This window comes from Sphingobium sp. SA916 (assembly GCF_002894065.1).
GTDB lineage: Bacteria > Pseudomonadota > Alphaproteobacteria > Sphingomonadales > Sphingomonadaceae > Sphingobium > Sphingobium fuliginis.
In genome coordinates, this window is the sequence record NZ_LXYF01000002.1 from 169793 (window position 1) to 225665 (window position 55873).

Consider the following 55873-nt stretch of genomic DNA (forward strand, 5'->3'; position numbering starts at 1 on the left):
AAGCGTGGATACGCCGCCCTTCGCCATGGTGTTGCGGCGGCTCGCCCATTCCCCCGCCTTCCTGCACCTGACCTTCGGCAGCGGTTTTGTAGGGCTGGTCGGGTTCGGGACCAACCTGTTCCTGATCCCTTTGCTGGTCCGCCGCTTCGATCTGCCGCTTGCCCACGCAGGTCTTGTGTTTGCGCTTTCGTTCAGTCTGGCGACAATGGTCGGGCAGGTCAGCGGCGGCTATCTGATCGGACGCCTGATCCGGCGTGATATACGCTGGGGCGGATGGGCGCCCGCGATCGCGGTGGGGCTGGCGCTGCCCTTCTATCTGCTCGCGATTCATCAGTCGGACTGGCGATGGCTGGTCGCCTTTCTCTTCGTCGCCACCACCTTACTCTACGCCTTCACCCCCGCCATCATGACCATTACACAATCGCTGGTCGAACCGCGCATGCGGGCATCCGCCGCCGCGCTCCACTCCTTCGGCCAGACCGTGGCCGGGCTGGGATTGGGATCGGTGGTGCTGGGCTATCTCAGCGATCGTTTGGCCGTGTTTCTCTACGAGGGGAATTATGCCGCCGACTGTCTCGCTGCGGGGAGGGGCCCACCGCCGGCGGCCTGTCTCTCGGCTGCGGCAAGCGGTCTGCAACTGAGCATGCAGCTATCCGCATCCGTGCTTTTGATCGCGGTTCTCCACTATCTTCTCGCCGCAAAAAATCTACCGCTGGAGGCAAATGCGTCGTGAAGGACGGGAAAGCTGTCGAGGTTCGGCCAAGCGGCCCTGAACGGGATGACGCGTCGGTCTTGGCTATGCCACCCTCCCGGCCTGTCGATTACAGGACCGCGTACAGGCGGCGGAAAGGATAATGAGGATGGGAAGAGCAGGAGTTATCGGCTTGGGGCAGATCGGCGCGGGCGTCGCCATATGCCTTGCGCGGACAAATCAATTGGCGGCGGTCTATGACATTCGTGCCGATGCTGCCGACACGTTGGAAGGGGTGCCGCCCGTCGTCGCCAGTCCGGCGGAACTGGCCGCGCAGGCCGACGTCGTCATCATCGCCGTCGTCAACGCAAAGCAGACGATTGACGTACTGTCAGGCCCCGACGGCGTTTTGTCGCGCGCGCGGCCGGGCATGGTCGTGGTGTTGGTGGCGACCGTCTCGATCGAGGATCTGAACGCCGTTCGCGCCCTGACCGACGCGGCGGGCGTGGAACTGGTCGATTGCGGCGTGACCGGTGGCCCCAAATCCCGCGAACACGGCCTCGTCTGCCTGGTCGGCGGCACGGATGAGACCATTGCGAATGTGCGCCCGGTGCTGGACGGCTTTGCCAAGCTGGTGGCGCATATGGGCGGCCCCGGCGCGGGCATGGCGGCGAAGATCGCGCGCAACGTCATCGTCTTTGGCTGCCTGCGCGCCGGCTATGAGGCCTCCGTATTGTGTCGCAATGCCGGGGTGGATGTCCGCCAACTTGCGCAAGTGATCGACGCCAGCTCCGACAGCGTGGGCGGACCGTTGATGCTGGCGGTACGTGACGATCCGTCGTCCAGCGAGCAGGAAGCGGCGGTGCGCGAATATACGCGCGGGCTGATGGTCAAGGATCTGGATGCGGCCATCGATCTGGCGCGCAGCTATGGCATCGCGTTGCCCTTGGTCGAACTGACACGCCGGACCGATCAGGCGGTCGTCGGCCTTGAAAATGTAATGGGAGAAAAGGCATGAGCATCGACGAAGCGCAGTGGCAGAAGGGACTTGAAGTGTTCGACAAGGTCTACGGACCGGGATCGTCGGACATGACCCGTCCGTATCGCGACTCTTCCTTCAATCAGGAAATCGTCGGCAACCAGTTCGCCAATCTGTGGGCGAGCGATATCTTCTCGATGCGGGAGAAGCGCCTGCTGGTGCTGGGCGCGACCGCCATGCTGGGACGCGCCGATCTGGTCGAGATCCAGATGAACGGCGCCCTCATCAATAACGAATTCACCGATGAGGAGTTGGACTTCCTGCCGCTCTTCATACTGTTCTATGCTGGGGCGGGCAACACGACCACCGTGTTCCGGGGGATCGAAGCCGCCAAGGCGCGGCGCAAGGAGCGCGACGCCGCATCCAAATGACAGGGCGTGCATGACAAAGGGCGGTCTGGTCGAAGAACCAGGCCGCCCTTTTCTTATGCTTCGCCGCTATTGTGGGCACGGCGGATCGCGCGGGACGCCAGCAGCAGCAATAATCCCCCGGCAAAGGTGAACAGCATGGCGGTGCCGATCCCCCAGGCGACACCCGCCGTCCCCCCGACAAAGTCACTGACGGCGCCGATCAGATAAGTGCCGGCGCCCACGCCGATCAGGTTTGCCCCCAATTGCACCAGAGATACCGCAAGGCCCCGCAGGCGCGGCCCGGCGATGGTCACGATGACGGCGTAGATCGGGCCGTTATAGGAAGCGCTGAGGAAACCGCAGGCCATCAGCAGCGCCAGCATCAGATCAAGGTCCCGGAACAGCACGGTGCCGACGCCGGTCACTGCCGTCAGCAAGGGGATCACCGCGCCAAACAGGGATGTGCGCGCCGGATCGAAGCCGCCACGGCGCCGGTTGATGAGGTCGATTACCCAGCCCGCGAGGAATCCGCCCAGGGAGCCGAGGCCGCCATAGGCAATGGCGATGAGGAAACCCGCCCGCGCAATGGGCATGCCGTGGACCCGGATCAGGAAAGTGGTGAGCCATGTGCTCATGCCGTAAATCCCCGCCGCGATCAGGACGATGGCGAAGATGCAGTAAAGCAGTCCCGGTCGCGCCGCGAGCAGGCGGATACGCTGCACCAGCCTCAGCGTCTCTCCTTGCAGCGGGGCCGGCCCGTCATGCGCGCCGCGCAAAGGTTCCCGGACGGTGAGCAGCAGCAGGGGCGCCAGCACCAGTCCCGGTACGCCGGCGGCCACAAATGCCCAGCGCCATCCGGCGTTCTGCACGATCGCACCGCCCACAATGAAGGCGATGGCAAGGCCGATACCCGAACTCAGATACCAGATGCCGATAGCGGTTGCGCGTCGGTCCTCCCCGAAATAGTCGCTCAGCAATGACATGCCGGTCGGTGAACCGCCCGCTTCGGCCGTCCCTACCGCGGCACGGCCTACAAGCAATGTCCAGAATCCGGTCGCCAGGCTGCACAAAGCGGTCGCGCCGCTCCACAGCGTGAGTGCCGCAGCCATCAGGTTGCGACGGTTCCAGTTGTCGACCGCTACGCCGAAGGGCAGGGCGGCGAGCGCGAAAAATATGCCATAGGCAAAGCCCGCCAATATCCCGAGTTGTCCATCCGACAGGGCAAATTCATGCCCGACCGGCGCCAGCACCAGCCCGATGATGGCACGATCGATGCCATGGCAGGTCTGCGCCAGCGTCAATATGCCCAGCACATACCAGGGATAATGGCTGACGGCGGCGGGTTTTTCCGGCAGCGCTCTCATGGCGCCCGCTGCTGCAAGAGCGGTGCGATGGACATTGAGCGCCTCCTGTTTTTGGATATCAGGCTGAGGTGCGTGAGAAACGCATAGCATATGTTCCCCATGCCGCCCTCGGCCAGATTGTGTCGAGTATGGTTTATGGATGTGCCGCCCTTGGGTGTCTTGACCACCTATCCGAAGATAGAAGTAAAAGTGGGTGCTGCGCCTATCTGATGCACAGAGAGAAGAGAAACAGGCAGAGGTGGCGATGTTTCGTCCGGAGAGCGATTGGACCGGCCAGGACAGGTTCGGGGTCAAGAATTTCTACATCGAAGCGGTGGCGACCGTTCGCGATGCTCGTGTGGATTTGCGTCATTTCGATTGGGTTTTGCCCAGCAGTGGCGTCTTCAGCCCTGAGAAACATTATCTGGATTATTCGCTCGACGGTCAACCGCGACGCAGCATGGTCAGCATGGGCCGACCCGATCGGCGTGTCGCTTCGGGTGACATCCTCTACATGCCGCCGCATCGCCAATATGTCGGCGAACCCGCGCTTCAGGAACGGCATCTGGTGTGTGTCGCGCTGGGGGACGAATTTCTGGAAGAACTGTTCGACGGCGAGCAGCCGCTAAAGCGGGTGGACCCCTGCGCTGATGTCCAGAATGTTTCCATGCGCCGCCTTTTTGCCGGACTGGCGGCGGAATTGCGGGCGCCCGGCTTCGCGAGCCAGACTCTTGTCGAATCGATGCTCATGGGGCTGGCAGTCGAACTCGTCCGGCACATGTGTCCACGGGAATTGGGCAGCACGACATCACGCGGTGCGCGGCAGGTACGCAATATCATCGACTATGTGATGGACAATCTGTCCGGCCCCCTTGGCATCGCGGATATTGCGCGCGACTGCAACATGAGCGTGCGCCATGTCGCCCGCGTGTTCAGGGACGGAACCGGCGTCAGTCTGGGTGAATTTGTCGCGCGCAGCCGCATCGCTTTGGCCAAGGAACTGCTGCGGAACGACGGCGCGCGGATCAAGGAAATCAGCTGGCGCTGCGGCTTTAGCAGCACCTCGGCCTTTTCTGCTGCCTTTCGCGCCGCGACGGGCCAGACGCCTAAGGATTTCCGCTGCCAGCCGCCGCAGGTCCATTGACCCGGCAAACAGGAAACTATCGATCGGCGGCCAAATTCTGTCGCCGCACAGTCAAACAGGAGCCTACCACTATGGAGCGCATTATCTCCAAGCTAGACGCACTCTGCGTTTACAAATCGAAGTCGGATAAAATGATGGGGAGGGAAAAAATGAGCAAGGCCGCTGCTTTAGGTGCGATCGCCACAGGCGCGCTGATTGCCGCAATGGGACAGCCTGCCTATGCGCAGCAGCCGCAATCGGGTGCCAGCGAAGGCATTCAGGATATCGTGGTCACCGCGCGCCGTACCGAGGAAAGTCTTCAGACCACGCCTATCGCTGTCACCGCGCTTACGCCCGAAGCGCTGACGACCGCCAAGGTCGAAAACGTCGTCGATCTTCAGCGCACCGCTCCGGGCCTTGTCATCGGCCGTGGTTCGGCAGGCGGCGACGGTATCGTCTTCGTCGCCATTCGCGGTCAGGGCAATCTCCAGCCGATCCTCGCCAACGATCCTGCCGTCGCCACGTACATTGACGGTATCTACATTCCCCGTCCATCGACGGGCATGACCGACATTCAGGACGTCAAGCGGCTGGAAGTGCTGCGCGGACCGCAGGGTACCTTGTTCGGCCGCAACACGACTGGTGGTGCCATCAACATCGTTACCAACGATCCGAACGACCAGCTCAGCGGTGCATTCAAGGCAGAATTTGGCAATTACAGTACGCTGGGCGCGCAGGCCAATATCAATGTGCCGCTTGCGGAAGGCCTGGCGATTCGTCTGAGCGGGGCGATCAACGACCGGGACGGCTATGGCGACAATCTTCTCACCAAGCGCGACTTTTCCGACAACAACAGCAAGTTCGTTCGCGGCAAGCTCAAATATGAGGGCAATGGCTGGGATCTGACCCTGTCGGGCGACTGGAACCGCCAGTCCAACCATGGTCAGCAGATCGCGCTCTGGGCCTTCAATCCGGCGATCGTTCCTGCGGCCTTCCAGCCGGGGCTCACCGCGGGCCTGCTGACCAAGGAAAACTGGTGGGGCAATACAACGACCGGCACGTCGATCCCGGCCACCATCGGTACGCTGACTCCAGAGGCGCAGGCACTCTATGGCGTGCGGCCATTTAATACGCTCGAAGTATACGGTTTTTCCGGCACCCTGAATGTTGAATTGGGCGGCCTGAACTTCAAGTCCATCACCGGCTATCGCCACTCGATGAACTATGGTCAGAACGACACGGATGGCACTGCTGTCCCGTTGCTGGCGACGTTCGCGGGGTCTGGTTCCTATTATATTTCTCAGGAATTTCAGCTTTCCGGCAATATCACCGACAGCCTGAGCTTCATCACGGGCGCCTATGCGGGCAAGGAGAGCGGCTACGAATTCAGTCGGTCGCAGATTTTCGGCGGACTCATCCGTGATTCGAACGCCGATGTCACCAACAAGACCTTCGGCCTGTTTGCCCAGGCCTATTATGAATTGACGCCGAAGCTGCGCGCGGTGGGCGGTTTCCGCTATACCTGGGACACCCGCGACAGCCTGCTGCATAATGCGCAGATATATGGCCGACCCTATAATGTCGCCGTGGCGGGGACGCCGACCGGCATCAACTGTACGGTGACCCCGACGGAACCGGTTACGGCCACCACCTGTAATCAGGCGCAGAATGCCAAGTTCAATTATCCGGCCTGGAATCTGGGTCTCGACTGGCAGGCCAGCGACAATCTCTTCCTCTATCTCGCGACCCGTGGCGCGGCCAAGGCCGGTGGCTGGAACCTGCGGGCAGGGGGGCTGCCCGCCTTCGCCCCCGAAAAGGTGAAAGACGTCGAAGCCGGCCTCAAGGTCGATCTCTTCGACCGCCGGCTGCGTTTCAACACCGCGGTCTTCCACACGTGGAAGGATGACAATCAGGCGATCGTCAACAGCTTCGTCACCGGCATCGGCGTCACCCAATATATTCAGAATAACGGCAAGGTCCGTATCTGGGGCATGGAAAATGAAATCACGGCTGTGCCGTGGGAAGGCATGACGCTCAGCGTCAACGGTTCGCTGCAAAACGGTAAATATGTGAAGGGTAGCTTCAGCGAAATTCAGGTGGTGGCTGGCAGCGGCTGCACGAACGGCGCTGGGGTCGTCAATGGCTGCGTCGTCGACCTGAGTGGTTTGCCGCTGCTGCAATTGCCCAAGAAGCAGCTCAATATCAGCGCCACGCAGAAAATTCCATTGGGAGCGGGCACGCTTGCTGTCACCGGCGCCTATTCCTATGTCGGCGCTCAGCATTTCGATGCCGTCAGGGCGGCGGATCAGGCGTCGGCTGCGACAAAGGCCGCCTATGACACGGAAAACCGCTTTGGTCGTGTGCCCGGCTATGGCATTTTCAACGGACGTATCGCCTTCCAACTTGAAAATCCCAATGTCGAAATCGCCGTCTATGGTCGCAACATCACGAACAAGAAGTATCTGCTGCGGCGTTTCCCCGATCTCTATCGGACATTGGGCATCACAGCCGCCTATGTTGGTCAGCCAGCCACCTATGGCGTGGAAACGACGTTTAAATTCTGATCGGATAAAGCGGATGGCGGGAGAAGCTATGGCCAGTACGGCTTTTTCCCGCCAGCCCATGACCGGGGAACTTGAAAGATGATGAGGTTGGTAGACAGGGTGGCGATCGTCACCGGCGGCGGCGGTGGTATCGGTGCCGCCGTCGCGCGGCGCCTCGTTGCGGAGGGGGCTCGCGTCGTGATCGCCGATCTGTTCGAGGAGGCGGCCGTCCGTGCGACCGCCCCGTTGGGGGACAAGGCGCTGGCGGTTCAGTTTGATGCCGCCGATCCGCAGTCGGTAAAGGCGATGGTTGATCGCACCGTCGACCATTTCGGGAGGCTCGACATATTACATAATAATGCGGCGATGACCGATCCGGACAAAAGTCCGCAGGACACCACCGCCGTCGACATTCCGATCGGGATCTGGCGCGAGATTCTCGACGTCAATCTCACCGGCTATTTGCTGGGATGCAAATATGCGATCCCGCATATGGTCGCCGGTGGTGGCGGTTCGATCATCAATACTGCGTCCAATTCGGGCACCGCCGGGGATCTTGCGCGCATTGCCTATGGTTCGTCCAAGGCGGCGATCATCGGCCTCACCAAATATGTGGCGACCCAGCATGGGCGGCAGAATATCCGCTGCAACAGCATCGCGCCGGGCGTGGTGCTGACTGAAGCCCTCGAAAAAACCGTGCCGGGCCTGAAGGAGATTATTCAGCGGCATATATTGACGCCCGAATTCGGTACGCCCGATGATATCGCCGCGTTGGTCGCCTTTCTTGCTTCGGACGAGGCGCGCTACATCACGGGTGAGAATATATCCATTTCTGGCGGCGGCCTTGTCCACCAGCCCCATTATGCCGATTTGCTGGCCTTCATGCAGGCGAAGGACTAGCTGTGTCCAACGCCTGCACTTCGGTTCTCAGGGGGTTAATGAGCGGTCCGATGAAAATAGCGGATCGTCAGCCGGCCATCGGCGACCTTGTAGGTTTCGAGGCTCGGCAGCGTCACAATGCCATCCTTGGTTTGCAGGCGATTGGCTACATAGGCCGCGCCCTCCGATCCGTTGACAATCACCTCCAGCGGCTCGGTCGTGCATTTTCCGCCATATTCCGCCCACATCTCCGCCATAGCGGTGCTACCGTCGACGGCAGGCGATCCGACATATTCGATCGTAAAGCCTTGGGGGCCCAGCGCCCGGAAAAGCCGGTCGAGTTCGTCACGCTTTCCCTCGTTCCACAGCCGGTAATTGTCGCGGATCGCCTGTTCCAGATCCGGCACTTCTACCTCGCTCATGCGCATCGCCTCCTGTCATTGCGGATCATCCGCATGGCCGCCAGTCTCGATCGGATGACCAGGACCGCACCTGTCTTTGGCAAGGGTGGAAATTATCTCTTTTTGCTTCGGAGAATATGATGACCAAACCTGCGCAACAGCCCCTTCCGGATCATGTGCCACCCGAACTGGCGATGGCGCTGCCGCTCTTTTCCCGGCAGGTGATCTACGACAATCCGCAGGAGGTGCTGATCCCGGCCATGCATGCGGACCTGCCGCCGGTCACCTATGTCACCAACATCTTTCCCGGTGACCAACCCGGCTGGCTGCTCAAAAATGCCGAGGATGTGCAGGCGATGCTGCGCGACGCCGACAATTTCACCAAGAACGGCATGGGCAAATGGGCGCAGAATATCGGCGAGAACTGGCTGGTCATTCCGACCGAAGCCGACCCGCCCATTCACACCGGTTACCGCAAGGCGCTGAACAGTCATTTCGCGCCGCAGAAGATGTTCGCGATGAAGGAACAGGTGCGCGAGCGTGCGCGGACCTTGATCCATGCCTTCAAGGATCGGGCTCAGTGCGATTTCATCGAGGAATTTTCGGAGAAATTCCCTATCTTCATCGTCCTCGATCTGCTTGGGCTACCACAGGAAAGAATGGCGCAATTCCTCAAATGGGAAAAGGAAATGCTCCACTCCAATGACTGGGAAGTCCGCGGCAACGCCGTGCGCTGTGTGAAAGACTATCTGCTGGAGGAGATTGAGGCCCGCCGCCAGCAGCCGCGCGATGACTATATCAGCAAGGTCCTGACCTTTGAGGTGGATGACCGCCTGTGGAATGATGACGAGGTTCTGGGGCACTGTTTCAACCTGTATATCGGTGGACTGGACACGGTTACGTCGCTGCTCGGCAATATCTTCAACTATCTGGCGTCTCACCCGGATAAGCAGAACGAACTGCGCGCTGATCCGTCGCTGATCGTCCTCGCGGTCGAAGAATTCCTCCGCGCCTTCGCGCCGGTCACGGCCTTCCGCATCGCGACGAAGGTCATCGAAATTCAGGGGCAGAAGATTATGCCTGGGGATTATGTGGCCTTCAGCTCACCCGTGGTTGGTCGCGATCCGGCCTTCTACGATGATCCTCAGGCCATTCGCTTCGACCGTAAGGCGCCGCATATGTCGCTGGGCAGCGGTATTCACAAATGTCTGGGGATGCATCTCGCGCGGCTGGAACTGCAAATCGCGGTCGAGGAATTCGTCACGACTTTGCCGGAATTTCGGATCAAGGACGGCTTCAAAGTGCCGTATTTCGTGGGCAATATTCTGCATGTGCCGGATCTCCACCTGCAATGGGACTGAATATTCCCATGGCCCGGGACTGTGATCTGTGGGCGCATGAGGTCTGACCGGTCAAATTGGTTCTGGAGCGGTTATCTGATTGCATCGGATAACCGCTCCAGCGTCAACCGCGCAGCATCTCGTGCCGGAAACCCCGGGGGCTGAGGCCGGTCGCCTTGCGGAAGGCGGCACTGAAGGCCGCGACGCTTTGGAAACCGCAATTGCCCGCGACGACCTTGATAAGGGCGCCATCCTGAACCAGTTCTCGCTTGGCCTGCGCAATCCGCGCATCGGCAATGTAACTGCCCAGGGTCTTCCCGACCGTGTTCTTGAAGGTCCGCATCAGATGCCGTGAACTGACGCCGCATTCTTCGGCCAGATCGACGATCGACAATGGCCCCGCCAGTCCCGCCTCGATACGCTCCTGAAGGCGGCGCAGGCGCCAGCCCGCCATTCGTGGATCGGCGGTGTCATCGCATTTGTGAGCGATCTGAAGGTGACGAGACAGGTCGATGACCAGCGACAACGCAATGGTTTCGACCATGATGTCGGGCGCGAAACCGGGATTGCGCACTTCCTGGGCGAGGCGGGCGAGGCCCTGACGGACCCACGGCGCCTTGACGTCGAAACAGGGGGGCAATGACGAAGGCATTACCTCATTCTGAAAGAGCTGATCGGCTGTCAGGCTTTCGAAGGTCAAACAGAATATGCGATATTCGCTGGGTTCGCAGCGCGCTTCAAACTGGCTCCCCTTTGGCAGGTAGGAAACCTCGCCAAAGGGTGGCGCATGGCGCTTGCCGTCGGGCAGCAGACGCGCCCCGCGCGCGCGCGGGCCGAGCGAATAGTCGAGATAGTGACTGTTCGGCTCGAACCTGGCGTCACAGCTGCATTCCCACGCAAAATGCCGGATATCGGCACGAATGCCGTTCGCGATGATGCTGTTCTCGACATGGAAATAGGAGACGGTGAGCGGCTGGCATGGAAGGATGGTGCCCGTTGACTGCATCATAGGTCGCCCGCCTGCCATTGCTCCTTCCGTCCCTTTCCATTCGCGCCTGTTTGCGCCGCAAAGCAGGATATGACAAAATCGGCAGGTTCGAACGCGGAGCATGCAAAGGCGACTGCACCCGATCCATGTGTGTCGCGCCTGCGTTCAGAGCTTGCCTTCCATGCTGGTCATTGAACCCGGTCATGAGCGGACATTATGGGGCCTTGTCCGCAGCACGTCGACTCGCAATCATATCGCGCAAACCGGACATCCCATCGCGAAACCGTCATTGCGTTCATGGCCGACTGGTCGGAAAATCTCCAAAGCATCGCGAAGAGGACATTAGTTTGATCGCCGGCATGACATGGCGCTCAAGCCGGTTCTCCGCGCCGGTTCCTGATGTTAGCGCTCTGTCGCATGGGCATGAGGTGAAAAAGCATCCTGCCCGAATTCAACGCTCAGGGAGGGGATGAAATGGCTTCAGGTAAATGGATCCAGACGACCGCATTGGCGAGCTTGTCGGTTTTCGCGGCTAGCGTGCCGGCAATGGCGGCGGACCAGACCGGACCTGTGGGAATCGAGGACATTGTGGTCACCGCCAGGCGGACCGAAGAAAATATCCAGACCACGCCGGTCGCCGTCACCGCACTGTCGACCGAAATGATCAAACAGGCGCAGGTCGGCGATGTGGCGGGCCTGCAGCGCACCGCGCCGAGCCTGTCGATCGCGACCGGCGCCCCGGGCGGTTCGGGCTTCGTCTATATCTCCATCCGCGGCATGCCGGCATTGAATCCGGGCGTCGCCAACGATCCTTCCGTCGCAACCTATGTCGACGGCGTTTATATTCCGCGCCCCTCGCAGGGTTCGGCCGATCTCATCGACCTGCAGCGGGTCGAGGTTCTGCGTGGCCCCCAGGGCACGTTGTTCGGTCGCAACACCACCGGCGGCGCGCTCAACATCGTCACGGCCAATCCTACGGGCGATTTCGGAGGGCAGTTCCGCATTCAGGGCGGCAACTATGATTATCGCAATGTCGACGCGGTTCTCAACGTGCCATTGATGGGCGAGGAGTTGGCGGCGCGCTTCGTCTATGATTTCGTGGATCACGACGGCTATGCCCGGAATTTGACCTCGAACAGCGAACTTAAGGACCGCAACAGCCATTATGCCCGCGCCAAATTACGTTGGGCGCCCGCCGGCAACAACTGGTCCGCCACGCTTAGCGGCGATTATAATATCATCAAGGATCATGGCCAGTTCGTCGGTCTTGCAGCGGTCAATCCGGGCGCGAGCGCGGCGATCAGCGCCATCAACGCCGCAACCCCCCTCGCGCCCTATCTGCACAGCAAAGCCCATTGGTACGATGCCTATGGCATTCCATTCAGCACCAATCCGCCGGTCGGGTCCAATTACGGTTTTCTGACCGCAGGCGGCCGAAACGCCTATAACAGGCTGGAAGCCTATGGCGGCAATCTCACGATCGATGGCGAAATCGGTTCCGTCACCGTGAAATCGATCTCTGCCTATCGTTACAGCAACGCGATCGGCCTGAACGAACTCGATGGCACTCCTGCCCAGATTCTGGCGGCCGAAAGCGCCTACAAGTCCGATCAATATTCGCAGGAACTTCAGTTCTCCGGGGAATTGGGCGACCGCTTCAGCTATATTCTCGGCGGCTATTATTCGACGGAAAGCGGCCGTGAATCGTCCGTATCGCAGACCTTCGGGTCGTTTGCACCCGCAGCCCCCGCACCCAATTTCGGTTTCGGCCTGAATTACGGCACAGTGAAGAATGTCTCGGTCGGCCTGTTCAGCCAGGGCTATTACCGTCTGACCGACAAGATCCGTCTCACCGGCGGCGTCCGCTGGACATGGGATAAGCGGGAGGTTGTTCTGATGAACAGAACGAACCTTGCCGCCAACACCTGCGCGCCCGAACTGGTCTCGAATCCCGACTTCGTTGCGCCTTGCAGCCTGCCACGTTCGGTCAAATATAATTACCCCGCCTGGACGGCGGGTATCGATGTGGAAATCACCGACAGCCTTTTTGCTTATGTGAAGACGAGCGCCGCATCCAAGGCCGGCGGCTTCAATATGCGCAATGGTTCGGCCGCGACACCGCCGTTCAAGCCGGAGAAGGTCAGGGACGTTGAACTCGGCGTCAAGTTCAGCACATTGGATAACCGGTTGCGCATCAATGCCGCCGCTTTCCATTCCTGGCAGTCGGACGTTCAGCGCAATGCTTCCGACTGCATCACCCCACCGGGCGCGCTTGCCTGTGCAACCACGCAATTCCTCCGCAACTCGGGCGATGCGCGTGTCTATGGCGGCGAACTTGAAATAAGCGCCGTTCCCTGGGAAGGGATGCTGCTCTCCGGCAATCTCGCCCTGCTCGACGGCAAATATGTCTCCGGCACTTTCGTCGAACAGCAGCAGTTCGTTCCCGTCGCCGGCGCCAACGTGTCGGATTGCGTCGCCGGCACCGCCGCAGGTTCGGTCCGCTGTTCGGTCGATCGCAGCGGCGAGGCTCTGCCGCAAATGCCCAAGAAGCAGTTCGGCATATCGGCCACGCAGAAGGTGCCGACCCCATTTGGCGAACTCTCGATCTACGCAAACTACGCCTATATCGGCAAACAGAATTTCGGTCTGTTCACCGCCGATCCGCGGCGTCCGCAAGCCTATCGTGATGCGGTTGCCATTGCCAACCGGATCAATAGCATTCCGGGATATGGGCTTTTGAGTGGGCGCATCGCCTTGCAGATCGAAGATCCCAATCTTGAGCTGTCGATCTTTGGCCGCAATATTGGCGGAAAGAAATATGTAACCCGTGCCTTCGCCGATCAGTTGCCGACACTGGGCACGGCGATCGATTATATCGGCGATCCCTTTACGTGGGGTATCGGCGCGACCTTTCGTTTCGGACCGAAAAGCTAGTCCCGGAGCGACCGGCTTTGGCGCTTCCGCAATGGTTTGGCATTCATGCAGCCCCCGTTTGGGATTTACGAAGGTCGTTCGGAGTGGTTACCTCATTCGCGAACTTGGAGAAGGCCTGAGGGATATTTCATGACAGATACTATCAGGAAAATTGGTTTCATCGGTCTGGGCAGCATGGGCGGCGATCAGGCGCGGGAACTTGCCAAACTGCCGCTTGACCTTACCGTTTACGACGTGTTTCCCGAGGCACTGGCGAAATTCGAGGGCCGCGCGAAGCTCGCCGCTTCCATGGCGGAGGTCGGCGAGGATGCCGACGCCGTCGGCATCTGCGTGCGGGACGACACGCAGGTACTGGAATGCGTCGATGCACTGCTGCCCGCGATGAAGCGGGGAGCGATCCTGCTCATCCACAGCACGATCAAGCCGAAGACCGCGCAGCATATCGCCGAGCGCGCTGCCCCCCTGGGTATCGACGTCATCGATGCTCCGGTTACGCGCACCGAAATGAGCAAGGACGGTCCCTTCGTCTTCTGCATGACTGGTGGCGAGGAGTCCGTCGCCGCCCGCGTCCAGGTGGTGCTCAACGCCTTTTCGACGAACACGATGCATATCGGTCCGCTCGGATCGGCAATGGCCCTCAAGATCTGCAACAACCTCGTTTCCTGGTGCGGCATCATGTTGGGTATAGAGGTTGCCAATGTGGCGGAGGCGTCGGGCGTGCCGATGGACAAGCTGCTCACCGTGATGAAGCGCAACGGCAATCTCACCCCGCCGATGGCGGGTTTCGTCGACTTCCGCAATAATCCGGGGGATGCAGCCCGGCGTGCCTTCTTCGCCAGCCAAGCCGGCATCGGCGAAAAGGACCTCGCGCTGGCTGAAGAACTGGCGGCGGGCGCCGATGCGGTATCGCCGATCACCAGCCATACCAAGACGCTGCTCAAGAAGACGCTGCTTGCAATCTGCGAGAGCTAGATTTTACCAAAATCGGCCGCGAATTTAGAGAGTTTTCGTTCAATGAATAAAACGCTGCCGGCCATGAAGCCGGCAGCGTTTTATTCATTTTGAATGATCGCTATCTCACTTTCAGTCCCACTGAAGATGAAGCTCGGGGACATGAAGAATGTTTCCGACGAAATAGCCGACCTCGAAGCCGTCCTTGATACGGAATGGTGGGATCGCCTTGAGAAATTCCTCAAGGGCGGTTTGAAGCTCCAGTCGTGCGAGGTGCATGCCCAGGCATTTGTGGATGCCATAGCCCAATGAAATATGCTGACCACGGCGATCGAAGCGGATTTCATTGGGATTGTCGTAGAAGTTTGGATCGCGTCCCGCGACGGGCGTAGAAACCGCCACATAATCGCCCGGCATGATCTTTTGCCCGTGGATTTCCATTTCGCGCGCCGCGATCCGGAAAACGCTGACCGGTGCGAAGGCGCGGAAAAACTCCTCGACGGCGAGCACGATCTTGCCTGGATTTTCACGCAGTTCTTCCTGCCGGTCCGGATAACGGGCAAGAAAGGTGAAGATATTGCCGAGCATCGAGGTAACCGTGTCGAGTCCACCGATAAAAAGGTTGAAACAATGGCCGAAAATTTCGGCATCATTCCATTTCCGGCCGTCTATCTCATAGTCGAAAATGCGACTGATATAATCATCGCGCGGATTAGCGCGCCGGTCGGCGATTTGTTCTTCAAGATAGGCCTTTACCTTACGCACGCCGCTCGCACGGGCTTCCAGCGTTTTGGTGTGCAGAATCTCCTTCTCCCATTGAAGGAACTCCTCCAATCTTTCTTGAGGCAAGCCGAGTAAATCGAGCACGATGTAAATCGGAAATTTTTCGGAAAATTCATGCACGAAATCGCAATGGCCGCGATCCTTGAAGCTGTTGATCAGCGTGATGGCACGCTCGTGCAGATTGTCGCGCATCGCGGCCATGCGTTGGGGCGCGAAATAGGGATTGAGCGCTTCGCGATACTGCCCGTGAGCGGGCGGGTCTGTCTCGGTAGGGATGACCAGCCAGTCTTCGCCAATGGATTGCGCGAACTTGCCCATCCCACGCTTTGTGAAATTCTCTCCATCCCGCAAAATTGTCTGTATGTCCTCCATGCGGGTCAGCAGCCAGCCCCCTTGATGAGCCATAAAGATATTGGTTACCCAAGTAATAGGACCTAAAGTTTCATGTATTTGGGGAATAAGGGTTTCCTGCGGACATTCCGAAATTGTGACACGATCGAATAGTCGAAGGGATATTGCCGCTTCTTCGGCGACATGGGGAGGAATGAGATCATAGTCGCAATTTGACATTGAATTTACCTCTTTGATTATAACTGAATATATATTATTTCATCAGATTATTTTCAATATAGAGCTAACGGTACCATTTTCTCCAATGTCACCTTTGCCTCAGTATCTCTCACGAGACAAAGTGGGCAATGCAAACTGGGAAACGTCGTTGCTGCCTCACGCAGATCATAGATTGTGCCCGATAAGCCGTAAATCGCGACAATATATTTCAGCATGACAGGCTGTCTCGAAAGCGCCAAAAAAGCTGGCTACCGGTTGGAGTGGTCACAGCGTAAAGCTCGTCATGGATGTTATCCTCTGTACGGCGCAGCTTGGCATCGAGCTAACTCTCGCACGGGCCACTGATTCGTTCTTATGGGCTATAATATCTCGACAGACGCGGTCCTTGCGGGCGCGCTGGATAAAATGAGTGGGAGCCTGTGGTCAGCAGCTTTCGGCGATAAGGGCCGAGGCGATCGCAGATTTGCGGATGTCTTTTGGTTTGAATAGTAATGCCTTGTTGCGTCAAGCACGCCATGCGGCCATAGGCGTAGGAAATGGGCGATCAGACACAGGCGATAATATTGCGCGTGGTCGAGCGTGCGCCACAATGGGTGCGCAGCGACCTGCTTTCCAAGGACGTCGGCGTACGCAGTCGAGCAGAAGAAACCTTGGCAGCCATGATTACGGATGCATTGGCGAATGGCACCCCTGAAACGTCTGGGGATTAAGGCGACACGCTATTTCGAAGCCATGAAAGGTGCGAGTAGTGGTCGGTTCCAGGCAATTTCTCTGCTCCGTTATGGCTGCACTGCTCTTATTCCCGTTTCACCCAGTCGCAGCAAGATCGGCGGTGGCTTTGCAGGTCGAATGCGCTCAGCAGCGACGCTTTCTGCTGCGGATCGATGGAGAGCGGGCGATCATTCGTTTAGGCACAATGCCATTGCTATTGAAGCGGAGGGGCTCTTCACTAGGGCAACGATTTGGCAGTGAGGACGCGCTTATGACGGTGGTGGAGATGAGCCATGGCGAGATTTCGTGGTTTGATACATTGTAGCGTGTGGATCGCGGCGAACTGGGGGTCGTGGGACGCCATCTGATCATGCGGGTGCCGGCGAGGCGATCTCTTGAAATCTCCAAACCGGGCGCCGTTGCGATCCAGAGGTTTGCAATCGATCAAAGAAATTGGGAGACGGATTTTGAGTATCGGTGGATATCAAAAATCCATTCGTGAAAAACGTGGAGCGAGAAAATATTGACTTCGGTATCATGTGGCTTCATTAGCTCGTTAAGAGTACAATATAGTTCTTGGATATTTTGTTGGTCTCGACATTTAATGTTATTAACTTATTTTGAATATGCAGCGATGTACGTGCGTTTTTGAATACTGCCTCCGTCTCAAGACGTTTCAGGAAGTCTAATACTGTTGTTTCAGCCACATCGCTGCCCAGTCGCTGGCATACGGTCTCGCCGTCCTGCGATTGTGCGGAAGACTTTGCGTTCCCAGCCAGTAGCGGAAATTCGTCTCTAAGATTTAGTGAATTTCGCGATTTCGGCTGCGGTCTTGCGTTCCACCTATGACTGACCGTTTATCACGAACGAGCGCGACCTCCGCTTGCGCGCGAGGGAAGCCTAAGCTGACCGCCACTCCTAGAAACTTGCGCTCACGCGAAAAACATCATCGGTCGCTTGCTAGGGACCAAAATTACATTAAATCCAAGAATGGCGAAGGCATCGGCTAACCCGCGCAACCTTGAGCGTAGCTTATGGGTGAACCGCCACGAATCAATTGACCAAATTGTCTATTAATATAGTAGATAATTTGTGCTGCGCGGGGCAGCTTTGGCAGGGCAAAGTATGAAATTTTCCGATCAGCTTCTTCTGGCGGGCACCCTATGTGTCTTGTTTCCTATGGTCCTTGAAACCTCCCAAGCCCAGCTACAGCCCACAGACAATGCTCATGCCAGGGGTGAAATCATCGTCACCGCTGAACGCCGGGCGACTGATCTGCAAAAGACAGCTATCGCCATTTCGGCCTTCACGCCCGACTTGCTGGAGCAGCGCAATCTCACCAGCGTGGGCGAAAGCGACCCTATCCAGGAACCGGTGCTGGCCGTCTATGTCGACGATGTCTATGTTCCGCGCCAGATCGGATCGATGAGCGTACTGATCATCAGCCGACCAAGTGCATGAGGCACTTAGCGCTCCATCGGGTTGACGATGTGGCCCGGCCCGGGAAAGTCCAATCGAGATCGCGACGGGCGAGTATCGTTGCGCCAGCTGCGTTTCATTCAAAGCGGTCTAGCTGGTCTGTTGGGCGTAGCCTTCCGAGATTTAGATCTTCGGCATCAAGTCCCCCGGCTTGGAAGTTAGGTCTAAATTCGGGATTCGTCCATCACCTCGACAAGAACGAAAATTTGTTGGTATTGACCCAAAGAACCAAGGGATTTATAGAAGTCGAAGTAGGTTCCATAAGGTTGTTGGTAATCTTGTTGGATCTGCAAATTTTGGAATTTTGCAAATCTTTAATCTTCAACCATGTGCGTCGAAATTTAGTATCCCGGCAATGGACCCATAATGTCGATCTTCACCGGGAGGTTGAGATCGGCCTGGCCCAACCGCTGCAAATCTCCATCGGCGGCGAATATCGGCTCGATCGTTTCCGCACCTTCGCGGGCGATCCGCTGGCCTATGAACCGGCCACATACAGCTTCCGTCCCGGCGACCAGCAATATGACTGGAATGTCGGCGTCACCGCCTCGCCGGTGGTGCAGGGGGGCATCGTCCTCTCCCCCGCCGATGAAGCCGACATCAGCCGCAAGGTCTATGCGGGCTATGTCGATCTCGGCATCTATCCGCTCGACGCCTGGTATATCGGCGCCGCGATCCGCGCCGAACATTATAGCGACGGTTCGGGCAGTCCGGTCGGCCTGAAACTCAACAGCCGTTATGAGGTCAGCCCCACCTTCGCCGTTCGCGGCACGGTGGGCACCGGCTTCCGCGCGCCGTCGCTGACGCAGATCGGCTATGCCCAGACCGACGGGCGCACTTCCTCCTTCTTCAACGCGCAGACCGGGCAGACCGAATTGCGGCCCACCGTCGCCAAGCTGGTGACGGCGGATTCCGCGGTCGGCCAGCTGCTGGGCGCGAAGCCGCTCAAGGCGGAAAAGACCTGGAATGCCGGGCTGGGCTTCGTCTTTACGCCCACGCCGTCCCTGTCGGTGACGCTGGACGGCTATTATATCCGCATCAAGAACCGGATCGAACGCACCGGTCGTCTGTTCGGGCCCGGCATTTCCGCCATCCTCGCCGCCAATGGCCTGTCGGACATCGAACAGGCCGAATATTTCATCAACGCCGCCGACACCACGACCAAGGGCTTCGACCTGGTGGCCGATTATTCGAGGAACCTGGGCGATCTGGGCAAGCTGGGCCTGACCTTCGCCTTCAACTATTCGAAGACCAAGGTGACGGACGTCGTCGCCACCCCGTCGCAACTCTTCGGTCCCACCGGCGCTTCGCTGCTGGGGGCGGGTTCGGTCTTCTTCGGCGGCGACAAGATCGGTGAGCTGGAAGTGCTCCAGCCACACACGAAACTGGTCAGCACGCTCAACTGGAGCAAGGGCATTTTCGGCTTCAGCCTCACCGCCACCCGCTACGGCAAATATACGCAGCGCACGGCGGCGGGCGACGACCGTCATTTCGGGGCGAAGGTCATCACCGACGCCAGCGTCAGCGCGAAGGTGACGGAATTCGCCACGCTTTCGGTGGGCGCCACCAACCTGTTCGACGTCCGCCCGGAAACCAACGGGCCGGGCAATCCCCAGACCGGGCAGGGCTATTACGGCCCGTCGCCCTTCAACCCCGCAGGCGGCTATTATTATGGACGGATCGCGCTTGCTTTCTGATCGCCGCACCTTCCTGGCGGGGGCGGCCGCCCTCGGCCTCGCCGCCTGCGCGGGGAAAAGCGGCCGCACGAAACTGGTGCTGGGCGACCAGGTCCATCTGCTGGAGTCGAAGGCGGAGGCGGCGGGCGCCCTGAACGACCTGCCCTATGACGTGCAATGGGCGAATTTCGTCGGCGCCGCGCCGCTGCTGGAGGCGCTTAACGCCGGGGCGGTCGACACCGCTCCGGCGGGCGACCTGCCGGTCGTGCTGGCCGCCGCGGCCGGCGTGCCGCTGAAGATCATCGCGGGTTCGATTTCATCGACCAGGGACATCGGCATTCTCGTGCCCGGCGACTCTCGGATCCGGTCCGTCGCGGGCCTTGCGGGCAAGCGCGTGATCGTGTCGAGCGCGAGGGGCAGCATATCCCATTATCTGCTGCTCGAAGCGCTCAAGGAAGCGAAGCTCGACCGGCGAAAGGTCGGCATCGGCTTCATGATGCCCAATGACGCCGCCGCCGCCTTCGCCGCCGGGCAGATAGAGGCGTGGGCGACCTTCGGCACCTACCAGCTCGCGGCCGAACAGCGCGGCGCGCGCGTGCTGCGCAACGGGGAGGGGATCAACAGCGGCCTGACCCTGATCGCCGCGTCGCAAGCGGCGCTCGACAACCCGGCGAAGCGCGAAGCCCTGCGCGACGTCCTCGCCCGCCTCCGCAAGGCGAGCCTGTGGTCGCAGGCGCATCCCGCCGACTATGCCCGTATCTTCGTCCGGCAGACGAAGGTCGACCCCAAACTCGCCGCCCTGATCGTGGAACGGCAGAACCCGCTGCTGATCCCGCCCGACGCGACGGTGGTGAAGCCGTTGCAACGGGTGGTCGACCGCTTCCATGCCGATGGCGAGCTGCCGGCCCATATCGACGTCGCCTCGATCGTGGACGCAGGATTGTTCCCCGCATGAGCGTCGCCAATCGATCGATAAGTCATTCTCATTGGGCGGTGTCCCGCCGCCTCCCTAAAATATCGCGCAAAGGAGCAGCGCCATGGCCACAGTCTTGAAGGACGACCGTTTCCGCCAGTCGGGCATCAGCGAAGCGGAATGGAAGGTCCGCGTCGATCTTGCCGCTTTCTATCGCCTGTCCGCCCTCTATGGCTGGGACGATTTCATCTACACCCATATCTCGGCGCGCGTGCCGGGGCCGGAGCATCATTTCCTGATCAACCCCTTCGGCCTGATGTTCGATGAGATCACCGCCTCCAGCCTGGTCAAGGTCGACCTCGACGGCAATGTCATCGGGGAAAGCGACTATGGCATCAACTATGCCGGATATGTGATCCACAGCGCGATCCACGGCGCGCGGGACGATGCCCATTATATCGCCCATTTCCACAGCGCCGACGGCATGGCGGTGTCGGCCCATGCCGAAGGGCTGCTGCCGCTCAACCAGCGCGCCCTGGCCCTGATCCCGCGCCTTTCCTACCATGATTATGAAGGCGTGGCGCTCAATCTGGACGAACGCGAACGGCTGGTGGCCGACCTGGGCGACACCAATGTCATGCTGCTGCGCAATCACGGCACGCTGGCGCTGGGTTCGACGCCGGGCGAGGCGTTCAGCGGCATCTATCATCTGGAGGAAGCCTGCAAGGCGCAGGTCCGCAGCCTTGCCGTGGGCCGCGACAGGGTGCTGATCGCCCCGGAAGCCGCGCAGGAGGAAGTCCGCCGCCAGATGAGCCGCGAGCGCAAGCCGGTCGAAGGCGCCAGGTCGCATTACGACCTCGTCTGGGAGGCCGCGCTCCGCAAGGCGCAGCGCCAGTCGCCCGGCTTCGACGCCTGAGGGCATGGCGCAGGAAGGATGCGCGGCTGTGTCCGTCGCGCTCCTCTCCTTGTCGGTGACTGTCCGTTGAACGGGTGCCGGGCGATGCGCGCATCGGCTTGCGCCCGGTTGAAACCCTATACGATCGATTAGGCCGGCGAACGGATGCAGCGCGCGCGGGCCTGCATTCAATCCTCGAAGGAGATTTCCAGCGGCGGCAGTCCGTCGATGGATGCGACCAGCCTGTCGCCTCTTCCTATCGGCCCCACTCCAGCGGGCGTACCGGTGAAGATGAGATCGCCGGGGGCGAGCGCCACATAGGTCGAAAGATTGGCGATGATTTCGGGCACCGACCATATCATCTGGGACAGGTCGCCGGACTGGCGAAGCTCTCCGTTGACAGCCAGCGAAATGGCCCCCGACGACGGCGGCAGACCGGGGCGCAGGTCTCCGACGGGTGCGGAATCGTCGAACCCCTTGGCCATGTCCCAGGGGCGGCCCGCCTTCTTCGCCTCCGACTGCAGATCGCGGCGTGTGAGATCGAGGCCGACAGTCCAACCCCAGATGGCCGCGCTCGCCTGTTCGGCGCCGATCTTCGCACCGCCGGAACCCAGCGCCACCACAAGTTCGACCTCATGATGCAGATCGCTCGTCAAGGGCGGAAAGGGAAGGCGCGATCCATTCGCCGCGACGGCGTCCGACGGCTTTGAAAAGAAGAAGGGCGGCGCCCGGTCCGGATCGGACCCCATTTCCCGCGCATGGTCCGCGTAATTCTGACCGACGCAGAATATCCTGCGAACGGGAAAGCGCTCCTGCGATCCTTCTATGGCGATGGTTGCGGGGGAAAGCTTCGGGATCGCATGCATTGCCAGTCCTCATTCTGCCGGGCGCCGACGAAAGCGGGAGGATGCGATCTTCCCATGGCGCGCTGCCCCCGATGAGCACAGTTGCCCCCGATCAGGCAATAGCCCTGCTGTCGCGAAAGGCGTTGGGAAGATTTTTCGCGGGCAGGGGCATCCAAAGCCCAGCTTCACGGCCTGCAATTTCTGGACGGCCCCAATTCCGAGGGGCGCTTCGGTCTCTGAGGTTCAGCCTCGTGGCGGCCGCGTCTCGGGAAGCGTCAGCAGCACGGGAAGCACCGCCAGCGACACCAGCGCGATCATGATGCCCGGCGCCGCGGTCGATCCTGTTCGCTCCGTCAGCAGTTGCGCGAGCCACGGCGTCAGGCCACCGAACAATGCGGTCGCGGTCGTGGCGCCAAGGGCTAGCCCGCTCAGCCGCCCTTCGGCCGGAACCTGTTCGGCCGTCGTCACCGCGCCCACGGCACTGACGCCGCCCGCCAAAGCGGCGAGCACCACGGCGCCGGCCAGCGCCGACGACGTTCCCGCTCCGGCGAGCAGTCGGAAGGACAGATAGGGCAGCGCAGCCGACAGGACGGCCAGCGCGACGAGCACCGGGCGGCGCCCGAACCGGTCGGCGGCCAGGCCCACGAACGGCGTCACGACAATCACCGCGACCGCCGCGACGGTCGCCAGTTTGAGCGCCTCCGTCTCGCTGAGCCCGCCAGACGAGACCAGATGGATCGGCAGGTAGGTGATGCCGACATAATAGGTGATCGATCCCAGGGCCGAGATGGCGAAGCCCCTCGCCACGCCTGCTCCATGGCGCGATACCACATGACCGAGCGGCCTGCTCACCAGCGTCCCTGCCGCGCGATGAAGCGCGAACTCGGGCGATTCCCGCATCGCCGCGCGGGCCAGCAGGATCGTGCCCGCCAGCGCCGCGCCGAACAGGAACGGCAATCGCCAGCCCCAGCTTTCAAGCGCCGGAGCGGGAAGAAGGCTCACGGTCAGCGCCGACGCGCCCGCGGCCAGCAACCCGCCGACCTCGCTGGTCGCCGCCGCCATCGACGTGACGAGCGCGCGACGATGCGGCGCCGCGCCTTCCAGCAGATAGGCGACGACGCCGGTATATTCGCCGCCCACCGCAAATCCCATCACGCACCGCAGCGCCAGCAGCAATATCCCGGCGAGCGGGCCGATCTGCGCCACGGTCGGCAGCAGGGCGCTCAGCAGCATCGCCACCGTCATCAAGGCCATGGACAGGAGCAGCGTCGCCCTTCGCCCATGCCGGTCCCCGAAATGCCCGAACACCATCGCGCCCAGCGGCCGCATCAGATAGGCGACCGCAAACCCCGCCAGCGTCGTGAGCATCGCATTCCCGCCCACGAAGAACACGCGCGCCAGCACCGTGGCCAGGTAGAGGAACAGGGTGAAATCATACCATTCGACCACGGTGGACAGCGCCGCAAGGGTGAGCGAACGGCGGTCAAGTGGTTCCGAGGCGGGCATAAGCCATCCTTATCACCATCCGGCATGGCGGCAATCGCCGGCCCGGCCTTTTGTGGAACGGGCGCGATGGACCGGTTGTCCGCCCTTCAGGAAAACTGGCCCGCGGCGGCGGGCGATCCGATGCGCTGCGCGAGCGCCCGCATCAGGAGCGAGCTTGACGCCGGATCGCACCGATCATAGCGTCCGCGACGGTTTGATGTTGCATTCGGAGACCTACTCCCATGGAAGAAAGCGCCAAGGAGCGTCCCCCCGGTTATCGATATTCGCGGCGGGGCACTTTGGCGCTGATCCGCGATCTTTCCGTCGTCGACGATCGCCGCAACGCTCTGCTGCTCGTCCTCCAATGGGCAATAGCGATCGGGGCCGGGGCGATCGCCATCCATGTCGACCGAATTCCGGTTTACCTGCTGGCCGGCATCGTCATCGGAACGCGCATTCAGTGCCTGGCGGTGATGATGCACGATGCATGTCACGGCATGCTGTTCAGCAACCGGCGCCTCAACGACCTGATAGGGGACATATTCGTCGCCTATCCGCTCGGCTTCAGCGTCGACCTGTACCGCGCCAATCACCTGCATCACCACCGCTACACCAACACGCTGCGCGACCGCGATTATCGTGTCCAGCGGCGGGATTCCGACCAGCATTTCCCGAAAAGCGCCGCTGCCATGGCCTGGCTGCTGGTCCGCAGCGTGACCGGCCTCAACCTCTATCGCATGGCGCGGGACAGCCGTGTCTGGGCGCCCTTCGCCAATTTCCACAATCCCGGGCGCTTCGGTTATGATTTTCCCCTGGGCCTGCGCATCCGCTATGTGCTGTGGGCGCTGCTCTTCTACGGCCTGATCCTGTTGTCGCCCTATCGCTGGAAGATATTGGGGCTCCTGCTGATCCCGCAGTTCATCTGGGCGAATGTCTTCAATCGGATCCGGGCAATGGCGGAGCATAACGGCGTCTCCGACGAAAGCGAGCTGAAGGGCACGCGCACGGTCATCCCCACCCTGCTCGACAGGTTCCTGATCGCGCCCTTCAACGTGAGCTATCACCTGGAACATCATCTGTTCCCGTCGGTGCCCTGGCCCAATCTGCGCCGGCTGCACGCGCATCTGATGACCGATCCGGTCTATGCGGCGGAAGCGCACGTCACGCAGAGCTATTGGGGCGTGATCCGGGAGTTGATGCCGCCGCCCCTGCCGGCAGGGGAAGGCGAACTTGTCGCCCGCCCGGAAGTAAATCCCTGATGCCGACCTGTTTTCGCGCCTGACGCCCGGCGCTTCTTGCCGATGAAGCGCGAAATCCCGGCGCCGCCCGACTATTTTGGTTCAGGACCGGGCAACGGCGCGGCCCCATCCACTTGAAGTCGCATTTTCATTATCTATCGCCCGTTGCAGCTGTCGGCGTACCTTCACGGCCGCCAGATCGTTGGACAGCAGCATGGGTTTGAGGTCGAAGAATTCCTCGCCCCCCATCTCCCTTTGGCTCGCGGCGATGATGGGGCCATCTTCCGTCTCGAACGCCGCGTGCATGGCCGCCGTCTTGAACCTGTTATAGTCTCCATCCTCTTCCGCATGGTTTCGGCGCGTGGCGAAGAAATAATGGGTCTCATTCTCGTCGCCGGGCGTGCAGCTGTGCAGGTCATATTGGCTGACGCCCTGTTCGAAGGGCACATCGTCCTGCGCGGCCGCGATCGACAACTGGATGTTGGCGGGCGCCGTCCATGTGACGCGGATGCTGTGCCGCGCCGTCTCCTCCGGGCGGGGCAGGAAGGGGGCGAAGATTCCGATGGGCGGGGTCTGGCTGTAGTCCCAACTGGCCGAAACGCTGTGATCCGTTTCCTCCACCTGCGGGATCAGCGGCGACAATTGTCCGCGCGTCGTGATGATCTCGCCATGGACGTAGTCGACATGGCTGAGGTCCATGACATTGTCCAGGATCAGCCGGTAATCGACCGGCAACTTCATATAGGTGTGACCGACGCCGTTGGCATGGCCCTCATCCAGCGGCGCGAAGTCGGGAAGCAACGAGGGATCGGCGGCCTCCTCCGCCATCCAGATCCACAGGAAGCCGTGCCGTTCGATCAGCGGAAAGCTGCGCACGACCTGTCCCTTGGGCAATTGGCCGCGGCCGTGCGGGTTGTGGACGCAATGCCCGCCCGCGTCGAACCGCAGTCCATGATAGGGGCAGGCGATGGCGTCGCCCACCCGGCTGCCCATGGAAAGCGGGGCGAAGCGGTGCGGGCAGCGGTCCTGAAGTGCGACCGCCTCTCCCCGCGCATCGCGGTAGATCAGGATCGACATGCCCAATATCCGGCGGTGGAAAAGCTGCGTCGCATCGATTTCGCTGGAGAGGGCGGCGACGTACCAGGCGCGCTTGAGGTACAGGCTCTTTGCAGACATGATGATCCTTTTCCCATGGTCGCCGCACGGATGGCGGCTGATGCGGATCGTTCAGCAAGCAGCGTGCCAGATTGCGCGTCTCCGCCCCGTCCGTTCCGCATAAGCGGGCCGAAATCCCGTTCTTCCCGGACAAGGGGTGGGAAGGACATGCCGCGCACGACCCCTTGGATGGGGGTGGAACAGGATCGGACTGTTGAAAATCATCTGCTTCTTCCCCTATGATTGTCGAATAATCGACAGGAGTGGGGCATGGCGCGGGCAGGCGGATCGGCATCGGGCAAGTCGGGACTGGGGACCGCATTTCACGATGGCGGAGTCGCGCCCACCGGGGACCGCGACCTTGCCGACCTGCGCGACAGCTTCCATTTCGACCCCGCAAGCGCGGAGATCCGCCTGGGCAAGCGGCGGATGCTGCTGGTCGACGACATCGTTCTCGGCCAGTTGCGGCGCGAACTGGTGCGCGCGCTAGGCTATGAAAGCGCGCGCATGCTGATGTCGCGCATCGGCTATGGCACTGGCGTCGCGGATGCGCAGCTCGCGCAGGAATTGCGGCATCGCGGCAGCCTGGAGGACATCTATCGCGCCGGTCCGCAATTCCATGCGCTGAAGGGGGCCGTGCAGGTCGAGGAACTGGCGTTCGAGGCGGATTTCGAGGGCGGGCGCTTCTACGGCGAATATGTCTGGCACAATTCGGCGGAATGCGCGTCCCATGTGCAGGAAATGGGCATCGGCGCGCATCCGGCGGGATGGCAGCAGGCGGGATATGCATCGGGCTATGCCTCCACCTTCTTCGGCCGGCCGATGGTGTTCCGCGAACTGGAATGCATCGCGATGGGGCATGACCGCTGTTATCTGGTCGGGCGGCCGGCGGACGAATGGCCGGACGCCGACGCCGAACTGCGCTGGTTCCGCGCCGACACCTACAGCCGCCGGCCGGTGCCGCCGGACAGCGCAGGGCCGGTGGACGTGGACCTGCATATGGGCGCGCGCGCGATCGTGGGCGCGTCGTCCGGCTTCAACACGGTGCTGCATCTGGTGGACAAGGTCGCGCCCACCATGGCGCCCGTGCTGTTCCTGGGCGAAAGCGGCGTCGGCAAGGAAGTGTTCGCGCGCGAACTGCACAAGCGCAGCCGGCGCGCCGACAGGCCGATCGTCGCGGTCAATTGCGCCGCCATTCCGGAGACATTGCTGGAGGCGGAATTGTTCGGGGTGGAGAAGGGCGCCTTCACCGGCGCCGTCGCGACGCGCCCCGGCCGGTTCGAGCGGGCCGCCGGCGGCACCCTGTTCCTCGATGAGATCGGCACGCTGTCCCTCGCCGCGCAGGGCAAGCTGCTGCGCGTTTTGCAGGACGGCGATTATGAGCGGGTGGGCGGGACGAAGACGCTGACCGCCGACGTCCGCCTGATCGCCGCCACCAATGCCGACCTGCGCGCCGAGATGGAGGCGGGCCGTTTCCGCGCCGACCTGTTCCACCGGCTGAGTCCCTTTCCCGTCTATATCCCGCCGCTGCGGGAGCGCCGGGCGGACATCCCGGTGCTGGCCAATCATTTCCTTGCCCGCCTCTGCCAGCGGCACGGCCGCGGCCTGCTGCGCCTGGAGGCGGAGGTCGTGCGCGCCTTCCACGACTATGGCTGGCCGGGCAATATCCGCGAGATGGAGAATCTGGTGGAGCGGGGCGTCATCCTGGCGGCGGATGGGGAGGCGATCGGCCTGCACCATCTGACGCTGGGCGTGGGCAACCGGACAGAAGGCTTCGTGCCCGACCCGTTCCGCGATTTCGTCGCGCGCCGTTTTCGCCAGCATGGCAGGGGCGCTGAGCAGGATGTCGGCGCGATGCTGCTCGACAGCGGACTCAGCCAGCAACAGATCGCGGATCAACTGATTGCGGCCGCCCTGTGCCGCAGCGGCGGCAATGTCAGCGCCGCCGCCGCCGCGCTGGGCATGACGCGCGCGCAGGTGCAATATTGGAAGGGGCGGCGGGGCGGATGAAGGGCCCCGCCGGAAATCAACGGCCGTGGTCGGACGGCCGCTCCGTCACCATCTTCACCGCCTGCCGGAAACCGTCGATCAGCGGCGATTCGTCGCCGGAACGGTAGATCATGCACAGGTCGAACGCGGCCGGACCGTCATCTTCGGCCAGCGGTACATAGACCACATCCGGCAATTGCAGCGTCCGCGCCGATTCCACCGCCGCCGCCAGTCCCACGCCGCTCGACACGAAGGCGACGGCCGTCACCACGTCGTCGACCGTCTGCACGACATTGGGTTCGATGTTGAGGTCGTGAAAGGCGCGCAGCAGGAAATTGCTGAACCCGCCCGACTGGCTGGCGCGGGGATAGAAGATCATCGGTTCCCCCGCCAGGTCCGACAGGGCGATGGATGTACGGCCCGCCAGCCGGTGGTTGCGCGGCATGGCGATGATCATCGGCTCGTGCACCACGGTTTCCCATTGCAGTCCGGGATATTCCAGGAAGAACCGGTTGAAGCCGATGGCGATCCGCCGTTCCTGCAACGCCTTCACCTGTGTGTCGCGGTCCATATTGTGCAGGATCACCTCGACATTGGGATAGCGCTTTCGGAAATCGAGCACGATGCGCGGCACGATGTCGAGCACGGCGGACCCGAACACGCCCACGTCCAGCCGGCCGAGCGCGCCCTGACCGATCAGTTGCGTCGTGGCGCAGGCCTGCTCCACCAGGTTCAGGATGTTGACCGCCTCCGTATAGAGGGCCTGCCCGGCGGCGGTGGGTTCGACGCCATGACGCTTGCGCACCAGCAGGGACACGCCAGCACTTCCTCCAGATACTGGATCTGGCGGGTCAGCGGCGGCTGGGACAGATGGAGTTCCTGGGATGCGCCCCGGATGCTGCCATGGCGCACGGTCTCGACGAAATAGCGCAGGTGGCGGATGTCGATGCGGTTCGCGAACATGTCTTGCGCCTTTCGATGCCAGTCGAGATATGCCTTACAGGTATCTCAAAGCGTATAAAACAGTATTATTGGGTAAGGCTATTCTTCGTTAGAAGGTCAGGCAACGACATGGAGAGGACAGTTGGCGCATTTCCAGCATTTCATCGACGGAACCTTCACGCAGGGAACGTCCGGCAGGACTTTCCCCAAATATCGGCCCAGCGATGGAGCGCTGATCGGCCATGTGCATGAGGGCGGCCGCGCCGAAATCGACCTGGCGGTGCAGGCGGCGCGGGCGGCGCAGAAGGGCCCCTGGGCAAGGCTGACGGTGGATGATCGGTCCGACCTGATGCGGGCCGTCGCGGACGGCATCGTCCGGCGCTTCGACGATTTCGTGGCGGCGGAAATGGCCGATACCGGCCAGCCCCGGTCGATGATGGAACATGCCTTCATCCCGCGCGGCGCGGCCAATTTCCGGATCTTCGCCGACGTGGTGAAGAATGTCGCGACCGAGAGCTTCCAGACGCCGACTCCGGACGGGCGGGGCGCTCTCAACTATGCGATCCGCAAGCCCAAGGGGGTGATCGGCGTCATCTGCCCATGGAACGCGCCGCTGCTGCTGATGACGTGGAAGGTCGCGCCGGCGCTCGCCTGCGGCAACAGCGTGATCGTGAAGCCGTCGGAGGAGACGCCGGGCACCGCGACCCTGCTGGGCGAGGTGATGAACGATGCGGGCGTGCCCGCGGGCGTCTATAATGTCGTCCACGGCTTCGGCCCGGACAGCGCGGGCGGATATCTGACCCAGCATCCGGGCGTCGACGCGATCACCTTCACGGGGGAGACGCGCACCGGCACCGCCATCATGCAGGCGGCGGCGCATGGCCTGCGCGACGTGTCCTTCGAATTGGGCGGCAAGAACAGCGCGATCGTCTTTGCCGACGCCGACCTCGACCTGACGCTGGAGGCGCTAGGCCGATCCGTCTTCCTCAATTGCGGGCAGGTGTGCCTGGGCACCGAGCGGGTGCTGGTCGAGCGGCCGCTGTTCGAGGCGCTGGTCGCGGGTCTCAAGGAAAAGGCGGAGGCGCTCAGGCCCGGCGCGACCCTGGGCCCGCTCATCTCCGCCGAGCACCGCGAAAAGGTGCTGTCCTATTATGCGAAGGCCGTGGAGGAGGGCGCGAATGTCGTGACCGGCGGCGGCGTGCCGACCATGCCCGACGAACTTTCGGGCGGCCATTGGGTGCAGCCGACGATCTGGACCGACCTGGCGGACGAGGCGTCGGTCTGGAACGAAGAGATTTTCGGTCCCTGCTGCCACATCCGTCCCTTCGACAGCGAGGAGGAGGCCATCGCCGTCGCCAATGCGACCGATTACGGCCTTTCCACCGCCATCTTCACGCGGGACCTGTCGCGCGCGCACCGCGTCGCGGCGGAGGTCGACGTGGGCATCACCTGGGTCAACAGCTGGTTCCTGCGCGACCTGCGCACGCCCTTCGGCGGCACCGGGCATAGCGGCATCGGCCGGGAAGGCGGGGTCCACAGCCTCGAATTCTATACCGAGCTGCGCAACATCTGCGTGAAGCTGTGACCGTGCTGGACGCGGCCGCCATCGCCCGGCACGGCGACGAACTGTACGAGGCGCTGGTCGCCGGCGCGACCGTCCCCAATCTGCGGGACCGGGTGCCGGGCATCACCATCGTCGATGCCTACCACATCCAGGCCCGCATGATCGGGCGGCGCGTCGCCGCGGGCGAGACGGTCGTCGGCAAGAAGATCGGCGTCACCTCCCGGGCCGTGCAGAACGCCATCGGCGTGTTCGAACCGGACTTCGGCATATTGACCAGCGCCATGGCCTATGACGATGGCGCGACCGTCCCGATCGAAGCGCTGATCCAGCCCAAGGCGGAGGCGGAGATCGCCTTCGTCCTGAAACGCGACCTGAAAGGCCCGGGCGTCACGGCGGCGGACGTGCTGGCGGCGACGGACCATGTCCGCGCCTGTTTCGAGATCGTCGACAGCCGCATCACGAACTGGGACATCCGCATCCAGGACACGGTGGCCGACAACGCCTCCTGCGGCGTCTATGCGCTGGGCCGCGAGAAGATCGATCCGCGCGACGTGGATCTGGCGCTGGCCGGCATGTGGGCGGAGCGCAATGGCGAGCAGGTGGCCGTGGGCGTGGGCGCGGCCGTGCAGGGATCGCCCGCCAATGCGGTCGCCTGGCTCGCCAATACGCTGGGCCGGCTCGACATGCCCTTCCTGGCCGGGGAGGTGATCCTGTCCGGCGCGCTGGGGCCGATGTTCCCGGTGGGCGAGGGCGACCATATCGCCATGCGCATCGGCGGGATCGGCGATTGTTCCCTGACCTTCGGCCGGAGGACCGCCGATGCTTGATGCAGCAGCCATCGCCGAACTGGCGAACCGGGTGGACGGCGCCCAGTCGAACCGCCACACCATCGCGAAGCTGACCGACGATTATCCGGGCATGACCGTCGATGACGGCTATGCCGTGCAGGACGAATGCCTGCGCCGCTGGCAGGCGCGGGGCCGGGCGCTGATCGGCTACAAGGCCGGTCTCACCTCGCGGGCCAAGATGATCCAGATGGGCGTCGACGTGCCGAGCTTCGGCCTGCTGATGCGCGACACATGCGATGCGGAAGGCGGCGTGGTGCCGACCGCCGGGCTGATCCATCCGCGCGTCGAGGGGGAAATCGCCTATGTCATGGCCCGCGACCTGTCCGGCCCGGCCGTTTCCATCGATCAGGTCCATGCCGCGACGGACTTCATCCAGCCCGCCATCGAGATCCTCGACAGCCGGTTCGAGAAGTTCAGGTTCGACCTGCCGAGCGTCGTCGCGGACAATGGCTCCAGCGCCCGCTTCGTCATGGGCGGGCGGATGCGGCGGCCCGATGATGTCGACCCCGCGACCATCGGCATCGTGCTGGAAATCAACGGCGAGGCGGCGGCGCTGGCCTGTTCGGGCGCGGTGCTGGGCCATCCCGCCCGCGCCGTGCAGATGCTGGTCGCCTGGCTTCATGAGCGGGGGCGGATATTGCCCGCCGGCTCGGTGGTACTGACCGGCGCCGCGACGGAAGCGATGCCGATCGCGAAAGGCGACATCGTTTGCGCCCGCTTTCAGGACATGGGCAGCATCAATGTGAGGATAGACTGATGCCGATTATATCCGTGGTCATAGGGGAAGGCCGCTCGATGGAAAAGAAATGGGCCTTCATCCGCGCCCTCACCAGGGCGACGGTCGAAACCATGGACGTGCGTCCCGACCAGGTGCGCGTGATCCTGAACGAAACCCCCTTGGACCATTATGCCGTCGCCGGCGTGACGTTCGGCGAAAAGGCGCAGCAGGGACAAAGTTGATGACCAAAGTGAAATGCGCCATCATCGGGCCGGGCAATATCGGCACCGACCTGCTCTACAAGCTGCTGCGTTCCGACAGGCTGGAGCCGGTCTGGATGGTCGGCGTCGATCCGGCGTCCGAAGGGCTGGCGCGGGCGCGAGAGCTGGGGCTGAAGACCACCGATGCGGGCGTCGACGGCCTGGTGCCGCATGTCGCGAGGGACGGCGTGAAGATCGCGTTCGACGCGACGTCGGCCTATGTCCATGCCGAAAACAGCCGCAAGCTGAACGAGCTGGGCGTGCTGATGATCGACCTGACGCCGGCGGCCATCGGTCCGCTTTGCGTGCCGGCGGTCAACCTGGCGCAGCAGGCGCGCGACGGCGCGGTCAACGTCAACATGGTGACCTGCGCGGGTCAGGCGACGATCCCGATGGTGAACGCGGTCAGCCGCGTCCAGCCGGTCGATTATGCGGAGATCATCGCGACCGTGGCGTCCAGGTCGATCGGCCCTGGCACCCGCAAGAATATCGACGAATTCACCCGCACCACCTCCGCCGCGATCGAGAAGGTGGGCGGCGCTGCGAAGGGCAAGGCGATCGTCGTCGTCAATCCCGCCGAACCGCCGCTGATGATGCGCGACACCGTCTATTGCGAGACCGCCGACGAGCCGGACCGGGACGCGATCGCCGCTTCCGTGCAAGAGATGATCGCGCAGGTGCAGCGCTATGTGCCGGGCTATCGGCTGAAGAACGGGCCGACCTTCGAGGGGCGCAAGGTCTCCATCTTCCTGGAGGTCGAGGGGCTGGGCGACTTCCTGCCCCGATATGCGGGCAATCTGGACATCATGACCGCCGCCGCCGCGCGCACGGGCGAGATGTTCGCGCAGGAGATGATGGAGAGCGTGCAATGACGACGACGGCGCAGATCAAGGGCCGGAAGGTCAAGCTGCATGACATGTGCCTGCGCGACGGCATGCATTCGATGCGGCACCAGATCAGCCTGGACCAGATGATCGCCATCTCGACCGGGCTGGACGAGGCGGGCGTGCCCCTGTTGCAGGTGACGCATGGCGATGGTCTGGGCGGTTCGTCGCTCAACTATGGGCGCGGCGCGCATAGCGACCGCGACTATATCACCGCCGTCGCGTCCCGCATGAAGAACGCCACCGTGTCGGTGCTGCATGTGCCGGGCATCGGCACGCTGGACGAACTGCGCATGGCGGCGGATTGCGGCGCGGGCTGCGTCCATGTCGCGTCCCACTGCACGGAGGCGGACGTGACCGAACAGCATATCGGCCTCGGCCGGAAGCTGGGGCTCGACACGGTGGGCTTCCTGATGATGGCGCACATGACCTCGGTCGAAACGCTGGTCGAACAGGCGCTGCTGATGGAAGGCTATGGCGCGACGACCGTCTATTGCGTCGACAGCGCCGGTTACATGCTGCCCGAAGATGTGACGGCGCGGATCGGCGCGTTGCAGGACGCATTGCAGGCGGAGACGGAGATCGGGTTCCACGGCCATCACAATCTTGGCCTTGGGATCGCCAATTCGCTGGCCGCCGTGGCGGCGGGGGCCAGCCGGATCGACGGGTCCGCCGCCGGTTTCGGCGCTGGCGCCGGCAACACCCCGCTGGAGGTCTTCGCCGCCGTATGCGAGCGGATGGGGGTGGAAACGGGCGTCGACACCTTCCGCCTGATGGACGTCGCGGAGGAGCGGGTGCTGCCGATGATGGCGAAGCCCCCGCGCGCCGACCGGGACAGCCTGACGCTGGGCTATGCCGGGGTCTATTCCACCTTCCTCTACGCGGCCAAGGATTGCGAGCGCAAATATGGCCTGCCCGCCCGCGACCTGCTGGTCGAACTGGGCCGCCTGAAGATGATCGGCGGGCAGGAGGACATGATAGAGGATACCGCCCTCACAATGGCGAAGGAGCGCGGGCTGATTTCGGCCTGACGCCCGGTTTTCAGATCGGAGTGAAGAGCATGTCCGTTCCGGGCAGGAATTTCGGCGCCCATTGCGTGGTCGTCGGCGCGAGCGGCGCATTGGGCAAGGCGATCGTCGCCGGGCTGGTGGCGCGCAAGATGCATGTCGTCGCGGTGGCGCGGTCGCGCGAGCCGCTGGAGGCGCTGGTCGATCGCCATGGCGCGGGCGTGGTGATGCCGGTCGTGGCCGACTTCGCGTCCGACGATGCGGTCGATGCGCTTCGGGCGCGGCTGGACCGGCCGGTCGCCATGGTCGTCCATGCGCCCGGCGTGCCGGTGGCGGGCGGCATTCGCGCCGCGCCCACCGACGCGCTGGTGGAGGCCTGCAACATCAAGGTCGGCGGCTTCGTCCGGCTGGTGCGCGCGGTGGAGGACCGACTGCGCCGCCACAGCCGCCTCGTCGCGATCGGCGGCCATTACGGGTTCGAGCCGACCGCCTATGCCGCCACCGCCGGGGTCGCCAATGCGGCGCTCGCCAATGTGGTGCGGCAGATGAGCTGGGCCTATGGCGGGGAGGGGATCACCGCCCATCTTGTCGCCCCCGGCCCCGCCGATACCGATCGGCTGCACAAGGTCGCGGCGGCGCGGGCGTCGGAAAATGGCGGCTCGGTCGCGGACGAGCTGGACGCGATGCGCGGCGAATCCGCCATCGGCGCGCTCACCACCCCGGGCCAGGTCGCCTGGGCCGTGGCGATGCTGCTCGATGCGGAGGCGGACGCCATGGCGGGCGCGGCGATAATGCTGGACGCGGGCCGCCGGCGCGGCCTGCCCTGAGGAAGGAGAAGCGGCATGCCCATCGTGCAATTCCATCTGGTGGCGGACCAATATCCGGAAGAAGCCGTCGCCGCGCTGCTGGAGGCAGCCTCGTTCTTCTATGTGCAGGCGCTCTATCCCACGGTTTCGCCGCCGCCCCTGGAGCGGGTGCGCGCTTTCGTCACGAGCGTGCCGGCGCATCGCTGGGCGACGGCCGGCCGGCTGGTCAGCGATGGCGGGGCGCCCGCGCCCTGGTTCACCTGCATCGCCCTCGAAGGCCGCCCGACAGAACAGTTGCAGACCCTGGCGGCGGGGTTCACCGACCTTGTCGAACGCCATCTGGGCTGCGACCGGTCGCTGATACGCGGTACGGTGATGCCGGTCGCCCCCGCGCTGTGGAGCATCGGCGGCGTTCCCGCCAGCGAGGTGCGCGCGTCCGAAGCATCGCTGCGCGCCGGATGACGGGCCACGGATGATGGGCAGGGGTGATGCGCATGGAGTATCACAGGCGAGCGGAAAGGGTATTTGTCGGTAATTCACCCCATGATTATGATCGGTGAAAAGAACAGAATGACTGGCAGGAGAGAGATCGGATGGACGATCGCGATGTTGAAGGCCTGACCCAAGCGGCGCCGTTTCAGATAGAGATAGGGGGCGTGCGCTTTCCCTGCCGCGCCGACCAGAGCCTGCTGGCGGCGATGATCGCGACCGGGCGCAAGGCGCTGGCCGTGGGATGCCGCAGCGGCGGGTGCGGCGTCTGCCGCATCCGGATACAGGCGGGCCGCTGTTCCACCGGGCATATGAACCGCGCCGTGGTGAGTGCCGCCGATGAGCAGTCGGGCATCGTCCTGGCCTGCCGCGCCTATCCGTCGAGCGACATTTGCGCCGTGCCATTGCCGCGCGCATCCTTCGGCGCCGCCCCGGTCGGCCGCGCCGCATGAGCGCCGTCGCGGAGATCGGCGCCCCCGCGGCGCAGGCGGTGGAGCGGATGCTGTCCGCCGGCCGCGCTCGCGCGGAGGCGATCGGCGCCCGCGTGCATGTCGCGGTCGTGGATGGGGCGGGCAATCTCGCGGGCTATCTGCGGATGCCGGGATCGTTCCTTAGTTCAGGCGAACTGGCGATCGACAAGGCCTATACCGCTGCCAGCTTCGCAATGGCGACGCGCGATTTCGGCGCGCTGCTGGAGCAGGCGCCCCGCCCGGTGCGTGACGGTTTGCTGCGCCGGCCGCGCCTGACGGAAGTTCCGGGCGGCTGTCCCGCCGAGGTGCAGGGGCGCCTGATCGGGGCGGTCGGCGTGTCGGGCGGCAGCGAAGTGGAAGACGAGGACATCGCCGCAGCCGCCCTGGCGGCCATGCTGCGCGACGATATTTCTGGGAGAGAATGAATGGCGATTCGTGGATTGCTCCGGGTCGGCGAAGTGTGCGTCAGGGTGTTCGACATCGACGACGCGCGCCGCCACTATGGCGAGCGGATGGGTCTTATCGAAACCTATCAGGGCGACCCCGACAGGCTCTATTACAAGGTCGCGGACGAGCATGACTGGTATTCGCTGGTCCTGCAGAAGGCCGATGCGCCCGGCGTCGAATATTTCGCCTTCCGCACCTATGAGGATGCGGAGATCGACCATTTCGCCGCGGCGCTGACCGAATATGGCCTTGCCGTCGAACATGTCGGGCCGGGCGTGTATCCCAAGAGCGGCCGGCGCATCCGCTTCACCCTGCCGTCGGGTCATGTCATGCACATCTATGCCGACAAGGAGAAGATCGGCAACGGCATGCCGACCCGCAACCCCGGCACCATTCCCGACGAAGGCTATATTCGCGGCTTCCGCTGCGTGCGGCTGGACCATGTGCTGCTGGGCGGCCCCAACATCGTCGAGAACAGGGACATCTTCACCGGGATATTCGGCTTCACCGTCAGCGAGGAACTGGTCACGCAGGGGGACGAGACCCGGCTTGCGGTCTTCCTTTCCTGCTCCAACAAGCCGCATGACATCGCCTTCATCCTGCAACCGGATGGCAGCCGCTTCCACCATGTCTCCTTCCTGCTGGATTCGGTGAACGACCTGTTCCACGCGGGCGACCTGATCGGCAAATATGAAATCCCGGTCGACGTGTCGGTGAACCGCCATGGGGTGACGCGCGGCGCGACCATCTATTTCTTCGATCCGTCGGGCAACCGCAATGAAGTCTTCACCGGCGGCTATGTCCATTATCCCGACACCCCGACGCTGACCTGGGACACCAGCCAGTTGGGCAAGGCCACTTTCTCGCAGGACAATATGCCGCGCGAGAGCTTTCTGAACGTTCTGACCTGACGGTCATCGACAAGACAGGCCGCGACAAGGCGGCCGATACATAAGGGACAAGGGGAGTTTTATCATGAAGTCTGGAATTTCGAACGGCGCGTCCGCGCTGGCGGTGGCGCTCGTCCTTTCGACATCGGCCGCGATGGCGCAGGACGCCGCCGCGCCGCAGGAGAATGTCGGCCTCCAGGACATCGTCGTCACCGCGCAGAAGCGCTCCGAAAGCGCACAGCAGGTGCCGATCGCCATTTCCGCCGTCACGTCGGAAGCGCTCCAGTCCAAGGGGCTGACCGACATCGCCAGCATTTCCGGGCAGGCGCCCAACGTCACCCTGAAAAGCTCCGGCGCGTTCGGCGGGTCCAGCTCGACCCTCTTCACCTATATCCGCGGCATCGGCCAGAATGATTTCGGCTTCAACCTGGAACCGGGCGTGGGCGTCTATGTCGACAATGTCTACCTCGCCCGCAACATCGGCGCGAATGTCGACCTGCTGGACCTTCAGCGCGTCGAAGTGCTGAAAGGACCGCAGGGCACGCTGTTCGGCCGCAACACCATCGGCGGCGCGCTCAACATCGTCACTTCCGATCCGGGCGACGAATGGAAGGTGAAGGGCGAAGTCACGACTGGCCGCTACGATCGCGTCGACGTGCGCGGCGCGCTGGAAGCGCCGCTGGCGCCGGGCGTGCTGCACATGGGCCTCGCCTTCTCCACCAAGCATCGCGACGGCTGGCAGAAGCGCATTCCCTATGAGGGCGATACCGGCAACAACCCGATCTGGCTGCTGGCGACCGGCGGCGCGTCGGGCGGCCCCGCCAACGGCAATACGGACGGCGCGATCCTCTTCCCGACGACGGCGAAGGACAGGCCCGACCGGTCGGGCAACATGAACCAGACCGCCGTGCGCCTGAAATTCCTGTTCACGCCCAATGACAGGCTCACCATGCGGCTGATCGGCGACTATCTGAACGTGGATGAGCAGGCGACGCCCTTCTCGCTGCTGGCGGTCAACCAGAATGCCTATGTCGCGCTCTACAACACCTGCATCTCGGGCAATCCGGCCTTCTACGCGCCGGTCGCCGCGCTGGCGGGCGTGCCGGCCGCCGGCGTGACCGACCTGTGCCAGGGCGTGCGCGGCAATGCCGGGTCGCCGGCCGGCATCCAGCCTTCGCTGGAAAGCCAGGCGGGGCAGAACCTGCCCTATGACAACCGCTATGTGATCCGCAACGCGGACGGCAGCATCAATCCCGATCTCAGCTACGCCAGCGGCGCCAATTACAACAAGATCGACAATTACGGCATCAACGGCCAGATCGATTACGACCTGACCGATGCGCTGACGATCAAGTCGATCACCGCCTATCGGCGGCTGAAGTCCAAATTCGGCGCCGACATCGGCGGCGCGCCCTTCTCCGCGCTCGCGCCCACCTTCGCGGATTGGGAAAACCAGCTTTCGCAGGAAGTGCAACTGGTCGGCAATATCTGGGAAAACCGCTGGAAATTCGTGCTGGGCGGCTATTATTTCCACGAATATGGCCGCCACGCGGACCGGGTGCCCTTCATCGGCGGCATGATCCAGATCGTGTCGAACGACCGTTACGACACCAAATCCTATGCCGCCTTCATGCACAACAATATCGATGTCATCCCCGACAGGCTGGGGCTGACCCTCGGCATCCGCTATACCCGCGACGACAAGCGCTTCACGGGCACGCAGCGGGACGAAAACGCCTTCGGCCTGCGCCTGACCCAGGCGCCGCCCGCGCTCGTCCTGCCCGATCCCAACGACATCTACCGCGTCTATCCGCTGGGCGAAAACAGCATGTCGTTCGAAAATGTCTCCTACCGGATCGGCGCGGAATATCACATCAACCGCCGGGTGATGGCCTATGCCTCCTATGCCACGGGCTACAAGGGCGGCGGCTGGACCACGCGCCTGACGCTGCCCAATTTCACCGTCGTCAACGGCGTGCCGGTCAAGCTGCCCGCGCCGACCTTCGGCCCGGAAAAGGCCTATACGACGGAAATCGGCATCAAGTCCGAACTGTTCGACCGCCGCGTCCGGCTGAACGTCGCGGCCTTCAACACGGAATATAACAGCATCCAGCTCACCTTCCAGAACGGATCGTCCCCGGTCACAGCCAATGGCGGGGACGGACGCATCCGGGGCGTGGAGGCCGAGCTGAACCTGGCCCCGGTGCGCAACTGGACGCTGGACGCCAGCCTTGGGTATCTGGACGCGGAATATCAGAGCATCCTGCCCGGCGTGCCGCTGACGGGGAAGGAGAAGTTCGTGAACACGCCCAAATGGCAGGCGCAGGCGGGCACCGCCTACACTTTCGAGACGAGCGGCATCGGCAGCTTCACGCCGCGGGTCGACTGGACCTATGCCAGCAAGACCTACAATGACGAGGCGAATACGCCGGTGCTGGCCACGCCGGCAGGCAGCTTCTTCAACGGTTCCGTCACCTGGCGCGCGCCCGGCGAACGCTACGAAATTCAGGCCGGGGTCACCAACATCGCCGACCGCCGCGCCGTCGTGTCCGGCTACACCAATGCGGAGGCGATCTATTCGGGCGTATTCAGCCGCCCGCGCGAATGGTTCCTGACCCTGCGCGTGCGCAACTGAGGACAAGGGGGTTCCCGTGGCCGGTCGGGCGTCGCGGGACAGAGGGCGCAAGGGACGGTTCCCGCGCGCGGCCTGCCATGACCGTCCGGATCGGCTGCCTCCGCAGCCCGGTCCGGGCGGTCCTTTTTTGGGCGGGTGGGGGCGGGCGCGATTTCGACAAAATTGTCGACGGCGGCCCGCCCATGACAAAATTGTCGATGCGGCGTGCGCGAAAGAGCCCGGATTTCCGGGAAAGTCGAACTGGCATGGGCCTTGCTAAACAGAAAGGACAAGGCAACAGCCGGGAGAGGAAGATGGCGGAACGACCGCAATCCGACATATTGGACGCGAAGTTCGTGCGCGTCCGCAATCGCCGCGAAAACGGCCTGATCGAATTCGACTTCGCCATCGGCGCCCCGGAAATCTTCGTGGAACTGCTGATGCCGACCGCGGCGTTCGAGGAATTCTGCGCTGTCAACCGCGTGACCGACGTGACCGGCCAGCCGCTGGAGCAGGACGATTTCGACGCCCGGCTGGCGCGGGTGCTCGCCGGCGAAGCCCGATAAGCAAGAGAGGAGAGACCGACCCCATGCAGATGGACCTGCGCACCGTCACCATCGCGCCGCAGCGGCAGACCTATGGCCATGTCGCGCGCCATATCGGCGGCGACAAGCCGGCGTCCCGCTATCAGGAGGGCACGATCGGCCTCCAGACCACGGGCAACCAGCATTATCGTCCGCTCTGGGACCCGGCCCACGATTATTTCGACGAGAGCCGCACGAAGCTGAAGATGGCGGACTGGTACGCCTTCCGCGATCCGCGCCAATATTATTACGGCAGCTACGTCCTGGCCCGCGCCAGGCAGCAGGAAGCGGCGGAGGCCGCCTTCGACTTCGTGGAGACGCGGGGGCTGGCCGACGCATTGCCCGACGACATCCGCGCCCTCGCGCTCGACCTGATCCTGCCGCTGCGCCACGTCGCCTGGGGCGCGTCCATGAACAATGATTTCATCGCCGCCTATGGCTATGGCACGGGCATCACCCAGCCGGCGCTTTATTATGCGATGGACCAGCTGGGCATCGCGCAGTTCGACACGCGCCTTGGCCTGCTGCTCGCCGAACCCGAAGCGCTGGACGCGGCCAAGGAGGCGTGGCTGCACGACGTGCGCTGGCAATCGCTGCGCCGCCTGGTCGAGGACCTGTTCGTGGAGCAGGACTGGTTCGAACTGTTCGTAGCGCAGGATCTGGTGCTCGACGGCCTGCTCTATCCCCTGGTCTTCCAGACGATCGTCGACGGCGACCTGGCGCAGCGCGGCGGCGCGGCGGTGGCGATGGTCACGCAGTTCCAGAATGAATGGGCGGCGGAAACGCGCAAATGGGTCGACGCGCAGATCAAGGCGGCCTGTGCCGACGATGCGGGCAATGCCGCGCTGATCGGCCAGTGGATCGCCAAATGGACGCCGCGCGCCGCCGCGGCGCTCTGTCCGCTGGCCGAAATGGGGCTGGGGGACAGGTCCGCCGCCGTCATGGACGAACTGTGCGCCGCGCTCGACGCCCGCGCCGCCAGGGCGGGGGTCCGCGCATGAGCAGCACCGTCTTCCTCGCGCTTCAGGCCAATGACGACACCCGCCATGTCATCGACGCGATCATGGCGGACAATCCCGCCGCCAGCCTGGACCCGCAGCCGGCGATGGTGCGCATCACCGCGCCGGGCACGCTGGTCGTGCGCCGCGAAACGATCGAAGAGCTGATCGGCCGCGATTTCGACCTTCAGGAACTGCACGTCAACATGATCTCCCTGTCGGGCCGCGTGGACGAGACCGACGACATCTTCACTCTGAGCTGGGACCGCTGAGCCATGGACATGCCCGTCACGAAGAAGAAGAAACTCGGCCTCAAGGAACGCTATGCGCTGATGACGCGTGGCCTGGGCTGGGAACCGAGCTATCAGCCGATCGACGACATCTTCCCGATGGACCGGTTCGAGGGGATCAGGATCCACGACTGGGACGCATGGGAAGACCCGTTCCGCCTCACCATGGACGCCTATTGGAAATATCAGGCGGAAAAGGAGCGGAAGCTCTACGCCATCGTCGACGCCTTCGCCCAGAGCAACGGCCATCTCACCCTGTCCGACGCGCGCTACATCAATACGGTGAAGCTGTTCGTCAACGGCTTCGCGCCGCTGGAATATATGTCGCACCGGGGGTTCGCCCATATCGGGCGGCAATTCCGGGGCGTCGGCCCGCGCGTCGCCTGCATGATGCAGTCGCTGGACGAAATGCGCCATTCGCAGACGCAGATCCACGCCATCAGCAACTATAACCGCTATTATAGCGGCATGGCGGAGTTCCGCCATCATCACGACTATCTGCCCTATCTTCAGGTGCCCAAGAGCTTCTTCGAGGATGCGGCGACCGGCGGCCCGTTCGAATTCATCGTCGCCATCGGCTTCGCCTTCGAATATGTGCTCACCAACCTCGTCTTCGTGCCGTTCATTTCGGGCGCGGCCTATAATGGCGACATGGGCGCGATGACCTTCGGCTTTTCCGCCCAGTCGGACGAGGCGCGGCACATGACCCTGGGGCTGGAGGTCATCAAGTTCGTGCTGGAGCAGGACCCGGCCAATGTCCCCATCGTCCAGAAATGGCTGAACAAATGGACCTGGCGCGGCGTGCGGCTGCTGACGCTGGTCGCGATGATGCAGGATTACATGCTGCCCAAGCGGGTGATGAGCTGGGCGGAGGCGTGGGAAATCTATTTCGAGGAGAATTGCGGCGCCCTGTTCCGCGATCTCGCCCGATACGGCATCGTCATGCCGCCCTGCGTCGAGCAGATCAGGCTGGAGCGCGACCACCTGTCCCATATCGCATGGTGCCATTTCTATCAGGCGCGCGGCACCAGCGACTTCCATGTCTGGCTGCCGTCGAAGGAGGACATGGACTGGCTGTCCGCCAAATATCCGGACACGTTCGACCGCTATTACCGTCCGCGCTATGAATATTGGGCGAAGTGCGAAGCGGAAGGAAAGCCGTTCGAGGCGACGGCCGTGCCGATGCAGTGCCAGGTCTGCCAGATTCCGATGATGTTCACCGAACCGGGCGATCCGCTGACACTGTGCCAGCGCCATGCCGACTACAAGGGCGAGCAATATCATTTCTGCTCCGACCATTGCCGCGATATTTTCGAGGATGAGCCGGAAAAATTCATCCAGTCGAAGATCGCCGGGCATGAGGTCTTCAAGGGCAACGCCTTCCGCCCCGGCACGGACCCGACGGCCGAGGGCTTCAATCCCGCCGCCGAGGCGCTGGCTTTCTTCCGCATCGAACATGGTCGCGACAACGGCCTGCACAACGGGTCCACGGATGAAAGGAACTTCGCCATGTGGCGCGGCCTTGCAAAGGCCAACGACTGACAGCCGGCCACACCGCCCTCACGGAAGGGATCATATTCCAGGAGAGACATCATGGCCGTCAAAGCCATCGACACCTATGAATTCGAACCGGCCGACAAGGCTGAAAATTTCCACGGCGCCCGCCTCGTCTATGCCGGCTGGGACGGGCATCTGCTCTTTTCCAGCCCCTATGCCTGGCCGTTGCCGCCGGACCTGCCCTTCGCGCACTTCATCGCCGGACCCATGGCGGAGATTTTCGGCCAGCATCCCGACTGGGCGGGGATCGACTGGGACAGCGCCGTCTGGACCCGTAACGGCGAAGCCTTCGCCCCCGACATGCAGGCCAGCATCGCGGCCAACGGCCTCAGCCACAAGGATGCGCTGCGCTTCCGCACGCCCGGCCGCGACGGCCTGAACGGAGCCGGCATCTGATGAGCTACACGCTGACCATCGAAACCACCGGCGACGAGGTGGAAGTGGCGGAGGGGCAGACCATCCTCGACGCCTGCCTGCGCGCGGGCATCTGGTTGCCGCATGCCTGTTGTCATGGCCTGTGCGCCACCTGCAAGATCCAGGTGACGGACGGCGAAATCGACCATGGGGAGGCGTCCAGTTTCGCGCTCATGGATTTCGAGCGCGACGAGGGCAAGGCGCTGGCCTGCTGCGCCCGCCTTGAAAGCGATGTCAGCATAGAGGCGGATATAGAGGAAGACCCCGACGCATTGGGAATCCCGGTCGAGGATTTCGAGGGCGTCGTCACCCGCATCGATCCGCTGACCCCGACCATCAGGGGCATCCATGTCGCGCTGGATCGCCCGATCCGCTTCCAGGCGGGGCAATATGTGAACCTGACGGTGGGGGAGGAGGGGGTTCTGACCCGCGCCTTCTCCCTCGCCAGCAATCCCCATGCGCCCGGCGCCGTCGAACTCAATATCCGCATCGTGCCCGGCGGCGTCGGCACGACATGGATACATGAGCATCTGAAGGAGGGCGACCGGGTGAAGCTGTCCGGCCCCTATGGCCGCTTCTTCGTGCGCCATTCGGCGAAGGCGCCCATGCTCTTCCTGGCCGGCGGTTCGGGCCTGTCCTCGCCCCGCTCGATGATCCTCGACCTGATCGCCCGCAACGAGACGCTGCCGATCACGCTGGTCTATGGCGCGCGCAGCCGGGAGGAACTTTATTATCATGAAGAGTTCGAGGCGCTGGCCCGGACCCATGCCAATTTCCGCTACATCCCGGCGCTTTCGGACGAACCGGCGGACAGCGGCTGGGCGGGTTTCCGCGGCTATGTCCACGAAGCCGCCAGGGCGGCTTTCGACAATGATTTCCGCGGACACAAGGCCTATCTTTGCGGTCCGCCGGTGATGATCGAGGCCTGCCTCGCCACGCTGATGCAGGGGCGCCTGTTCGAAAAGGACATCTACACCGAAAAATTCTTCTCCGCCGCCGACGCGCAGCAGGTTCGAAGTCCGCTTTTCAGGCGCATCTGACCGGATATTGCGCTAGGATCGGGCTGAAAGCGGCGAAACGGCCGGACCGGCGAGGGGAGAAGGGCAAAGATGGCGAGCAAGGCGCTCGACGACCGATCGGGCCGGATCGACCTGTGGTCGAAATTGCGGTTCGACCCCGGCACCGGGACCGTCTGGCTGGACGAACAGCGGATGCTGCTGCTGCACGCCGGGTCGCTGGGCGCGCTGCGGGCGGAAATGGTGCGCACGCTGGGCGAAGGCCGGGCCGGCGCGCTGCTGATGCGCATGGGCTATCAATCCGGCATGCAGGATGCGGAGATCGCCCGCAAGATGGTGGGCGACCGCGATTATGAGGAGGTCTTCCTGCTGGGCCCCCGGCTGCACAAGCTGGAGGGGCTGGTGCAGGTGGAGACCATCCGGTGCGAGCTGGACCTGGACGCCGGGCGTTTCCACGGCGAGTTCCGCTGGACCGAAAGCTGGGAGGCGGAAAGCCAGATAGTCCATTTCGGCATCGGCGAACACGCCACCTGCTGGAACCAGTTGGGCTATGCCTCCGGCTATGTCAGCGCCTTCATGGGCCGCCCGGTCATCTTCCGGGAGACGATGTGCAAGGCGAAGGGCGACCCGCATTGCACCATCGTGGGCGAGATCGCGTCCGACCTGCCGGCGGACGACCCCTATCTGAAGGCCATGCACCCGGAGGACATAGCCGGCCAGTTGCGCGCCATGGCGGAGGAGATCGGGGAACTGCGCGCATCCCTGCGGCGGGAAAAGCAGGCCGGATCGCTGATCGGCCAGTCGCCCGCTTTCCTGAAGTCGATGAACCTGCTGCGCCGCGCCGCCGACAGCAGCATCACCGTCCTGCTGACCGGGGAAACGGGCGTCGGCAAGGAAGTGTTCGCCCATTGGCTGCACGATAACGGGCCGCGCCGCGACAAGCCCTTCGTCGCGATCAATTGCGGCGCCATCCCCCATGACCTGATCGAAAGCGAGCTGTTCGGCGTCGAGCCCGGCGCCTATACCGGCGCCCAGCGGCAGCGGCTCGGCCGGTTCGAGCGGGCGGACGGCGGCACGCTGTTCCTGGACGAGGTGGGCGACCTGCCCCTGCCCGCGCAGGTCAAGCTGCTGCGCGTGCTTCAGACGGGGGAGGTGGAGCGGCTGGGCGGCGACAGGCTGCGCCATGTCGATGTCCGCATCGTCGCGGCGACCAATGTCGATCTGGCATCGGCGGTGGCGGCCCGGACGTTCCGCGCCGACCTCTTCTACCGGCTTAACCCCTTTCCCGTCGCCATCCCGCCGCTGCGCGACCGGGCGGCCGACATTCCGCTGTTCGTCGAGGCGTTGGTGGAACGGCTCACCCGGCGGCACGGCAAGCCTGTGCGCGGCGTGTCCGACCAGGCGATGCGCGCGCTGATCGCCTATCGCTGGCCGGGCAATGTGCGCGAGCTGGAGAATGTGCTGGAGCGCGGCGTGCTGCTGGCCGAACCGGGCGGGCGGATCGACGTCGACACCCTGTCGATCGTGCTGGAACCCGACAGCCGCGAACAGGCGCATGTGCGCCCGGACGGCAGGCTGGCGGTCACTGGCGCGCCGCTGATACCCGACATCGAAAGGGCGCCGCTGCTGCTGGCGGATTATGAGGCCGCGCTGGTGGAGGAGGCGCTGCGCCGCGCCGGGGGCAATGTCGCGGATGCGGCGCGCATGCTCGGCATGTCCCGGCGGCAGCTCGACTATCGATTGAAGCAGGCGGGCGGCTGAACGCCGCGAACGCCCTTCATTCCCTGGGGCGGTCTGCGAACTTGCCCAGCATGTCCTCGCTATAGCTGTGATCCGGATAGGGCAGCATCTGCGCCAGCCAGCCGGCATGGGCGGCCTTGAGCTCGGCGACCTTGCCGGGCATCGCCGCCTTGCGGTCGGCGCGTTCGCGCTCATCCTGCGACAGGTCGAACAGATAGTCCCGCCCGTAGGACCTCAGATATTTCCACTGGCCGCTGCGCACCGCGATCTGGTCGCCGGCGCGGTGGCGCCAGAACAGCGTGCGGTCGGCCCTGCTGTCGACGTCGCGCAGGAAGGGCATCAGGTCGATGCCGTCCAGCCCCTCCACCCGGCCGGGGTCGCCGCCAGCCGCCGACAGCAGCGTGGGCAGCGCGTCCATCGACATGGTCACCTGCGCGCTGTCGCGCCCCTTGGGCAGATGGGCGGGCCAACTGACGATCAGGGGCACGCGGATGCCGCCCTCCAGCAATTCGCCCTTCATCCCGGTCAGCGGCCAACTGTCGGAAAAGCGCTCTCCGCCATTGTCGCTGGTGAAGATCACGATCGTGTCCTCCTCCAGCCCCAGCCGCGCCAGTTCGGCCAGCACGCGGCCGACATTGGCGTCCATGCTCTCCATCATCGCGGCATAGGCGCGGACATTGCCGCCGTCCATCTGGCGCGGATCGGCGGTGGCGCTGCCCTGGGCGGCGTCGCCGGGGCCCTGCCAGGGCCAATGGGGGGCGGTGAAGTGCAGGCTGATGAAGAAGGGGCGGTCCTGCCGCGCCGCCTGCTGCATCCGATCGATCGCCTTCGCGCCCAGCAGGTCGGTCAGATAGCCGGGGCGGTCGATTTCCGTCCGGTTCTCGAACAGCTTGCCCATGTCATGGCCGTTGATGCTGGTCGCATGGGCGAAATAGTCGGTGCCGCCCGACGCTATGCCGAAGAAATAGTCATAGCCGTGATCGAGCGGGCTGGAGGCCGGCAGTTCCCCCATATGCCATTTCCCGACCAGCGAGGTCGTATAGCCCAGATCCCGCAGCAGGCCGGGCAGGGTCCTGGTGCCGCGGGGCAGGGACAGTTCGGCGCCGTTGAAGGCGATCGGCTCCTCCAGCCCGATGCGGAACCGCCCCTGGTAACGGCCGGTCAGCAGGGCGACGCGGGTGGGTGAGCAGACGCAGCTATTGGCATAGGCGTTGCCGAACTTCACGCCCCGAGCGGCAATGGCGTCGATCGCCGGGGTCCGGATGTTGCGGCTGCCATAGCAGCCCAGGTCGGCATGGCCCATGTCGTCGGCCATGATATAGAGGATGTTGGGCCGGCGCGGGCCGGATCGCCCGCCGCGGGCGACGGCGGGGGCCGCCACCGCCGAACCCAGGGCGGCGAGCGCCGCCCGGCGCGTCATCGCGCCGGTCATCGATGTCTTCATGTCGTCAAACCTCCTGTCCGGTCACCAGCGCGTCGACAGCGTCACGCCGTAGAGGACCGTTCCTTCGTTGGGCACGCAGGTGTTGGTGTTGCTGAGGCCGTCGAACGGCTCCTTGCGCAGACAGGTCTTTTCCGAGGTCAGATTGTCCGCGTAGAAGGAAATCTGGTGCCGCCGGTCCCGCCCGAAATCGAAGCCGATGGAGGCGTCGACGAAGAAGCTGGGATCGATATAGCCGCTGCGCGCCTTGGTCAGTTCATTATATTGCGCGCCGACATAGCGGCCGCTGAGCCGCCCGGTCAGGCGATTGTCGCCCAGCTCGACGGTCTGGCTTGCGGTCCCGTTGAACGACCAGCGCGGCGATTGCTGGAGCGGCGCGCCCTTGAGCGCGGTCTGCGGGGTGAGCGCGCCGACGTCGATCACCTCGGTGTCGAGGAAGGCGCCCGCCAGGTCCAGTTCGAAGCCGCCGCCGGGCGCGATCTTCGCCTCTGCCTCCACGCCGGTCAGCCGCGCCTTGGGCAGGTTGATGAAGGCCGGGCCCAGCACCGGCACCTGGCCGAAGGTCTGCAGGTCCTTCCAGTCGTAGCGGAACGCCGCGACGTTCATCTGCACCCGGCGATCGAACAGGCGCGACTTGAGCCCGAGTTCATAGGCGTTGAGCGTTTCCGGGCGGACCGGGGTGTTGCCGGTGCCGTTGAACACGCCCTGGGCGCGGATGTCGAAGGAACCCGACTTGAAGCCGCGCGAATAGCTGAGATAGGCCATGACGTCGGTCGCCAGTTCGTAATTGACGGAGATTTTGCCCGCCAGCTTGCTGACATCCTGCTTCAAGGGCGTGAGCGGGCCGTGGCAGCCGACCACGCCGGCCGCGCAGGGCAGGGTGAAATTGGCGGCGAGGCCGGTCAGGAAGCCGCGCGAGAAGAAGAAGTCGGCGGGCAGGCGGGCCGCGCCGGGCAGGCCGGTCACGCTGTCGAGGGCGGTGATCACGTCGCGCAGGCCCTGCCGCCTGTCATTGGTCCAGCGCAGGCCCGCGCTGATGTCCAGCCGGTCGGTCAGCGCATAGTCGAGTTGCCCGTAGAAGGAGGCGATCTCCGCCTTCTGGTCGATGGCGACCATCGGCACCACCGCCAGCGTCGGCGGTCCGGCGAAATTGTTGCGCACGATGGTGGCCAGGCTGTCCTTTTCATAGGACCAATAGGCCCCGGCGATCCATTTCAACGGCCCGTCCGTGCCGGATGTCAGCCGGACCTCCTGCGAATAGACGTCGTAGAGCGCGTCCTGGAACACCTGGAACTGGGCGTAGGGCAGGCCGCCGCCTTCCTCCGCATAGAGAACCTTGGTGCGGTCGAAGGCGGAGATGGCGGTCAGGGAGAAGCCGCCGAAATCATGGCGCAGGCGCAGCGATCCGCCCTCGAAATCGACATCGGCCAGGTTGCTGCCGGCGTCATAGGCGTCGCGCCAGCGCGACAGGGAGGGATTGAAGGTCAGGCCGCCCTTGCCGGTCGACACGCAATTATTGACGCGTTCGAACTGTTCGACGCCCAGATCGTTGGCGGGGCATGGGGTGACGCCGTCGGGCAGGAAGCGGCCGACCGCCTTGCGCGGCGGACGCGATCCGCGATTATAGCCGACATGGCCCGACAGCAGCAATTCCGTGTCGTCATCGGGTTGCCAGCCGATGCCGAAGCGGCCGGAATAGCGCTTCGTCGATCCGATCTTCTCGCCGGTCGCGACATCCCGGAACACGCCGTCGCGGGTCTGCACCTGCCCCGCCACGCGGATGGCGAGCGTATCGGTCAGCGGCACGCCGATCGCGCCTTCCACATCGATCCGGTTGAAGCGCCCGGCATTGATGCGGGCATAGCCGTTGAAGCCCTCGCCCGCGTCGGGCCGGCGCGACACATAGTTGATCGCGCCGCCGGTGGTGTTGCGGCCGAACAGGGTGTTCTGCGGCCCGCGCAATATCTCCACCCGTTCCAGGTCGAACAGGCCGAAGGTGCTGGAGAAAGGCGTCACGAGCGACACCTCGTCCAGATACTGGCCCACCGCCTGTTGCGCCGTAAGGTGGAAATTCTGGGTGCCGACGCCGCGGATGGAAATGCCTGCATTGACGGCAGAGCTCTGCTTGAAGCTCAGGTTCGGGAATTGCCGGACCAGATCGGTCGGATCGGCGATCCGCCGTTCGGCCAGGGCCTCTCCGCCCAGCGCGTTGATCGCGATCGGGATGTCCTGGACATTTTCCGCGCGCTTCTGCGCGGTGACGACAATGTCCTGGATGCCGGCCGATCCGGCATCGTCCTGCGCGGCCGCCATCGCCGGCAGGCAGAGCCCGGCGAGCAGCGCCAGCCTCGGCATGCGGCGCGCCAGATGTCGTTTCCCGTTCATATCTCCCCCTCCATGATCTGGCCGATCATCCGTCGGCCCCGCTTGTTCCGGGCACTGTCGCCATAAGGGGGCGGCAGGACAATGGGGCTCGACCTTGCCCGGTGACAAGGTGCAGCCTATACCCTGGTGCAGCGCCCGCAGAGGCGCTGCAGCAGCAGGGGGGAGAGATCGGCCATGTTCCGTTTCACGCCGCGCCAGTTGGAAATCTTCCTGGCGGTCGGCCGGGCGCAGTCTTTCCGTCAGGCGTCGGAAAATCTGCGCATATCGCAGGCCGCCGTCAGCGAGCAGATGCGCGCCTTGGAACAGCAGATCGGCGCCACCCTGTTCCACCGCAGGGCGGGACGCAGCATGCGCCTGACAGCCGAAGGCGAACGCTTCCAGGAAGGCGTCAAGACCTTCGTCCAGAAGGGGCATGAGCTGGGACGGCTGTTCCGCGGGGCGACGCCGCAGAAGCTGCGCATCTTCATCGGCACCTTCCTGCTTAACGAATATGTGCGGCCCGCGCTGCCGCGTTTCCTGATGGAGAATGCCGACATTGCCCTGGATTTCGTCCACAACGCGTCTGGGGCGGATGTCGACGACCAGGTGGCGCGGGGCATTCTGGACTGCGCGATATTCTCCCGCGAGCAATCCGATCCGCAAGGCGGGTTCGAACCGATCTTCGCAGAGCCGGCCTTCGTCTTCGCCACGCGGGAGTTGCGCGACCAGGCGAAGCTAAGGGGCTTGGAATCGCTCCCCTTCATCAGTTGGAACATTCCGCCGCTGCGGACCTGCGACCAACTGCGCATGCTCGCATCGGCCGGAGTCATGCAACCGGTTTTGCACAGCGAGGTGCAGCATCACGAGGTTGCCGTGGAACTGGCCACGCAGGGCGCGGGGGCCGTCATCATGCTGCATTCCACTGTGCAGAGGCTGGATCGCCAACACCGCCTGGTGCCGATCGTCAAGGTCGGCACCTGGGAGAGGCGGCTGTTCCTCTCCCAATCTCTCGATCAGGGCACGCGCGACCGCCTGGCTTTGTTCTTTCGCGAAGTCGTCGGCAACGGGGAAGCGCGCCGTGGGTGATTTCGATCCATCGGCTCTTCGATCGAAAGGTCCCAGTCACTTGCGACAGGATGGCGTTCTTCAGCTACACGACGTTCATGCCGGCAGATCGGACGCACCAGATCTCTTGCGATACCTGTCCTTTTGGGCGGCCATTGGCGTTTCCCATGGGTGCCTTTGATCCTAACAACGGCTGCCTCCAATCTTCACCGCAGAATTGCGGTCGGCAGCCCAAATCGCAAGCGTCAATATGCGGCGCCTGTCTCCGTTCGCGCGGGCCGCCGGTCGATCTCGGGCATGGCATAGCCCAGGGTCGGAGCAACGCGCCGGACCAGCGGTTCCCATTCCTGGCGTGCCGCGACATATGCCTCGATGCCGTCCGCCTTCACCGCGATCCCGGCGTTTCTGAGCGTCCGGGTCGCATGCAGATAGCTTTGGCGGAGGCGCTGGGCCTCGGCGGCGGCATCGCTGCGGACGTCGGCGGTCGGGAAGTTCGAATCCAGCGTCTCCAGCAGCAGTCGGGCGCCGCGTCGCATCGAGGCGGCCGGGGCGAAGGCCGCCGCAGCGCCATGGCGCCGCGAATCCAGCGCGGTTTCGATCAGGGTAGCCGCGTCGAGCAGGACGAAGGTCAACCGCGACACGGCGTAGAGCGGCTCCTCGAAGCGGAAGTAGAACAGCAGCGGATAGAAATGGTGCGCCTCCTTGGTCGCGGCGAGCGATCGGGCGAGATTGCCCAGCTCGCTGGCCGCGTTGCTCGCCTCGCCTTCCGGCATGAGCCGGGCCAGCATCACCGCCGCATCGCCGGTTCCGTCGGTCATCAGGTCAACCGCGAGCGCCAGGACATTGCGTTCGCGCAGGCCGGAATAGACCTGGACGAGATAACTCAGCACCAGTGACAGCACCGACGCGCCGATCAGCGAATTTATGAGGAAGAGCAGGCGCGTGCCGGTCGTGTGCGGCGAATAATCGCCGCCCCCGACGATCGACAGACTGTTCCCCGCGACCAGAAGCGCTGTCACGAAGTCGGCCGGGGACTCGCCGCTGGACGGCCGGATCGCGGTGCCGAGTTCCGGCCGGATCACGAGCGCAGCGCCCAGCGAAAGGCCGATCGCCCAAAAGCCTATCAGCGAAACGACGATGAGCGGGCCGGCGAATGAGAGCATCGTGCCGCGACGCCTGCCCGACAGCCCGGCGATGCCGTGGAGCAGCGCCCACATCCCACGGTTCCAGTGGGGCGCGAGCAGCCCGGTGCCCGCCCGCGCATAGAGCACGGTCAGGAAGATGTCGGCGAGGAACAGCAGGATCAACGCCGCGCCGAATATCTGTTCGATGATCATGTCCTACCCTCAACAGGCAATCGGGCGGCCGGGGATCTGCGCCCGGTCGGCAGTCCGGTTCCCACCGGCGCGCTCTTTCGGCTCCTCGACCCTTATATGGCGGCGGCATCCCCGTGGACCGGTGGCGCGGACTTCCGCAGGGCCTGGGCGACCGCTTCGCCTACGCCGCGCGCGCTTGCCGGGTTCTGGCCGGTGATCAGCCGCCCGTCCTCCACGACATGCTTGCCGAACGGCAAGACAGCCTTGGTGTAGCGCGCGCCGCGCGCCTTCAATTCTTCCTCCAGGTTGAACGGCACGATGTCTTCGCGATTGTCGGCCTGTTCCTCGGCCCAGGAGAAGGCGGTCAGGTCCCTGTCCTGCACAAGCCAACGGCCGTCGCCCAGCCTTGCCTCCATGAACCCCACCGGGCCATGGCAGACGGCGGATACGATCTTCCCGCTGTCGTGGAATTCGGCAAGGAGGCGGCCAAGCTCGGGCGAGCGGAAGTCCCACATCGTGCCATGGCCGCCCGCCAGATAGATGGCGTCATAGTCCGCGACGCTGACCTCGCCAAGCGGCAGGCTGTGGTTGAGGCGGTCCATGAACTGCCTGTCACGATAATGGCGGGTGACGTCGCCGCCAAGGCGGCTGTTGTGCCCCATTTCGGGCATCATCAGCCCCTGGGGATCGAGCGGGACCCAGCCGCCCGACGGGCTCGCAATCTCGCTTTGGAAGCCATGCTCCTCGACCGCATCCCAGAAATGGGTAAGCTCCCCAAGCCAGAGGCCGGTCCTGAACCCCACTCGATCATATTGGTCGACATTGGTCACGACGATAAGGATTTTGCCGGTTCGATCCATGATCATCCCTCATTCATTCAAATTGCGGCCGGGCTCCGCTGTCGCCGGCGAACGCCTTCGCCGGGTCAGGGATTGGCGACGCTAGGCGACCAGGTGAGGAACAGCGTCCGCCGTCTGGCCCTCCGCCCGATAATCCGGCGGAATGTCGAAGTCCTCGCGGGCAAGCCCGCGTGAGGCCTGCGGTCCCCGCGGAAGGCCCGACCGATCGGAATAGTCCCGCTCCCCGGAATGTGGGTCGCGGCGGTGCACAGCCTTGACGCCCGTATAGGCGATGATGTCGAGCAGGGTGATTCCCGCCACCAGGGCGATGGCGATCGCGGCATTGCCGCGCTTGGGATTGTCGCGGTGCAAGCCGGTTGCCAGGGTGGCCAGGTCGAGCGCGTCGCCGCCGATCCGGGCTGCAAGCCCCAGCGGCTTGTCCACCGACAGGGTCGGGATCGCGCTGGCCAGTTCGCGCACGCCATAGGCGCGGATCAGGCCTTCCTTGTCGTCAAGGCCCAGCGCGCGGGCGATGCGCCCGGGCGCCACCAGTTCGGTGATGCCCAGGCCGATGGAGAACCAGCCGAGCGCGCGCGCCAGCCGGTCGGCACTGCTCATCGAACTTGGACCCTTCTGCTTGACGCGGGGGTCCCCGTCGGACCGCGCGATACCGGTGAGATTGGTGAGAGGCATGGGTGCTTCCTTCAGGGTTGGAGCATGACCTTGATGCAGCCATCCGCCTTGTCGCGGAACGTGGCGTACATCTCGGGACCTTGGGACAGGTCGACCTTGTGGGTGATGACGAACGAGGGGTCGATCTGGCCGTCCTCGATCCTGCGGAGGAGATCGCCCGTCCAGCGCGGGACGTGCGCCTGCGCCATGCGGAAGGTCAGGCCCTTGTTCATGGCTTGCCCCATCGGAATCTTGTCGACCAGGCCAAGGTAGACGCCGATGATCGAGATGACGCCGGCAGGCCGGCAGACATAGATCATCTCGCGCAGCACATGCGGCCGGTCGTTCTCCACCATCAGCATCTGCTTGGCGCGGTCGATCAGCGTGTCCGGCTGGCCCAGATTGACATGGCTCTCGGTGCCGACGGCGTCGATGCACTTGTGTGGCCCCTCTCCGCCGGTAAGCTCGTTCAGCCGCTCGACGACGCTTTCCTCCTCGAAGTTGATGGTGATGGCGCCCGCCGCCGCGGCCATGGACAGGCGTTCGGGAAGGTGGTCGATGCCGATCACCTGCTCGGCGCCCAGCAGGATGGCCGACCGGATCGTCATCTGGCCGACCGGGCCGCAGCCCCAGACCGCCACCGTATCGCCCGGCTGGATGTCGGCCTGAACGGCGGCCTGCCATCCCGTCGGCAGGATGTCGGAGAGGAAGAGGAGCTTCTCGTCCTCGATCCCGTCGGGCACCTTGATGTGCGTGGTGTCCGCGAACGGCACGCGCAGATATTCGGCCTGACCGCCCGGATAGCCCCCGGTCAGGTGGGTGTATCCGAACAGCCCCGCCGTCCTGTGGCCGAAGGCCTTGTCGCCCAGTCCGCCCTTCCGGTTCGTCCGCTGACAGACCGAGAAGTTGCCGCGCCGGCACTGGTCGCATTCCCCGCACTGGATCGTGAAGGGTATGACGACGCGGTCGCCTTTCTTGAGCGAATCCTTGGCCGCGCTGCCCACTTCGACGACTTCGCCCATCGTCTCATGGCCCATGATGTCGCCGGGCAGCATGGCAGGGATCAGATTGTGGAAAAGGTGAAGGTCGGAACCGCAAATCGCGCAGCTTGTAACCTTGATTATGGCGTCGCGGGGGTTTTCGATCGAAGGATCGGATACGGTATCATATCGGATGTCCTCCTTGCCGTGCCAGACTAGCACTACTTTGGCAGAAGTGTAATTTTTGGGATTCCCCCGGCGCAGGATGCGTGATTCATAGGGAGCCAGCTTTGATGGAGGCTGGTGATGGAAGGGGATTGGCAGGGCGATCTTGAGC

General features: G+C 63.5%; 52 protein-coding genes (1 of these 52 only partly in view). 37 read left to right on the forward strand and 15 right to left on the reverse strand.

Annotation, left to right across the window (positions count from 1 at the left end; translation table 11 throughout):
• The 3 genes from A8G00_RS02515 to A8G00_RS02525 all read left to right on the forward strand — a co-directional run.
• Nucleotides 1-733 carry the 3' portion of an MFS transporter gene (locus A8G00_RS02515; protein WP_253257886.1) on the forward strand. The gene continues 800 nt to the left of window position 1, outside the view, so only the last 733 of its 1533 coding nucleotides appear in the window; the start codon falls outside the window, past its left edge; it ends in the stop codon at nt 731-733.
• 127 nt (nt 734-860) lie between these two features.
• Nucleotides 861-1709: an NAD(P)-dependent oxidoreductase gene (locus tag A8G00_RS02520; RefSeq protein WP_102999873.1), complete on the forward strand. Its 849-nt coding sequence runs from the start codon at nt 861-863 to the stop codon at nt 1707-1709.
• Nucleotides 1706-2101 (forward strand): carboxymuconolactone decarboxylase family protein, encoded by a 396-nt coding sequence (locus A8G00_RS02525; protein WP_066562944.1) that lies wholly within the window; start codon nt 1706-1708, stop codon nt 2099-2101. The genes A8G00_RS02520 and A8G00_RS02525 overlap by 4 nt, the downstream gene beginning before the upstream one ends.
• Before the next feature lie 53 nt (nt 2102-2154).
• Here A8G00_RS02525 and A8G00_RS02530 read toward each other — a convergent pair whose 3' ends face one another.
• Nucleotides 2155-3444 (reverse strand): MFS transporter, encoded by a 1290-nt coding sequence (locus A8G00_RS02530; protein WP_226869698.1) that lies wholly within the window; start codon nt 3442-3444, stop codon nt 2155-2157.
• Nucleotides 3445-3688: 244 nt separating this feature from the next.
• Between A8G00_RS02530 and A8G00_RS02535 the strand changes: the two genes are divergently transcribed.
• The 3 genes from A8G00_RS02535 to A8G00_RS02545 all read left to right on the forward strand — a co-directional run bounded on the left by A8G00_RS02535 (nt 3689) and on the right by A8G00_RS02545 (nt 7989).
• Nucleotides 3689-4567, forward strand: coding sequence for an AraC family transcriptional regulator (locus A8G00_RS02535; protein ID WP_102999874.1), 879 nt, complete (start codon nt 3689-3691; stop codon nt 4565-4567).
• A 149-nt stretch (nt 4568-4716) separates the two neighbouring features.
• Nucleotides 4717-7110, forward strand: coding sequence for a TonB-dependent receptor (locus A8G00_RS02540; protein WP_102999875.1), 2394 nt, complete (start codon nt 4717-4719; stop codon nt 7108-7110).
• 78 nt (nt 7111-7188) lie between these two features.
• Nucleotides 7189-7989 (forward strand): SDR family NAD(P)-dependent oxidoreductase, encoded by an 801-nt coding sequence (locus A8G00_RS02545; protein ID WP_102999876.1) that lies wholly within the window; start codon nt 7189-7191, stop codon nt 7987-7989.
• 35 nt (nt 7990-8024) lie between these two features.
• Here A8G00_RS02545 and A8G00_RS02550 read toward each other — a convergent pair whose 3' ends face one another.
• A complete protein-coding gene (locus A8G00_RS02550) occupies nt 8025-8390 on the reverse strand; it encodes a hypothetical protein (RefSeq protein ID WP_066563889.1) in 366 nt (121 codons plus the stop codon).
• Nucleotides 8391-8614: 224 nt separating this feature from the next.
• On the opposite strand from A8G00_RS02550, the gene A8G00_RS02555 reads away from it, so the two are divergent.
• Nucleotides 8615-9730, forward strand: a complete 1116-nt coding sequence (locus tag A8G00_RS02555; RefSeq protein WP_253257887.1) for a cytochrome P450 — start codon at nt 8615-8617, stop codon at nt 9728-9730.
• A gap of 103 nt (nt 9731-9833) precedes the next feature.
• Here A8G00_RS02555 and A8G00_RS02560 read toward each other — a convergent pair whose 3' ends face one another.
• Nucleotides 9834-10718 carry a helix-turn-helix domain-containing protein gene (locus A8G00_RS02560; RefSeq protein WP_102999878.1) on the reverse strand — a complete coding sequence of 295 codons (885 nt, stop codon included), beginning with the start codon at nt 10716-10718 and terminating at the stop codon, nt 9834-9836.
• 453 nt (nt 10719-11171) lie between these two features.
• Here A8G00_RS02560 and A8G00_RS02565 point away from each other — a divergent pair, with 453 nt between their 5' ends.
• Together A8G00_RS02565 and A8G00_RS02570 are read left to right on the forward strand one after the other, a co-directional pair.
• On the forward strand, nt 11172-13631 hold the full coding sequence (locus tag A8G00_RS02565; protein ID WP_102999879.1) for a TonB-dependent receptor: 2460 nt from the start codon (nt 11172-11174) through the stop codon (nt 13629-13631).
• 129 nt (nt 13632-13760) lie between these two features.
• Nucleotides 13761-14603: an NAD(P)-dependent oxidoreductase gene (locus A8G00_RS02570; protein WP_066562934.1), complete on the forward strand. Its 843-nt coding sequence runs from the start codon at nt 13761-13763 to the stop codon at nt 14601-14603.
• 111 nt (nt 14604-14714) lie between these two features.
• Here the strand turns inward: A8G00_RS02570 and A8G00_RS02575 are convergent, their stop codons facing one another.
• Complete coding sequence (locus A8G00_RS02575) at nt 14715-15683, reverse strand: cytochrome P450 (protein ID WP_253257888.1); 969 nt, start codon at nt 15681-15683, stop codon at nt 14715-14717.
• A gap of 788 nt (nt 15684-16471) precedes the next feature.
• Between A8G00_RS02575 and A8G00_RS24955 the strand changes: the two genes are divergently transcribed.
• The 5 genes from A8G00_RS24955 (at nt 16472) to A8G00_RS02600 (ending at nt 21630) form a co-directional block, all read left to right on the forward strand.
• Nucleotides 16472-16645, forward strand: a complete 174-nt coding sequence (locus tag A8G00_RS24955) for a DUF6771 family protein (protein ID WP_169575794.1) — start codon at nt 16472-16474, stop codon at nt 16643-16645.
• Between the two features lie 1126 nt (nt 16646-17771).
• On the forward strand, nt 17772-18107 hold the full coding sequence (locus A8G00_RS02585) for a hypothetical protein (RefSeq protein WP_066562264.1): 336 nt from the start codon (nt 17772-17774) through the stop codon (nt 18105-18107).
• Nucleotides 18108-18454: 347 nt separating this feature from the next.
• Nucleotides 18455-19822, forward strand: a complete 1368-nt coding sequence (locus A8G00_RS02590) for a TonB-dependent receptor (protein WP_172451727.1) — start codon at nt 18455-18457, stop codon at nt 19820-19822.
• A complete protein-coding gene (locus A8G00_RS02595; RefSeq protein WP_172451728.1) occupies nt 19812-20756 on the forward strand; it encodes an ABC transporter substrate-binding protein in 945 nt (314 codons plus the stop codon). The genes A8G00_RS02590 and A8G00_RS02595 overlap by 11 nt, the downstream gene beginning before the upstream one ends.
• A gap of 82 nt (nt 20757-20838) precedes the next feature.
• Complete coding sequence (locus A8G00_RS02600) at nt 20839-21630, forward strand: class II aldolase/adducin family protein (protein ID WP_044661071.1); 792 nt, start codon at nt 20839-20841, stop codon at nt 21628-21630.
• Nucleotides 21631-21797: 167 nt separating this feature from the next.
• Here the strand turns inward: A8G00_RS02600 and A8G00_RS02605 are convergent, their stop codons facing one another.
• Together A8G00_RS02605 and A8G00_RS02610 are read right to left on the reverse strand one after the other, a co-directional pair.
• The gene (locus A8G00_RS02605) at nt 21798-22475 is read right to left on the reverse strand and encodes a fumarylacetoacetate hydrolase family protein (protein ID WP_102999883.1); all 678 of its coding nucleotides are present in this window, start codon (nt 22473-22475) and stop codon (nt 21798-21800) included.
• A 222-nt stretch (nt 22476-22697) separates the two neighbouring features.
• On the reverse strand, nt 22698-23960 hold the full coding sequence (locus tag A8G00_RS02610) for an MFS transporter (protein WP_102999884.1): 1263 nt from the start codon (nt 23958-23960) through the stop codon (nt 22698-22700).
• 24 nt (nt 23961-23984) lie between these two features.
• Here A8G00_RS02610 and A8G00_RS24960 point away from each other — a divergent pair, with 24 nt between their 5' ends.
• Nucleotides 23985-24140, forward strand: coding sequence for a hypothetical protein (locus tag A8G00_RS24960; protein ID WP_172451729.1), 156 nt, complete (start codon nt 23985-23987; stop codon nt 24138-24140).
• A 41-nt stretch (nt 24141-24181) separates the two neighbouring features.
• On the forward strand, nt 24182-25198 hold the full coding sequence (locus A8G00_RS02615) for a fatty acid desaturase family protein (RefSeq protein WP_102999885.1): 1017 nt from the start codon (nt 24182-24184) through the stop codon (nt 25196-25198).
• Nucleotides 25199-25279: 81 nt separating this feature from the next.
• Here the strand turns inward: A8G00_RS02615 and A8G00_RS02620 are convergent, their stop codons facing one another.
• Complete coding sequence (locus tag A8G00_RS02620) at nt 25280-26353, reverse strand: aromatic ring-hydroxylating dioxygenase subunit alpha (protein ID WP_172451730.1); 1074 nt, start codon at nt 26351-26353, stop codon at nt 25280-25282.
• Between the two features lie 249 nt (nt 26354-26602).
• On the opposite strand from A8G00_RS02620, the gene A8G00_RS02625 reads away from it, so the two are divergent.
• Entirely contained in the window at nt 26603-28342 is a 1740-nt protein-coding gene (locus A8G00_RS02625; protein WP_099186570.1) for a sigma-54-dependent Fis family transcriptional regulator, read from the forward strand.
• Nucleotides 28343-28358: 16 nt separating this feature from the next.
• Here A8G00_RS02625 and A8G00_RS02630 read toward each other — a convergent pair whose 3' ends face one another.
• Both A8G00_RS02630 and A8G00_RS25530 read right to left on the reverse strand, forming a co-directional pair.
• Nucleotides 28359-29138 carry a LysR substrate-binding domain-containing protein gene (locus A8G00_RS02630; protein WP_253257889.1) on the reverse strand — a complete coding sequence of 260 codons (780 nt, stop codon included), beginning with the start codon at nt 29136-29138 and terminating at the stop codon, nt 28359-28361.
• Nucleotides 29054-29284 (reverse strand): LysR family transcriptional regulator, encoded by a 231-nt coding sequence (locus tag A8G00_RS25530; RefSeq protein WP_253257890.1) that lies wholly within the window; start codon nt 29282-29284, stop codon nt 29054-29056. Before A8G00_RS25530 ends, A8G00_RS02630 begins: the two co-directional genes overlap by 85 nt.
• A 121-nt stretch (nt 29285-29405) precedes the next feature.
• Here A8G00_RS25530 and A8G00_RS02635 point away from each other — a divergent pair, with 121 nt between their 5' ends.
• The 19 genes from A8G00_RS02635 to A8G00_RS02725 all read left to right on the forward strand — a co-directional run bounded on the left by A8G00_RS02635 (nt 29406) and on the right by A8G00_RS02725 (nt 46880).
• A complete protein-coding gene (locus tag A8G00_RS02635) occupies nt 29406-30848 on the forward strand; it encodes a 2-hydroxymuconic semialdehyde dehydrogenase (RefSeq protein WP_102999886.1) in 1443 nt (480 codons plus the stop codon).
• Complete coding sequence (locus A8G00_RS02640) at nt 30845-31654, forward strand: fumarylacetoacetate hydrolase family protein (protein WP_083199059.1); 810 nt, start codon at nt 30845-30847, stop codon at nt 31652-31654. The genes A8G00_RS02635 and A8G00_RS02640 overlap by 4 nt, the downstream gene beginning before the upstream one ends.
• Nucleotides 31647-32432, forward strand: a complete 786-nt coding sequence (locus A8G00_RS02645) for a 2-keto-4-pentenoate hydratase (protein ID WP_102999887.1) — start codon at nt 31647-31649, stop codon at nt 32430-32432. The genes A8G00_RS02640 and A8G00_RS02645 overlap by 8 nt, the downstream gene beginning before the upstream one ends.
• Entirely contained in the window at nt 32432-32635 is a 204-nt protein-coding gene (locus A8G00_RS02650) for a tautomerase family protein (RefSeq protein ID WP_025548043.1), read from the forward strand. The genes A8G00_RS02645 and A8G00_RS02650 overlap by 1 nt, the downstream gene beginning before the upstream one ends.
• A complete protein-coding gene (locus tag A8G00_RS02655) occupies nt 32632-33525 on the forward strand; it encodes an acetaldehyde dehydrogenase (acetylating) (RefSeq protein WP_172451731.1) in 894 nt (297 codons plus the stop codon). The genes A8G00_RS02650 and A8G00_RS02655 overlap by 4 nt, the downstream gene beginning before the upstream one ends.
• Entirely contained in the window at nt 33522-34568 is a 1047-nt protein-coding gene (dmpG, locus tag A8G00_RS02660) for a 4-hydroxy-2-oxovalerate aldolase (RefSeq protein ID WP_102999888.1), read from the forward strand. Before A8G00_RS02655 ends, dmpG begins: the two co-directional genes overlap by 4 nt.
• Nucleotides 34569-34597: 29 nt before the next feature.
• On the forward strand, nt 34598-35371 hold the full coding sequence (locus tag A8G00_RS02665) for an SDR family oxidoreductase (protein WP_102999889.1): 774 nt from the start codon (nt 34598-34600) through the stop codon (nt 35369-35371).
• Between the two features lie 15 nt (nt 35372-35386).
• On the forward strand, nt 35387-35812 hold the full coding sequence (locus tag A8G00_RS02670; RefSeq protein ID WP_102999890.1) for a tautomerase family protein: 426 nt from the start codon (nt 35387-35389) through the stop codon (nt 35810-35812).
• Between the two features lie 131 nt (nt 35813-35943).
• Nucleotides 35944-36291, forward strand: coding sequence for a 2Fe-2S iron-sulfur cluster binding domain-containing protein (locus A8G00_RS02675; RefSeq protein WP_102999891.1), 348 nt, complete (start codon nt 35944-35946; stop codon nt 36289-36291).
• Entirely contained in the window at nt 36288-36734 is a 447-nt protein-coding gene (locus A8G00_RS02680) for a heme-binding protein (RefSeq protein ID WP_102999892.1), read from the forward strand. Before A8G00_RS02675 ends, A8G00_RS02680 begins: the two co-directional genes overlap by 4 nt.
• The gene (locus tag A8G00_RS02685) at nt 36735-37667 is read left to right on the forward strand and encodes a catechol 2,3-dioxygenase (protein ID WP_102999893.1); all 933 of its coding nucleotides are present in this window, start codon (nt 36735-36737) and stop codon (nt 37665-37667) included. It begins immediately after the preceding gene.
• Between the two features lie 64 nt (nt 37668-37731).
• Nucleotides 37732-40281, forward strand: coding sequence for a TonB-dependent receptor (locus tag A8G00_RS02690; RefSeq protein WP_102999894.1), 2550 nt, complete (start codon nt 37732-37734; stop codon nt 40279-40281).
• A gap of 293 nt (nt 40282-40574) precedes the next feature.
• Nucleotides 40575-40826 carry a phenol hydroxylase subunit gene (locus tag A8G00_RS02695; protein WP_025548028.1) on the forward strand — a complete coding sequence of 84 codons (252 nt, stop codon included), beginning with the start codon at nt 40575-40577 and terminating at the stop codon, nt 40824-40826.
• A gap of 23 nt (nt 40827-40849) precedes the next feature.
• The gene (locus A8G00_RS02700) at nt 40850-41845 is read left to right on the forward strand and encodes a phenol hydroxylase (protein ID WP_044661077.1); all 996 of its coding nucleotides are present in this window, start codon (nt 40850-40852) and stop codon (nt 41843-41845) included.
• A complete protein-coding gene (locus A8G00_RS02705) occupies nt 41842-42114 on the forward strand; it encodes an MmoB/DmpM family protein (RefSeq protein ID WP_007684796.1) in 273 nt (90 codons plus the stop codon). The genes A8G00_RS02700 and A8G00_RS02705 overlap by 4 nt, the downstream gene beginning before the upstream one ends.
• A 3-nt stretch (nt 42115-42117) precedes the next feature.
• Nucleotides 42118-43674, forward strand: a complete 1557-nt coding sequence (locus A8G00_RS02710) for a YHS domain-containing protein (protein ID WP_102999895.1) — start codon at nt 42118-42120, stop codon at nt 43672-43674.
• Nucleotides 43675-43725: 51 nt separating this feature from the next.
• Complete coding sequence (locus A8G00_RS02715) at nt 43726-44085, forward strand: phenol hydroxylase subunit P4 (RefSeq protein ID WP_102999896.1); 360 nt, start codon at nt 43726-43728, stop codon at nt 44083-44085.
• The gene (locus A8G00_RS02720; RefSeq protein ID WP_102999897.1) at nt 44085-45143 is read left to right on the forward strand and encodes an NADH:ubiquinone reductase (Na(+)-transporting) subunit F; all 1059 of its coding nucleotides are present in this window, start codon (nt 44085-44087) and stop codon (nt 45141-45143) included. Before A8G00_RS02715 ends, A8G00_RS02720 begins: the two co-directional genes overlap by 1 nt.
• Nucleotides 45144-45212: 69 nt before the next feature.
• Entirely contained in the window at nt 45213-46880 is a 1668-nt protein-coding gene (locus A8G00_RS02725; protein WP_025548019.1) for a sigma-54-dependent Fis family transcriptional regulator, read from the forward strand.
• A 16-nt stretch (nt 46881-46896) separates the two neighbouring features.
• Here the strand turns inward: A8G00_RS02725 and A8G00_RS02730 are convergent, their stop codons facing one another.
• Together A8G00_RS02730 and A8G00_RS02735 are read right to left on the reverse strand one after the other, a co-directional pair.
• Nucleotides 46897-48303, reverse strand: a complete 1407-nt coding sequence (locus A8G00_RS02730) for a sulfatase (RefSeq protein WP_102999898.1) — start codon at nt 48301-48303, stop codon at nt 46897-46899.
• Between the two features lie 21 nt (nt 48304-48324).
• Nucleotides 48325-50685: a TonB-dependent receptor gene (locus tag A8G00_RS02735; RefSeq protein ID WP_102999899.1), complete on the reverse strand. Its 2361-nt coding sequence runs from the start codon at nt 50683-50685 to the stop codon at nt 48325-48327.
• Between the two features lie 174 nt (nt 50686-50859).
• Here A8G00_RS02735 and A8G00_RS02740 point away from each other — a divergent pair, with 174 nt between their 5' ends.
• Nucleotides 50860-51750, forward strand: coding sequence for a LysR family transcriptional regulator (locus tag A8G00_RS02740; protein WP_102999900.1), 891 nt, complete (start codon nt 50860-50862; stop codon nt 51748-51750).
• 224 nt (nt 51751-51974) lie between these two features.
• On the opposite strand, the gene A8G00_RS02745 is transcribed toward A8G00_RS02740, so the two are convergent.
• The 4 genes from A8G00_RS02745 to A8G00_RS02760 all read right to left on the reverse strand — a co-directional run bounded on the left by A8G00_RS02745 (nt 51975) and on the right by A8G00_RS02760 (nt 55758).
• Entirely contained in the window at nt 51975-53066 is a 1092-nt protein-coding gene (locus A8G00_RS02745) for a potassium channel family protein (protein WP_102999901.1), read from the reverse strand.
• Nucleotides 53067-53158: 92 nt separating this feature from the next.
• Entirely contained in the window at nt 53159-53905 is a 747-nt protein-coding gene (locus tag A8G00_RS02750) for a type 1 glutamine amidotransferase domain-containing protein (protein WP_102999912.1), read from the reverse strand.
• 81 nt (nt 53906-53986) lie between these two features.
• Nucleotides 53987-54577 (reverse strand): hypothetical protein, encoded by a 591-nt coding sequence (locus tag A8G00_RS02755; protein WP_102999902.1) that lies wholly within the window; start codon nt 54575-54577, stop codon nt 53987-53989.
• 11 nt (nt 54578-54588) lie between these two features.
• Complete coding sequence (locus A8G00_RS02760) at nt 54589-55758, reverse strand: zinc-dependent alcohol dehydrogenase (protein WP_102999903.1); 1170 nt, start codon at nt 55756-55758, stop codon at nt 54589-54591.
• Nucleotides 55759-55873 lie beyond the last annotated feature (115 nt).

Excerpts from the sequence above, each read along its gene's own strand:
- A8G00_RS02520 (WP_102999873.1), top strand. The coding sequence starts at position 861 with ATGGGAAGAGCAGGAGTTATCGGCTTGGGGCAGATCGGCGCGGGCGTC.
- A8G00_RS02525 (WP_066562944.1), top strand. The coding sequence starts at position 1,706 with ATGAGCATCGACGAAGCGCAGTGGCAGAAGGGACTTGAAGTGTTCGAC.
- A8G00_RS02530 (WP_226869698.1), bottom strand. The coding sequence starts at position 3,444 with ATGAGAGCGCTGCCGGAAAAACCCGCCGCCGTCAGCCATTATCCCTGG.
- A8G00_RS02535 (WP_102999874.1), top strand. The coding sequence starts at position 3,689 with ATGTTTCGTCCGGAGAGCGATTGGACCGGCCAGGACAGGTTCGGGGTC.
- A8G00_RS02540 (WP_102999875.1), top strand. The coding sequence starts at position 4,717 with ATGAGCAAGGCCGCTGCTTTAGGTGCGATCGCCACAGGCGCGCTGATT.
- A8G00_RS02545 (WP_102999876.1), top strand. The coding sequence starts at position 7,189 with ATGATGAGGTTGGTAGACAGGGTGGCGATCGTCACCGGCGGCGGCGGT.
- A8G00_RS02550 (WP_066563889.1), bottom strand. The coding sequence starts at position 8,390 with ATGAGCGAGGTAGAAGTGCCGGATCTGGAACAGGCGATCCGCGACAAT.
- A8G00_RS02560 (WP_102999878.1), bottom strand. The coding sequence starts at position 10,718 with ATGATGCAGTCAACGGGCACCATCCTTCCATGCCAGCCGCTCACCGTC.
- A8G00_RS02565 (WP_102999879.1), top strand. The coding sequence starts at position 11,172 with ATGGCTTCAGGTAAATGGATCCAGACGACCGCATTGGCGAGCTTGTCG.
- A8G00_RS02570 (WP_066562934.1), top strand. The coding sequence starts at position 13,761 with ATGACAGATACTATCAGGAAAATTGGTTTCATCGGTCTGGGCAGCATG.
- A8G00_RS02575 (WP_253257888.1), bottom strand. The coding sequence starts at position 15,683 with ATGGGCAAGTTCGCGCAATCCATTGGCGAAGACTGGCTGGTCATCCCT.
- A8G00_RS24955 (WP_169575794.1), top strand. The coding sequence starts at position 16,472 with ATGGGCGATCAGACACAGGCGATAATATTGCGCGTGGTCGAGCGTGCG.
- A8G00_RS02585 (WP_066562264.1), top strand. The coding sequence starts at position 17,772 with ATGAAATTTTCCGATCAGCTTCTTCTGGCGGGCACCCTATGTGTCTTG.
- A8G00_RS02600 (WP_044661071.1), top strand. The coding sequence starts at position 20,839 with ATGGCCACAGTCTTGAAGGACGACCGTTTCCGCCAGTCGGGCATCAGC.
- A8G00_RS02605 (WP_102999883.1), bottom strand. The coding sequence starts at position 22,475 with ATGCATGCGATCCCGAAGCTTTCCCCCGCAACCATCGCCATAGAAGGA.
- A8G00_RS02610 (WP_102999884.1), bottom strand. The coding sequence starts at position 23,960 with ATGCCCGCCTCGGAACCACTTGACCGCCGTTCGCTCACCCTTGCGGCG.
- A8G00_RS24960 (WP_172451729.1), top strand. The coding sequence starts at position 23,985 with ATGGCGGCAATCGCCGGCCCGGCCTTTTGTGGAACGGGCGCGATGGAC.
- A8G00_RS02615 (WP_102999885.1), top strand. The coding sequence starts at position 24,182 with ATGGAAGAAAGCGCCAAGGAGCGTCCCCCCGGTTATCGATATTCGCGG.
- A8G00_RS02620 (WP_172451730.1), bottom strand. The coding sequence starts at position 26,353 with ATGTCTGCAAAGAGCCTGTACCTCAAGCGCGCCTGGTACGTCGCCGCC.
- A8G00_RS02625 (WP_099186570.1), top strand. The coding sequence starts at position 26,603 with ATGGCGCGGGCAGGCGGATCGGCATCGGGCAAGTCGGGACTGGGGACC.
- A8G00_RS25530 (WP_253257890.1), bottom strand. The coding sequence starts at position 29,284 with ATGTTCGCGAACCGCATCGACATCCGCCACCTGCGCTATTTCGTCGAG.
- A8G00_RS02645 (WP_102999887.1), top strand. The coding sequence starts at position 31,647 with ATGCTTGATGCAGCAGCCATCGCCGAACTGGCGAACCGGGTGGACGGC.
- A8G00_RS02650 (WP_025548043.1), top strand. The coding sequence starts at position 32,432 with ATGCCGATTATATCCGTGGTCATAGGGGAAGGCCGCTCGATGGAAAAG.
- dmpG (WP_102999888.1), top strand. The coding sequence starts at position 33,522 with ATGACGACGACGGCGCAGATCAAGGGCCGGAAGGTCAAGCTGCATGAC.
- A8G00_RS02665 (WP_102999889.1), top strand. The coding sequence starts at position 34,598 with ATGTCCGTTCCGGGCAGGAATTTCGGCGCCCATTGCGTGGTCGTCGGC.
- A8G00_RS02670 (WP_102999890.1), top strand. The coding sequence starts at position 35,387 with ATGCCCATCGTGCAATTCCATCTGGTGGCGGACCAATATCCGGAAGAA.
- A8G00_RS02675 (WP_102999891.1), top strand. The coding sequence starts at position 35,944 with ATGGACGATCGCGATGTTGAAGGCCTGACCCAAGCGGCGCCGTTTCAG.
- A8G00_RS02680 (WP_102999892.1), top strand. The coding sequence starts at position 36,288 with ATGAGCGCCGTCGCGGAGATCGGCGCCCCCGCGGCGCAGGCGGTGGAG.
- A8G00_RS02685 (WP_102999893.1), top strand. The coding sequence starts at position 36,735 with ATGGCGATTCGTGGATTGCTCCGGGTCGGCGAAGTGTGCGTCAGGGTG.
- A8G00_RS02690 (WP_102999894.1), top strand. The coding sequence starts at position 37,732 with ATGAAGTCTGGAATTTCGAACGGCGCGTCCGCGCTGGCGGTGGCGCTC.
- A8G00_RS02695 (WP_025548028.1), top strand. The coding sequence starts at position 40,575 with ATGGCGGAACGACCGCAATCCGACATATTGGACGCGAAGTTCGTGCGC.
- A8G00_RS02700 (WP_044661077.1), top strand. The coding sequence starts at position 40,850 with ATGCAGATGGACCTGCGCACCGTCACCATCGCGCCGCAGCGGCAGACC.
- A8G00_RS02705 (WP_007684796.1), top strand. The coding sequence starts at position 41,842 with ATGAGCAGCACCGTCTTCCTCGCGCTTCAGGCCAATGACGACACCCGC.
- A8G00_RS02710 (WP_102999895.1), top strand. The coding sequence starts at position 42,118 with ATGGACATGCCCGTCACGAAGAAGAAGAAACTCGGCCTCAAGGAACGC.
- A8G00_RS02715 (WP_102999896.1), top strand. The coding sequence starts at position 43,726 with ATGGCCGTCAAAGCCATCGACACCTATGAATTCGAACCGGCCGACAAG.
- A8G00_RS02720 (WP_102999897.1), top strand. The coding sequence starts at position 44,085 with ATGAGCTACACGCTGACCATCGAAACCACCGGCGACGAGGTGGAAGTG.
- A8G00_RS02725 (WP_025548019.1), top strand. The coding sequence starts at position 45,213 with ATGGCGAGCAAGGCGCTCGACGACCGATCGGGCCGGATCGACCTGTGG.
- A8G00_RS02730 (WP_102999898.1), bottom strand. The coding sequence starts at position 48,303 with ATGAAGACATCGATGACCGGCGCGATGACGCGCCGGGCGGCGCTCGCC.
- A8G00_RS02735 (WP_102999899.1), bottom strand. The coding sequence starts at position 50,685 with ATGAACGGGAAACGACATCTGGCGCGCCGCATGCCGAGGCTGGCGCTG.
- A8G00_RS02740 (WP_102999900.1), top strand. The coding sequence starts at position 50,860 with ATGTTCCGTTTCACGCCGCGCCAGTTGGAAATCTTCCTGGCGGTCGGC.
- A8G00_RS02745 (WP_102999901.1), bottom strand. The coding sequence starts at position 53,066 with ATGATCATCGAACAGATATTCGGCGCGGCGTTGATCCTGCTGTTCCTC.
- A8G00_RS02750 (WP_102999912.1), bottom strand. The coding sequence starts at position 53,905 with ATGGATCGAACCGGCAAAATCCTTATCGTCGTGACCAATGTCGACCAA.
- A8G00_RS02755 (WP_102999902.1), bottom strand. The coding sequence starts at position 54,577 with ATGCCTCTCACCAATCTCACCGGTATCGCGCGGTCCGACGGGGACCCC.